This is a genomic window from Actinokineospora sp. NPDC051303 (assembly GCF_055586285.1).
In genome coordinates this window covers 57,672-101,719 of record NZ_JBVJIN010000024.1, presented here as the reverse complement: position 1 = coordinate 101,719, position 44,048 = coordinate 57,672, and the positions used below count along the sequence as shown (strand labels likewise).

At 68.3% G+C, this 44,048-nt stretch carries 31 protein-coding genes and 1 pseudogene (1 of these 32 only partly in view); 8 read left to right on the top strand and 24 right to left on the bottom strand.

The window, feature by feature from the left end:
- The coding region (locus tag ACZ6SD_RS19805; protein WP_465318412.1) for a pentapeptide repeat-containing protein at nt 1-274 on the top strand (274 nt) is incomplete at its 5' end.
- A 442-nt stretch (nt 275-716) separates the two neighbouring features.
- Here ACZ6SD_RS19805 and ACZ6SD_RS19800 read toward each other — a convergent pair.
- Nucleotides 717-1,526, bottom strand: a complete 810-nt coding sequence (locus tag ACZ6SD_RS19800) for an MFS transporter (RefSeq protein ID WP_465318411.1) — start codon at nt 1,524-1,526, stop codon at nt 717-719.
- A 343-nt stretch (nt 1,527-1,869) separates the two neighbouring features.
- On the opposite strand from ACZ6SD_RS19800, the gene ACZ6SD_RS19795 reads away from it, so the two are divergent.
- Complete coding sequence (locus ACZ6SD_RS19795; protein WP_465318410.1) at nt 1,870-2,484, top strand: TetR/AcrR family transcriptional regulator; 615 nt, start codon at nt 1,870-1,872, stop codon at nt 2,482-2,484.
- 201 nt (nt 2,485-2,685) lie between these two features.
- Here the strand turns inward: ACZ6SD_RS19795 and ACZ6SD_RS19790 are convergent, their stop codons facing one another.
- The 4 genes from ACZ6SD_RS19790 to ACZ6SD_RS19775 form a co-directional block, all read right to left on the bottom strand.
- On the bottom strand, nt 2,686-3,600 hold the full coding sequence (locus ACZ6SD_RS19790) for an ATP-grasp domain-containing protein (RefSeq protein ID WP_465318409.1): 915 nt from the start codon (nt 3,598-3,600) through the stop codon (nt 2,686-2,688).
- Nucleotides 3,601-3,794: 194 nt separating this feature from the next.
- A complete protein-coding gene (locus tag ACZ6SD_RS19785) occupies nt 3,795-4,532 on the bottom strand; it encodes a hypothetical protein (protein ID WP_465318408.1) in 738 nt (245 codons plus the stop codon).
- Nucleotides 4,519-6,063, bottom strand: coding sequence for a substrate-binding domain-containing protein (locus ACZ6SD_RS19780; protein WP_465318407.1), 1,545 nt, complete (start codon nt 6,061-6,063; stop codon nt 4,519-4,521). Before ACZ6SD_RS19780 ends, ACZ6SD_RS19785 begins: the two co-directional genes overlap by 14 nt.
- The gene (locus ACZ6SD_RS19775; protein ID WP_465318406.1) at nt 6,060-7,304 is read right to left on the bottom strand and encodes a hypothetical protein; all 1,245 of its coding nucleotides are present in this window, start codon (nt 7,302-7,304) and stop codon (nt 6,060-6,062) included. The genes ACZ6SD_RS19780 and ACZ6SD_RS19775 overlap by 4 nt, the downstream gene beginning before the upstream one ends.
- A gap of 221 nt (nt 7,305-7,525) precedes the next feature.
- Between ACZ6SD_RS19775 and ACZ6SD_RS19770 the strand changes: the two genes are divergently transcribed.
- Nucleotides 7,526-10,261 carry a tetratricopeptide repeat protein gene (locus ACZ6SD_RS19770; protein WP_465318405.1) on the top strand — a complete coding sequence of 912 codons (2,736 nt, stop codon included), beginning with the start codon at nt 7,526-7,528 and terminating at the stop codon, nt 10,259-10,261.
- A gap of 439 nt (nt 10,262-10,700) precedes the next feature.
- Nucleotides 10,701-13,700: a diadenylate cyclase gene (locus tag ACZ6SD_RS19765; protein ID WP_465318404.1), complete on the top strand. Its 3,000-nt coding sequence runs from the start codon at nt 10,701-10,703 to the stop codon at nt 13,698-13,700.
- A 6-nt stretch (nt 13,701-13,706) separates the two neighbouring features.
- Here ACZ6SD_RS19765 and ACZ6SD_RS19760 read toward each other — a convergent pair whose 3' ends face one another.
- On the bottom strand, nt 13,707-14,303 hold the full coding sequence (locus tag ACZ6SD_RS19760; protein WP_465318403.1) for a helix-turn-helix domain-containing protein: 597 nt from the start codon (nt 14,301-14,303) through the stop codon (nt 13,707-13,709).
- Nucleotides 14,304-14,479: 176 nt separating this feature from the next.
- On the opposite strand from ACZ6SD_RS19760, the gene ACZ6SD_RS19755 reads away from it, so the two are divergent.
- Entirely contained in the window at nt 14,480-14,734 is a 255-nt protein-coding gene (locus ACZ6SD_RS19755) for a hypothetical protein (protein WP_465318402.1), read from the top strand.
- 350 nt (nt 14,735-15,084) lie between these two features.
- On the opposite strand, the gene ACZ6SD_RS19750 is transcribed toward ACZ6SD_RS19755, so the two are convergent.
- A complete protein-coding gene (locus ACZ6SD_RS19750) occupies nt 15,085-15,615 on the bottom strand; it encodes a hypothetical protein (protein WP_465318401.1) in 531 nt (176 codons plus the stop codon).
- Between the two features lie 173 nt (nt 15,616-15,788).
- Nucleotides 15,789-16,025, bottom strand: a pseudogene (locus ACZ6SD_RS19745) (transposase); the annotation flags it as partial.
- Between the two features lie 316 nt (nt 16,026-16,341).
- Between ACZ6SD_RS19745 and ACZ6SD_RS19740 the strand changes: the two are divergent.
- On the top strand, nt 16,342-18,594 hold the full coding sequence (locus ACZ6SD_RS19740) for an NACHT domain-containing protein (protein ID WP_465318400.1): 2,253 nt from the start codon (nt 16,342-16,344) through the stop codon (nt 18,592-18,594).
- Between the two features lie 7 nt (nt 18,595-18,601).
- On the opposite strand, the gene ACZ6SD_RS19735 is transcribed toward ACZ6SD_RS19740, so the two are convergent.
- The 9 genes from ACZ6SD_RS19735 to ACZ6SD_RS19695 form a co-directional block, all read right to left on the bottom strand.
- A complete protein-coding gene (locus tag ACZ6SD_RS19735; RefSeq protein ID WP_465318399.1) occupies nt 18,602-18,931 on the bottom strand; it encodes a hypothetical protein in 330 nt (109 codons plus the stop codon).
- A gap of 32 nt (nt 18,932-18,963) precedes the next feature.
- Entirely contained in the window at nt 18,964-20,223 is a 1,260-nt protein-coding gene (locus ACZ6SD_RS19730) for an amidase domain-containing protein (RefSeq protein WP_465318398.1), read from the bottom strand.
- Nucleotides 20,220-21,695, bottom strand: coding sequence for a WXG100 family type VII secretion target (locus ACZ6SD_RS19725; protein ID WP_465318397.1), 1,476 nt, complete (start codon nt 21,693-21,695; stop codon nt 20,220-20,222). Before ACZ6SD_RS19725 ends, ACZ6SD_RS19730 begins: the two co-directional genes overlap by 4 nt.
- Nucleotides 21,692-21,997: a type VII secretion target gene (locus tag ACZ6SD_RS19720; RefSeq protein WP_465318396.1), complete on the bottom strand. Its 306-nt coding sequence runs from the start codon at nt 21,995-21,997 to the stop codon at nt 21,692-21,694. The genes ACZ6SD_RS19725 and ACZ6SD_RS19720 overlap by 4 nt, the downstream gene beginning before the upstream one ends.
- On the bottom strand, nt 21,994-22,419 hold the full coding sequence (locus tag ACZ6SD_RS19715; protein ID WP_465318395.1) for a YbaB/EbfC family nucleoid-associated protein: 426 nt from the start codon (nt 22,417-22,419) through the stop codon (nt 21,994-21,996). The genes ACZ6SD_RS19720 and ACZ6SD_RS19715 overlap by 4 nt, the downstream gene beginning before the upstream one ends.
- Nucleotides 22,416-23,246: an ESX secretion-associated protein EspG gene (locus ACZ6SD_RS19710; protein ID WP_465318394.1), complete on the bottom strand. Its 831-nt coding sequence runs from the start codon at nt 23,244-23,246 to the stop codon at nt 22,416-22,418. Before ACZ6SD_RS19710 ends, ACZ6SD_RS19715 begins: the two co-directional genes overlap by 4 nt.
- A complete protein-coding gene (locus tag ACZ6SD_RS19705; RefSeq protein ID WP_465318393.1) occupies nt 23,243-23,620 on the bottom strand; it encodes a hypothetical protein in 378 nt (125 codons plus the stop codon). The genes ACZ6SD_RS19710 and ACZ6SD_RS19705 overlap by 4 nt, the downstream gene beginning before the upstream one ends.
- Nucleotides 23,621-23,659: 39 nt before the next feature.
- Nucleotides 23,660-24,838: a WXG100 family type VII secretion target gene (locus tag ACZ6SD_RS19700; RefSeq protein ID WP_465318392.1), complete on the bottom strand. Its 1,179-nt coding sequence runs from the start codon at nt 24,836-24,838 to the stop codon at nt 23,660-23,662.
- Between the two features lie 353 nt (nt 24,839-25,191).
- A complete protein-coding gene (locus ACZ6SD_RS19695; protein WP_465318391.1) occupies nt 25,192-25,641 on the bottom strand; it encodes an RICIN domain-containing protein in 450 nt (149 codons plus the stop codon).
- A 944-nt stretch (nt 25,642-26,585) separates the two neighbouring features.
- Here ACZ6SD_RS19695 and ACZ6SD_RS19690 point away from each other — a divergent pair.
- On the top strand, nt 26,586-27,905 hold the full coding sequence (locus ACZ6SD_RS19690) for a helicase-associated domain-containing protein (RefSeq protein ID WP_465318390.1): 1,320 nt from the start codon (nt 26,586-26,588) through the stop codon (nt 27,903-27,905).
- Between the two features lie 149 nt (nt 27,906-28,054).
- Here the strand turns inward: ACZ6SD_RS19690 and ACZ6SD_RS19685 are convergent, their stop codons facing one another.
- Nucleotides 28,055-28,693: an LmbU family transcriptional regulator gene (locus ACZ6SD_RS19685; RefSeq protein WP_465318389.1), complete on the bottom strand. Its 639-nt coding sequence runs from the start codon at nt 28,691-28,693 to the stop codon at nt 28,055-28,057.
- 314 nt (nt 28,694-29,007) lie between these two features.
- On the opposite strand from ACZ6SD_RS19685, the gene ACZ6SD_RS19680 reads away from it, so the two are divergent.
- Nucleotides 29,008-31,482: a helix-turn-helix transcriptional regulator gene (locus ACZ6SD_RS19680; protein ID WP_465318388.1), complete on the top strand. Its 2,475-nt coding sequence runs from the start codon at nt 29,008-29,010 to the stop codon at nt 31,480-31,482.
- Here the strand turns inward: ACZ6SD_RS19680 and ACZ6SD_RS19675 are convergent.
- The 6 genes from ACZ6SD_RS19675 to ACZ6SD_RS19650 form a co-directional block, all read right to left on the bottom strand.
- Nucleotides 31,418-32,632, bottom strand: a complete 1,215-nt coding sequence (locus ACZ6SD_RS19675) for a cytochrome P450 (protein ID WP_465318387.1) — start codon at nt 32,630-32,632, stop codon at nt 31,418-31,420. The two genes, ACZ6SD_RS19680 and ACZ6SD_RS19675, sit on opposite strands and share 65 nt — an antisense overlap.
- A gap of 471 nt (nt 32,633-33,103) precedes the next feature.
- Nucleotides 33,104-34,834 (bottom strand): AIPR family protein, encoded by a 1,731-nt coding sequence (locus ACZ6SD_RS19670; RefSeq protein WP_465318386.1) that lies wholly within the window; start codon nt 34,832-34,834, stop codon nt 33,104-33,106.
- A 19-nt stretch (nt 34,835-34,853) separates the two neighbouring features.
- Complete coding sequence (locus ACZ6SD_RS19665) at nt 34,854-37,997, bottom strand: ATP-binding protein (RefSeq protein WP_465318385.1); 3,144 nt, start codon at nt 37,995-37,997, stop codon at nt 34,854-34,856.
- Nucleotides 37,998-38,008: 11 nt separating this feature from the next.
- The gene (locus ACZ6SD_RS19660; protein WP_465318384.1) at nt 38,009-38,623 is read right to left on the bottom strand and encodes a hypothetical protein; all 615 of its coding nucleotides are present in this window, start codon (nt 38,621-38,623) and stop codon (nt 38,009-38,011) included.
- Entirely contained in the window at nt 38,556-41,189 is a 2,634-nt protein-coding gene (locus tag ACZ6SD_RS19655) for a pPIWI_RE module domain-containing protein (protein WP_465318383.1), read from the bottom strand. Before ACZ6SD_RS19655 ends, ACZ6SD_RS19660 begins: the two co-directional genes overlap by 68 nt.
- Nucleotides 41,186-44,048 carry the 3' portion of a pPIWI_RE_Z domain-containing protein gene (locus tag ACZ6SD_RS19650; protein WP_465318382.1) on the bottom strand. Its footprint extends 317 nt past the window's final position, so the window shows 2,863 of its 3,180 coding nt (coding positions 318-3,180); its start codon lies off the right edge, out of view; the stop codon is at nt 41,186-41,188. Before ACZ6SD_RS19650 ends, ACZ6SD_RS19655 begins: the two co-directional genes overlap by 4 nt.

Genomic DNA, 44,048 nt, shown 5'->3' with positions numbered 1-44,048 from the left:
CAACGCCACCCTGATCGACGCATCCCTCTACCGAGCACACCTGGACGCTTTCGTCTTCGCCGAGAACACCGACTTCACCCGAGCCAGACTCGACAACGCCACACTCAACAGCACGGACTTCTCCGGCTCAACCATGATCGGAGCCGACTTCAACTACGCCGACCTCGGCCACGCCGACTTCTCCGGCGCCAACCTCACCAACGCCACACACAACCGAGACACCAAAACCGACCGCGCGGTAAAGGACTCCGCGACGGTAGGCGCCTGGTGGTGAAACCGAGCTAGCCCGCTGGTCCTATGTGGATCCACCGATATGCCGCACCGAGGCCAGTGGTCTGATTGAACGGCCAATGGGGAGCATGGGCACAGGTTGTGGAGGAAGGCCATGATCGTGTCGGTGAGCTGGTAGTGGATCGATCTGTGTGGTGGCAACGCTTTCGTGGACCACCCAGCACGCGACACGATCGGGCCCCGGTATGACCATGCGAGGCATCGTCGCAGGGCGGCCCGGCTGAGCCGCGGTGGGCGGGAACACCGGCCCGCGCGTTCGGCCAGCCAGGTGCGCAGCATGGTCGCGATGCTGCCGGTCAGCGGTGTGATGCCTCTTTGTCCGCACGTAAGTGACGACGACGTCGGTCCCGGCCAAGCCGCGCGCCACGCCGCGCCGATGGCCCTGTTACCCCCGGTGACGAGGGCGACCTTGCCCTGCGACTGGCTCACTTGGTCTCCACGGTCTGCGCGTCGGTGGTCGGGTGAGGCTCAACGGTCGCCTGGTTGCGTGCGCCGCGCACCACGTCGGGCAGCAGCGTCAGGAAGCCGAGGACGGCCATGCCCGCGCCGATCCACAGCGGGGCGCGCAGGCCATAGCTGAACCCCGCGTAGGTCGCGCCGATGACCAGCATCGAGGTGGAAAAGCAGGCCCACAGCTTCCAACTCTTGAGACCCGCCACCTCGCCGCGCACGGTGGTGGCCCCTTCACCCTCCAGCTTGGGCACGGTCACCGCGGTGATCACGCCGACCACCGCCGCGAGCACCGCGACGGTCCAGAAGCTGGCCTGCCAGCCGAACATCGGGCCGATCCACCTGACCGCGGGCAGGCCGAGCACGGTGCCCGCCATCAGCCCGGACAGCACAACCGACACAGCCCGGGCGGTGACCTCCGGCCTGAAGATCTCGATGGCGATCGCGATGGCGACGCCGAAGAAGGCCCCGGACACCGCGCCGGTGATCAACCGGGCGACGAGCACCAGCCCGTAGCCGGTTGACACCGCGGCGAGCACCTCGCCGACGATGAACGCGGCGAACAGCACCATGAGCGCCGAGCGCTTGGGCAGCTTGAGCAGCGAGGCGGTGAGAACGGGGCCGCCGATCGCCATGGCGAGGGCGTAGAGGGAGATCAGGTACCCGATCTCGGGCACGGAGACGTCCAGCCCCCTGGCCATCTCCGGCATCATGCCCGCGACCTGTAGCTCGCTGGTGACCAGGGCGAAAATCCCCAGCCCCAGAACATAAACGGCGAGTGGCATCGACTTCCTCAGGTGTCGTAGCGGGTGTGGTCGCGCGTGGGTTGTCGGCCGAGGTTGAGCGGAGGCGCCTGCCCACCGGGCTCAGCGGCACGCCCGCCTCGGTGAAGAAGCACTCGAACCCACCCGGCGCGAACAGCCATGGCAGCCGCGCGGGCGCAGTCGGGTGCCACGGAACCCGTTCACGGTGCGGGGAATGAAGACGAAGTCGGCCGAGCGGATTTCCAGCTCGCCGTCGAGCAGGTAGCGGTCCTCGTCCTCGCGCGCGCCGCGGCGGGCGGCGCGCCAATACCTCGAGCAGGGTCAGGGAGCCGCCGGAGCTTCGGGGGAGCGAAGGAGGACCGCCGTGCCGAAGGGGCGCCCGAGGGCTTTCGATGTGGAGGCCGCCGTCGACGCCGCGCTCGCCCTGTTCTGGGAACACGGCTACGAGGGCACCTCGCTCGCCGACCTCACCGAGGCCATGAACATCCGCCGCGGCAGCTTCTACCAGGCCTTCGGTAGCAAGGAAGACCTCTTCGACCGCGTCCTGCTCCGCTACGGCGAAACCGTCGCCACCTACATCACCGAGGCCATCGCCCTCCCCACCGCCCGGGAGGTCGCCGCCGCCGTCTGGCGCGGCTCGGTCGAGGCCACCACCGGCGCCGCCACCCCGCACGGCTGCCTCATCATCCACGGGGCCCTCAGCTGCTCGGCGGAGGGCGAGGCCGTGCGCGCGCGGCTGGCCGAAATCCGGGCGTCGGACCGGATCCGGCTGCGTGACCGGTTCCACACCGCTGTCGTCTCGGGTGACCTGCGGGGAGACACGGACGTGGAAGCGCTCGCCACCTACGTGGTCACCGTCCAGCACGGGATCGCCGTGCAGGCTCGGAGCGCGGCCACGCGCGAGTCCCTGACCGCGATGGTGGACTTGGCGCTCACTGCCCTGCCGGTCCAGGAGTCCCTGGCGACAAGCCGTCCATGAGCCGTGAAGTGGATGGCGCCCGCACGACGGCTTGGCGCACGTGAACGCTGCCGGGCTTGGGTCACGTGGCTGTCGGGCGTGCCGTTGAAGGTGTCGGTTGTGGGCGGCTTCCCTGCTGCCGCGCAGGTCGGGTGCGGTGGACCAGCCAGCGGGGCCCGGCCGTTGCCGGACGGGCTCCCGCGACCGTGTGCGGCAGGGTGGCTACAGCATGGCCAGATGGGCCTGGACATACGGGATCGCCACTGACTCCAAGCCGCCCGTCCCGAACATCGGGTGCACGTTGACCTCGAAGACCACGCCCTCGCCCGCCGTGGCGAGATCGACGCCGGAGAAGGGCAAGCCGACGGACTTGGTCGCGGCGATCGCCAAGTCGGCCAGATCGGTGGGGAGGGTGTCGACGTCGAGGACGGTTGAGACCGCGCCCTGGCCCTCGTTGCACGGGGCGTCAGGATCAGCCTGGACGTGGTGGCAGGCGCGGATGACACGGCCGTCGAGGACCACGACGCGGTACTGGTCGCGGCGGCCGTCGGGGGTGAAGTTGTTCGCGTCACGGGCGATCAGCCAACTCAGGTTGGACTCGGCGTAATAGCGGGCCGCGGCGCGCAGTTGGGCCGGGGTGGTGACGTGGAAGACGTCGGCGCCGCCCATGCCTACCGTGGGGCGCGCCCAAACGTCGCCGCCGAGAGCCAGGAACGCCTCGATCGCCCGCGCCTGGGTCGGGCGGGACAGGGCGATGGTCTCCATGTGCCGAATCCCATCGGAGACGAACCGCTCCACCGTGCGGTCTTTCTCCGTGGCCACCCGCCACGCCTCGGCGTCAGTGCCGAGCGAGCGGGCGCCGTGCTCGCGCAGCGAGCGCTGGACAGCCGCGAAATCCCGGCGCAGGGCGGGTGCGATCTCGTAGACAAGCACCACCGACGGCGTCACCACGACACTCCCGGCCGCCAGCCGCAGCGACCCGCCCGCGCGGCTCACCCCGCCGCCGCTGAGGAAGTCGCGGGCGTCGAAGAGCACCGGGCTCTCGCCGGTGAGGGTCTCGACCGCCGTGACCAGGGTGGCACGGCTCCCTTCGGTGGAGCTGTGATCGGTGATCAACACAATCCGGCTCGTGGCCATGTCAGCTCTCGTTTCGGTAGACGCCACCAGCACACATCCGCGCGGCGGCCACCCCACCATCCCGCCCGCCGACCGCTTACGGCAAATCGTTCTTGCCCGTGGATCGGCTTCGACCGACGACACCCAGGTCAGTGCTCCTTGACCTCGACTCCAGTCTCCTGCTCGACCGGGAACCGCACCGGATCGAGGTCCGGTCAGCGGAAGAGGGCGACGGGGTGGAAGGCAAGGCGGCCGGTGGTCGGGTCCCATCCGTCGACCCAGCCGAAGCAGCGGCCTTTCATCGTTCCGGTCAGGTCGCGGAGCATGTGCTCCCGCGCGCAGGCGATGACGACTTGGGGGCCGTCGGTCACTGAACCGTAGGACGCGGCGAGGGTGATCCGGCCTTCGGTCTGCTCGATCACCCGGAACACGCCGTGCAGCAGGATGAACCCGCCCACGCCGAGGAGGCCGACCGATTCGGGGAGGTGGTGGCTGTCATCGACGTTGAGGCTGGTGGACAGGGCGGTGCTGGCGTGGACCTCCTGGGCGGGCAGGTCGACCTGGACGATCTCGTCGGCGCGGTCGAGCACCTCAAGGATGCCGCCGATCTGGGCGATGGGCTCCTGCGCCGTGCGCACCTTGCGGCGGATCTCCTTGGTGACCGACGCTTTCCGTCCCACGTTCAGGAGCTTGGCGCCCAGGCTGCCGGTGTCCTCCTTGGTGCCCGCCTCGACTTCCTCGACCTCCTCCTCGTCGTGGTCGCGCAGGTCCCGGACGAACTTCTTGTCGAGGTACACCGGCACGCCGCGGCGCAGCCTGCGACCGCTGATGTGCCGCTGCCCGCGGTGGCGCCACAGCACGACGACCAGCGCGATGCCGAACGCCCAAGTGACCGCCATGACCACGAGCTCCGGCAACCAGTAGGCCAGCCACTTCTCGTCAAAAACACCCACGGGTCTCCTTGAACGCCTCGGCCAGCGACTGGCTGGTGCCATCGATCAGCGCGCCACCCTGGGTCTGCTCGGCCACCTCGCGCAGTTCGGTCGGGTCGGCGTCGCCGAAGCGGATCGCGAACAGCGGCGCCCGCGTGGCGAGGCCGCTGAGGAACTCGGCCGACGACAGGCCCGCGTTCTTGCGGCCATCGGTCATCAGCACCACCGCGACCCGAGTCGACGGCTCAGCCGCGCGCACCTCGGCGGCGACCTCGAAAGCGGCCGCCGCGGCCGACCAGAGAGCCGTGCTGTCCCCGAACTGCTCGGTGGCGACCATCTCGCGCAGCGCGGCCAAGTCCTGCTCGCTGTTCACGGTGAAATCACGCCGCTCCAGGATGTCGCCCGCGAATCGCAGCACGGTGAACCGTTCGCCGAGGTAGAACCGGGTGAAGCCGGAGCCGGTCTGCCCGGTCATCTCGGCGAAAGCCGCCCGCAGTTCCGCGATCCCGCTCCCCCGCATCGAGCCGGAGTAGTCGAGCGCGAACACCACATGGGTCCGGCCGGGCGGCCCGGCTCCGGTGGCGCCGAAGTCGTCGAGCAGCCTGGTGATCACCGCGTAGTCGTCCGGATAGGGCAGGGCGTTGCCGATGGGCGGGGACAGCCGATCGGCGCGCGGGATGTCGGGGTTGATCGGCCGCCGGGCCGTGCTGTCCATGATCAGCCGCTGCGCCTCGGGGGCGCGCAGCCAGGTCGACACCTTCTCGTACGCGGCCTTCTTGGCGCCGTCGAGCAGCAGGAGCGGGTAGTCGGCCAGCACGATCCCGTCGGTCGGGTACACGATCCGCAGGGGCCGGTCGAGCCGGTTCTGGTCGTTGAGGGTGAGCAGAGTCGACTCGTAGGTGATCAGCCCGTTGAGCCGGTCCTGCGCCGCGACGAACTCCCGCGCCGCGGCCGCGGCGTTGTCGCTCACGCCCTGGTATCCCGTGCGGAAGCCGGCCAGGCGGTCGCAGCGCACGTCCTCCGGCCGCAGGGCGCGGCCGGTGCCCGCCGCCGCTGTCGCCACCCCCACCAGTGCGGACAGGCCGCTGCCGCTGTTGCGGGGATCGCCCATGGCGAAGTGGAACCGGCCGGACGCCGCCAAATCGGCGATCTGGGCCCAGGTGACGTCCGGTCCGGACGCGGTCAGCTCGTCGGCGACTTCCGGGGTGACACCGACGACCACCGGTGAGGTCATGATCGGGGCCCGCTCCGGCGCGGGCCGCGGCGGACGCTGGTCGCGCAACCGCAGGGCCAGGTAGCGGTCGGACGAGAGCCAGGCGAGGTCGTAGCCCTCGGCGCCGCCCTCGGCGATCGCGTCGCTGGCCTCGACGGTGCCCCGGTAGGTGACCTCGAACTCGACGTCGGCCTTGGCACCCATGTCGGCGAACAGCGGCGCGAGGTCCTCCAGGTCGGCGCTGGCCAGCACGCGCAGCCGAATCGGGCCGTCGCCCGCTGTGCACCCGGTGGCCACCAGGATGAGCACGGCGAGCAAAGCCGCCAGCCTGCGGGTCATCGGGGCGGCTCCGGGCAGGTCCGGATGCCCTGGAGCACCTGGCCGATCATGGTCTCCAGCAGGGTGGTGTCGGGCAGCTGGGCAGGCGTCACATCAGCGGGAAAAATCGGTGCGGGCACCTGCTTCCCGTCGAGGTAGCCCTCAAGCGCCTTGCTCCCGAAGGCCCCGCCGTCGGCGACGACCCGGAAGCCGAGCTCAAGGGCGCGCCGATGGATCTCGATGTCCCGGTCGATCACCTCGCCGAGCCGATGCCCCCGTTCGGTCAGCGAGACCATGACCGGCTGGGTGAGGAAGTTGGGCTCGGGATAGAGCAGCACGCGCTCACGGTCCACGCCGCCCTGCTCGGCCTGGTCGACCTGGTAGGCCAGGAACTGGTGCTCGTACATGACGACGAGCGGCCACTGCTTGCCCTCCGCCACGAAATACAGCTCGTGCGGCGACTGCGCCGACATGCCCCGGTTGTTGAAAATCGGCTTGATCCGCTTGGCCACCGCGGTGGCCTCCTCCGTCGTGACCACCGGCCGCCCCCGCCCCGCGCTGTCGCGGTTCTCGGCGAAGGCCAGCAGCCCGAGGTAGGTCACGGCATGGTTGGCGTCGCACAGGTCCGAGCTCTGCGGGAGAACCGGATTGGTGTTGCGCAGCCCCGGATCCAGCTCCGACCACGTCTTTCCGCTGTGCAGCAAGTCAAGGAAGCGGTAGAGGTCGAGCTGGTAGAACATCGGCTCACCCTCGTCGCGAATAGCGCCGGGCTTGCCGTCCTGGGCGAGCGGCTGCCGCGAGAGCACCCCCGCGTTCTCCAGGGCGGGCACGAACTCGCGGAAGGTGCCGATCGCGATCGGGCTGGTGAACAGCAACCGGTGCTCGCGCGCGCCGTCGCGCCTGTTCACCATCTCCTTGGCGGGCTGCCCGGACGGATAGACGAAATCGACGCCGTCGAGGTTGGCGGTGACGCCCGCGCGCGAGCCCTTGCTGCTCACCCGCACCCGCATATGCTCGCGCAACAAGCGGTCCTGGATAACCGGATCGTCAAACAGCACCCGCTTCGACCCGACGTTGCCCTCCACCACCCACAACCGCTCAGCCGCCAGGAAGACGGCGTTGTTGGGCACCAGGACCAGCAGCCCGACGACCACCACCACGGCGCAGGGCGCCACCACCCGGCGGAACACCCGCCTGCGCAGCAGCGGCACCGGTCGACGCACGCGCAGCACCGGCTCCGGGACGGAGCCCTCAACACCCATCGTCCGCGCCCCTCTGGTGCGTCACCCGTCGCCGAACGTTCGCTCACCGTGGTGATCGTTCCCCTCCGAAAACCGTTAGCAGCCAAAATGAACGAAAACTTGCCAACTTCCGCCCGGAGAGTCGGCGCGAAGCGGGGCGGTGATGCCGATCGCGCGGGCAGCCGAGATTCACCGCATGGGAAAGTGATCGCGATGATCAGTGCGAACGGCGCGGAGGGCACATGGTAAGGAACGAGCCGCCCGGGGAGATCCGCGCGAAGCTGGCCTTCGGCCTCCCGATTCGCGACGGCCTCGAACTGGTTCGCAGACATGGCCTAGGCGCGATCGTGGTTCTCGGGTGCGGCGACTGTCACGAGTCGATCCTCGGCGAGGGTGATACCGCCAACCAGCCCGTCACCGATGACGCGATCCTGCGTATCGCTCGCGACGACGGCGCCACGGTCATCAGCCCGGACTGGAACTGGATCGTCCGCAAGCACACCCGCCTTGAACCACTGCCGACACCGACGTCGGCGCGAGGAACCAGGCACGCCGCCGCCGAGCGGTTCGCGGCGCAGTCCGGCCACCCAGTCGCGGTGGTGAGCGAGGAACGGCGCACCGTCACGCTGTTCCTCGACGGCCAGCGCTACCCACTCCGCGACCTCGCCGAGGTGCGACAGGAGGTCGAGGTGGGGATGAGGCTGGTCCGCAGCATGTGGTCGACGTGGGACCACAGCATCGTTGACCGTGCCACTTTCGCGGCCGAGTTGAGCGGACACCTCGACGAGCTCGGCGACTCCGCTCGAATGCTGCGCGCCGAGTTCCGGATGTTGGTGTCACGCACGACCGAAACCGCGGGCGTCGACGTGGCGCCTGCCATCCCGGTCGGCCAGGGCGTGCGCAACCAGATGTCCGGTTCCGCGCGCACGGTTGTGCGGGCAGGCACGATCACGTCGCTGCTGTTGCCGCCCCCGGCGCCTCCCCTGCCCACCCCTCGTCAGCTCCCTTTCACCGCCCGGGACCTGGTGAACCAGGCCGCGGCCCTTGAGCGCCTGACCGAGATGGCCGCCGCCGACGTCCCCGAGGTCCACTGCGTGGTCGGCTCCCCCGGCGTCGGCAAGACCGCCGTCGTCGTGCGTTGGGCCACCACGCACGAAGACCAGTTCCCCGATGGCGTTCTCTTCGCCGACCTGCGCGGGTTCCACCCGACCGGCCGCAAGGCCGAGCCGGGCGAGGTCATCGACGCGTTTCTTGCCGCACTTGGCTTGGCCGACAAAGCGGCGGGGAACTCCCTGGAGGCCAGGATCGCGTTGTACCGCTCGGCCATGCGCGACCGTCGGATGCTCGTCGTGCTGGACGACGCGAAGGACGTCGAACAGGTGCGGCCACTGCTGCCCAGCGGTCGCAACGCGGTCGTCGTCACCAGCCGAACCGGTTTGCGCGGACTGGTCAGCAGAGAGGGGGCTCGGATCATCAACCTCGACCCGCTGCCGCCGCACGAGGCCGCCGCCCTGCTCGGCCAGGTCATGGGCGCTGGTCAGTCAGCCGAGCCCGAGGTCGCCGAACTGGCCAGGTTGTGCGGGCACCTGCCGCTCGCGCTGCGGATCGCCGGGGAGCGCCTGGCGCGCGGCGAGTACGCCGATGTCGCCGAGTTCATCGCGGAACTACGCACGGACAACGCGCTGGACCTGTTCGAGACCGACGATCCGACCTCCGCGCTGCGCCCGATCTTCGCCGCGTCATACCGGCACCTCACTGCCGAGCAGGCTCGCACCTTCCGCAGGCTCGGCCTGTTCGCGGGGACGACCGTCCGCGCGGAGGCCGCCGGGGCGCTGTCGAGCCTGGGCACGGCCGAGGCGCGCCGGGTGTTGACCATGTTGCACCAGGTCAACCTGGTCGAACTTGTGGAGTCTGGCCGGTACCGGACGCACGACATGCTGCGACACTTCGCCGTCGAGCGGGTCAACGCCGAGGAATCGAGCGCCGCCCGGAACACCGCGGTCCGCGCGGTGATCACGTGGTACCTGGCCAGCGCGGTGAACGCCGACCGGCTTCTCGACGTGCGGCACCCGGAGGTCCCGGCGACCACGGGTTCGGGCATGGAGTTCCCCGACGCGACAACGGCGATGGCGTGGCTGCGCGCGGAGCAGACCAACCTGGTCGCCTGCGTGCACCAAGCCGCCGAGTGGGGCCACCACGACTTGGCATGGCGCTTGTCCGCCAGGTTGTTCGAGTACTTCTACCGCACGAAGGCGTGGGGAGACTGGGTCGGCACCCACGTCACCGGCCTGGCGTCCGCGCGCGCCGTCGGGGACCGCCATGGCGTCGCGACGATGCTGAGCAGGCTCGGTATCGCGCACCGCGAGCGGCAGGACCACGAGCGCGCTGAGGAATGCTTCCAGGAAGCGTTGTCCATCTGGGCCGACTTGGCGTTCGACCCAGGGGTGGCGTGGGTCGCCAGCCGCTACGCGCAGGCATGTCGGGAAGGCGGCCGGTACGACGAGGCCGTGGCGCTGTGCCAACGCGCGCTCCACGTGGCCGAGCGGAGCGCCGACCGCCAGGAACAGGGCGTCATCCACAACAATCTCAGCGGAATCCACCGAGCCGCGGGCCGATTGGACGAGGCGTTGGACCACTCCACCCGCGCGCTGGTCGCCTTCGATGAAATCGGCTACCGCCGCGGCGCGGCCTGGGCCAAGACCAACGCGGCCAATATCCACCGTGACGCAGGCAGGTTGGATATGGCACTGGGGTTGTACCGACAGGCCCTGGATGAACGCGTCGAAATGGATGACCGCTACGGCCAAGCTCTCACCCTCAGCGACATGGGGTATGCCCAATGCCTGTCGGGTGACGTCGAGATCGGCCTCGCGACCATGCGCGCCGCCCTCGATCTTTTCCCACCGGACGACCCGAACACCCGCAGGCTGCATGATTGGCTTGCCGAGTTCACACCAAACGCGGACATGACTGGGTGACACCACTAGCCCAGGCTGTGGGTCTTCTCCCCCGGCATTCCCGGTCGCCCGGCCCGCCCCGGCCAGGCTTGTCGAACTCCCCGGCGGGAAAGATTCGGTTGAGAGCCTGTGTCGGCCGCGCTTGGAGATGCCGCGAAGTCGGATCATCCGATGGCCGCACGCTGTCGAACCTGGATCGTGGCCGTTCCGCGTGGCCTCGACTACCGCGACCAACCCGGTCGCAGTCGCACGCTGTGACCTCGGCGCGCCCCCGCCCTGGCCGCGCACGTCCCCGCACTGTGCCGAGAAGGGGACGTGGTGGCCTGGTCACCCGGCCACATTCTGGGGCGGGGATGTGCGACGAGGACGACGTTGGGCACCCATGAGCCGCGTCGATCGGCTAGCGTGGTTCTCCGCGTCCGCGGACCAGGACCTGAACGCCGATGCTGACGGAGTTTAGATGGTCGACTATCTCGAGCAACTGCTCACCGTTCTCGCTTTCGGACAGCAACTTAGGAAGGGACTCGAACAAGTCCGAAAAAATGGGCAAGGTACCATCGTGGTACTGGGTTGCGAACACTGCCATAAGACACTGTTCGACGGCGGCCAAGATATTGAAGATAAAATCACATCGTCCACGATCCGCGACTACGCGCAGCACCCCGGGGCAATTATCCTAAACCAGGATTTGACCCACGTTATCCGGATGAAAACAGTTTTGCGCCCAACCCAGAGCGGGCCGACAACTGACGGCGGGACCAGGCACCAAAACGCCAAGCGGTTCGCCGTGGAGACCGGGCACGCGGTCGTTGTCGTCAGCGCCCAGCGCAACGAGATCACCTTGTTCTTCGGCAAGAGAGAGTACACACTTCGCCCGTACGACGAGTTGGTCAAACGGACTGAATCGCGCCTGTCGACGCTTGACATCGCAGAGGAAAGATCATCCGAACCGACCCACGTGATGGCCGATCTGGACGCATACCTCATCGAGCTAGGCCCGGACGGTGAACATTACCGTATGAGGCTGGATTTCATCAGGAACAGCTCGTCCAAACGTTCGCCGAGGTCCACTATCGTGGAAGTGCGAGCGGTCACCTCCAGGAGGCTCCCCGGGGTCCACGGCGATATCCACTACCAGCCGCCCCGAATGATCGACCGCACGGAGGACGTCCACGACCTCCAGAACCGGATCGTCAACGGGCCGTGGGGTGTCGCGGTGCTGCGAGGCACCAGGGGCATCGGCAAATCCCGCATCGTGGACGTGGCGTTGGACAACCTGCGGGAGAACGGGGTCCGAATCGCCCGGCACCGCGCGGACTCCGCGACCCGGCTGGATGTCGCCACGTTCATCGACTATGTGGAGGGCGGCCCTGACCCGTCGCGCAACTCCGGTAAGTCCTCGCTCGTCCGGCTGCAGACGGCGCTGCGGCGCCTGGGCTCGACACCCGTGGTGGTCATGGTCGACTCCGCCGAACACCTGCTGGCCCCCCAGACGAACCACCTGATGGACCCGGATTTGGACGAGGCGCTGGAGATGGTGGTCGACTCCTCGGAGCACCGGCTGACCGTCCTCCTGGTCACTCAGGCCGATCCGGTCTCCCCGACCGGCGGCACATGGTCCGCCTCAGAGCGGCAGATCACTGTGCGCAGACTGCCCAGGAAGCACTTCCTCGAATATCTCAGCACCCTCGGTCCAGCCGACCGATGGGACCTTGATCGCCTGTCCGAGCGGAACAGGGTGGACTTGGACGAGCGGTTGCAGGGCAATCCGCGGCTCGGCGAGCTCGCCTACGCCGTGGTGGCCATCGCCGACACCGCACTCGACCTGGCGACGTTGGCCGACCACCTGCGCGGAATCAGCTCCAAGAGAGTGCACGGTGAACTCATGCACCTCCTGATCGCCCGCCTGACCCCGACGCTTCGAGCCGTGCTGCGCGCGTTAGCTGCCTTCGGCACACCAGTGCCCAGTCATCTGGTCGCCGAACTGGTCGACAAGGCGATGGCAGGCGAGGTCGACCAAGCGTTGTCGACACTGGCGCGCCACCGGATCGTCTACCGCGCGGCAAGCGGGCAGTATTTCCTGCCCGACGGAGACGCTCAAACAGTTCTGCGGAGCGAGGAAAAAATCCCGGGGGAAGAGGAACCGCCCTCGGTGCGAAGTTTGTACTTCCGTGCCGCGCAGTCCCTCAAGTCCCAGTTCGTAGCTGTCCCGCGCGATGTGCACGAGCTCCGCGCGCATTTCGCATCGCTAGAGGCGCTACTGCGGGCCGACGCGCCCAGTTCCGCGTACGAGGTGGTGGAGTCGATCAACAAGGTGATCCGCGAGTGGAACGGGGAACACCTGCTACTCGACAGCCGTGAACGGCTGTTGAGCTCGTTGGATGACGACCATCTACGCAAGGCGAACCTGAACGCGCTAGCCAACATCTACCTGTCCGCCCAACGATACGACGACGCGTGGAACGCCCTGAAGAAAGCGAAAGATCTAACCTTCGACGCCGGAGATGGACTCAGCCTAGCCAAAATCCACAACAATCTCGGCAGCCTGGAATGGGAGCGCCACGACACGACCATGGCGCTCGAATACTACGATCTGGGCCGGGAGGGGGCCGAAGAGCACCGGAGCCCGTCGACACTCATGACGGCCTGGGAGGGCATCGCCGTCTGTCACCGCCGCCGGGGCCGATACGCATTGGCCATGAACGCCGCCGAGAACGCCCTGAAGGTCCGGGAGCGACCGGACTTTCAGGACGAATGCGATTCCCCCGAGCTCTTGTCGACCGCCGTTTCCGTCGCGCTCAGGCTCGCCCGGTGGCACGGCGAACTGGGGAACAACGAACGGGCGTGGCACTTCCTGGGCATGGCCGACAGCACCGCCAAGCAGCATCCGCTCAACCCGTTGCGGGCGACCGTTCTCGACGGCAAGGCCGACGTCATGCTGTACCGCGACGACCGGAACGCCGCGCGGAGCGCCGCGCTTGAAGCCATCGATCTGGCACTGGAACAACGGGATCCGGTGGTGTTGGCGCAGGCTCGAATCAGCCTGTGCCTGGTGTATCTGGAGGAAGGCCAGCATGCCGAAGCCAGGAAGGAAATCGGGCTGGCTTGGCCGTCGCGGCGAAGGCACCGATCGCTCATAGTCCTGGCCCTCAGGGCGTTGACCGCCCAGCTGACAGGTGATACCCAAGAGGCGAGGGAGCAATTCAAAATGCTTCACGAGGAGTCCGGCAACCGGGTCAAACTGGACGGAGAGGACTTCGCCGCGCGACTCCTCCAAGGCTACGCGTTGTGCGGCCTCAACCTCGACTCCCCGAATGGCTCGGCCGACGCCGTCGTGGCGTTCCAAGCCGGGCTCCGCCCAGACATGCCGCCGCTACCTGGTTTCGTCGGCCGGTTGCGGTACCTGATCGAAAAACTCGGCCGACCGGAGGTGCTGCGGCCCGCGCTCGACGCCTTGTGACCACCGTCAGAACCACGCGGACTCCCGCGCCAGCATGATCGCCTCAAGTCTGGTCTGGACTCCCATCCGGCGGTACACCCCGCGCAGCAACCGGAACATGGCCCGCTCGGAATATCCGGATCGGCTCGCCACCTGACCCACTGTCGCCCCCTCCGCCAACTGACGCAGCCACATCACTTCCTCGGCCGAGACCGGCTGGGAAGCGTCGGAGCGGTCACCCGCCACCAACTCGGCGGCCACGGCGGCGGGCATGACGGACTGACCGCCGATCGTCGCCGCCACCGTTCGGCGCAGCACGTCCTCCGGAGCCGCGCACGGCACCACCGAACGCGCCCCCAGTCGCAACGACCGCACCCCCGCCGCTGCCCCGGCATCGAGCACCGCGATCACAACGTGGGCGCCCGTCATCGCGCACAACCGCCGGAGCACGTCCCAGTCGTGCTCGGCAAGCAGGGTCAGCAGCACGACCGCGTCCCCGGATCGGCGCACCCACGCCACGGGATCGGCGTGCGCTTCCACGGCGTGACCGGCCTCGGTCAAGACCGAGACGACTCCCCGCCGGTACACGGGCAACGGGTCGATGACGAGGATCGGCGCGACCACGGCGACGGAGAGTTCCTTCCCCGGCAGCCGTCCGGCCGCCGCACCAGGAGATCATCTCCCCAAACCCGCGGTCGGTTGCGGCGTGGGCACGCCAACCCTGTCAGTCGCCCGCCACCGCACCTGTCCTGGACGCGCGTCAACCCCCGTTCCTAGCTTCAGAGCGAGGGGTGATGCCGATGATGTACGACGATGACACCGGTAGACGGGTCTATTCCGAGATCGAGAGCGCCGAACGACCACCGGAGCCTCCGCGACACAGCTACCCAGCCGACGCCGCGGTGCGGCGGCTGTTCATCGAACACATGAGCAGCCACCCGGATTGGACAGCGGCGACGATCCGAGACCACCTGCAGATCGAACACGGGACCACATCTCTTACCCACCGTGACGCCGAAGCGATCTTCACCGACCACAGCAGACTACGACACTAGGAGCGCGATCCCGGCAGAAGGGCAAGCACGCTCGTCTCGCCCCGAGATGGGCGAGACGACCGACTACCACCACCACGGGCCGTGCCCGGTTTACCTGAACTGGCCTCCCGCTTATAAGTGCCTGTTTGGGAAGTGAAGTCCTTGCGTGCCAAGGCTTTCGACGGGAAGCACTGCGGATTTCTCGCGCCTTGCACCCCTCGCCGATGGCGGGTGTGCCAGGCGCGACCCGGGCTACCGTCTGCGACGCACTCCCTTTCCAGGTTGACGTGGTTGCGGCCGAAAAGGGAACGAAAGAAGCCCCCGGGGATCATCAGTGTTTGCCACACCGCCCCGGGGGCTTTCTCACCGCTTTACCCGATCACGATCTGAACGAACGCGGCGCTCAGCGAGGTCAAACCGACCAGCGCGCAGTCGGCGTTGGGGTTGACCTCCCCTACCGCGTCCACGTGGTCGCCTGCCAGCGGCCCGGACGTGAATGTGCCGTTGAGCCCCAGCGGGACGCCGGTTTCGGTCGGGTTGGTGTTGGCCGAGGCGTCGGCCCGGCTGACCTGCCCGGTATTCCAGTGCACGCTGGCCATCGCCTCGATGGTCAGCGCCAGGTTGCAGGGCGAGCCGGGCAGCGAGGTCACGGTGCCGCGCGCGGTGACCGAGGCGTTGTTCAGCTCGGGGTAATTGCCGTTGGGGGACACACAGTTGACCAGGTTGGCCGTGATGTCGGCCATTCCGTCCGGGGTGGTGGCGGTCAGGGCCGGGCTGAAGTTGGCGGCGAAGTTCAGGCTACAGGTCAAATCGCCCGGTGCGGCCTGGGCAGGCGCCGCCCCGGTTACCGCTCCGGCCGTGGCCAGCGCCAGGCCGGACAGGAACGCGAAAATCTTGCGCATCGTAACCACCACCTGTTGTGGTTTGGGCTATTTGGGCTTATCAGTGTAGATCCGGCACCGGACATCTCCCTTCATTGGTTGCTGATCGTGATCTAACCCTGATCCGTGCTCCACCTTCCACATATCCCGTTCAACACGGCACTACCCCACAACTGGCCCTTTAAGGGCGTGTCTCATGTGGCTACTTTGCGGAGTTTCTTGTAGCAGGTCAGCGCTGCACCGAGGGTGAGGAAGGCGCAGAAGTGGTTGGCGTAGCGCTCGTATCGGATGCTCAGCCGGTGGTAGCCGAAGAGCCATGCCATCGATCTTTCGATCACCCATCGGTGTTTGCCGAGCTTCGTGCTGGATTCGATGCCTTTGCGGGCGATGCGCACGGCGATGCCCTGGTCGCGGCCCCGGGCGCGTAGGTCGACAATGGATGATTGCGCGATCGGCTTCTCGTTCATTGAATTGCTGATTTCTAGCCGCTGTCAGGTTGAGAACCATCGGTGTGACCGGCTCTACGGCCCGACACCGGAAAGTGGCAAGAAGTCGTCATCGCCAGCCAGCCGATCGACTGGGGGATGGTCCTCCAGTAGTGTCGTGTCCGGCTTCGATTCGACCTAGCCGGGTAGGGGCAGGTCGTGGGCGCCGGTGTGGGTCGTGCCTGTGGTTGGCGTACCGGGATGCGTCCCCGGTCGTGCGGGTTGGTAGAACCTGACTAGGACGATCGGTTGGGGGCATGAGATGACAGAGCGGTTCGGTGCGCTGCTCCTGGAGTTTCGCAGGCAGGCTGGGTTGACCCAGGACGAGCTGGCCGCGCGGTCGGAGATCGCGGTGCGCACCATTCGGCGGTTCGAGACTGGGGCGCACACCAACCCGCAGTTGAGCACCGTGCGTCGGCTGGCCGCCGCGCTTGATTTGTGCACCTCGGACCAGGCGCGACTGCTGGCCACGGCCGGTAAGTTCGGGGCGCGGGTCGATGAGTCGGACACAGTGGACTCGTCGACGGCGGGTGGTGGGGCCGCGCGGCATCTGACGGCGAACGAGCGGGAGTTGCTTGAAGCGGCCAATGAGCTCGCCGACGTGGTGCGGGCGCGGTGGCAGCAGGAGGAAATCCGGCGTCGGATTCACGATCCCGGGCCGTTGCCGGTGCGCTGGCGCTCGGCGGGCGCCGAGCTGACCGACGGTGACGCGCCGACCGATCTCGGGGGAACGCTCGACCAGATCGTGTCCCGCTACCGGCGTGTTCCGTCCGGCAGGCTTGTCGTGCTCGGCAAGGCGGGCGCGGGCAAGAGCATGCTCGCCGTCCGGCTCGTCCTCGACCTGCTCGACCCGTCCACCGCGGCGGGCGCGGTCCCGGTGGTCATCGGCATCAGCTCGTGGCATCCGGCCAAGACGTCCTTCCACGAGTGGCTGGCCACGCAGCTGATCCGGCACTACCCCGGCCTCGCCAAACCGAGCCGCAGCGGCTCCACGCTCGCCGCCCGGCTGATCGAGAGCGGCCGGATCCTCCCGGTGCTCGACGGGTTTGACGAGATCGCCGACGGGCTGCACCAGCCCGCGCTGGCCGCCCTCAACCAGATCACCCTGCCGCTGGTGCTGACCAGCAGACCGGACGAGTACCGGGACGCGGTCGCCGCCACCCGGGTGCTGCGCGGCGCCGCCGCCGTCGAGTTGGCCGACCTCACCGTCGCCGACCTCGCCGACTACCTGCCGCGCACCGCGCGCAAGGCCGCCAGCGACGTGGTGACCACATGGGACCCGGTGCTGCGCGGGCTGGCCGATCAGCCCGACAGCCCGCTGGCCGCCGCGCTCACCACCCCGCTCATGGTCGGCCTCGCCCGGGCCATCTACAGCGACACCGCGGACCGCGACCCGGCCGAACTGCTTGACACCGAACAATTTCCCACCGCGGAAAGCATTTCCGACCATCTGCTGACGAGCTTCGTGCACACCGCCTACCAGAGCCAACCGCTCGATCGAACCGTGGGCCTGGACCAACGCTGGTCGGTCGAGCAGGCCACCCGCTGGCTCCGGTTCCTCGCCACGCACCTGACCAAGCGGCACACCACGGACTTCGCCTGGTGGGAGTCCGGCACCGCGCTGAGCCGAGGGCCGCGAACCCTGGTGCTCGCCCTGTGCGCGGGTGTCACGGCCACCCTGGTCGACTGGCTGGTGGAAGGCGCCGCGAGCGCGTTCGGGGTGCGGATCGGGACCAGTCCGTGGTTCGTCTCCGGTCTGCTGGTCGGTTTCCTCGCCGCGGTGTTCATGGTGCTCGGCTACCGGCTGATCATCGGCCGTGGGGTGCCGTCGCCGCTGTACTTGCGGATCAGCGTGCGCGGCGGCGGCTGGCGGCCGAGCGCGACGACGAAAACCCGGCTGCGGCACGGCGTCCTCTGCGGGCTCGTGTTCGGCGTCTGCCTTGGCACGGCGCACAACCTGCTCGCGCTGGTCACGTCCCGGTCCGCGGCCGCGCTCGTGGTCTGGACCGTCGACGCGATCATGTTCGGGCTCGTCTACGCGCCTGCGGGCGCGCTCATGTTCTGGATACTCAGCATGATCGAGGCCCCGGTCGACCTGGCCTCAGCGGGCAGGCCAGCCGACCTGATCCGCGCCAACCGCACGGTCCTGGTCGGCCCGGCGCTCGTGCTCGTGCCGCTGTTCGCCGGGTTCATCGTGGCCACCGCCGAGGTGTTGGACGCGCTCGGCGCCGGTCGGCCGTTCGGGCTCGAACTCGACTGGACACCGTCGCTCGTCATCGCCGCGGGCCTGATCAGCGCGATCAGCGGCGCGGCCGGTTATGTGCTCGGCATGACCCCGTGGGGGCACTGGCTGGTGTTCGCCCGGATCTGGCTGCCGCTGACCGGGCGGCTGCCCTGGCCGGTGGTCGCGTTCCTTGAGGACGCCTGCAAACGCGGCGTGCTCCGCCAAGCGGGCCCGTACTACCAGTTCCGACACGCTCGCCTGCAAGCCCACCTCGCGGCCGGTGACGCCTGAGCGGCCGTCAACTCGTGGCCATCTCGGAGAGCGCCGCGCCGAACCGCTGCCGCGCCTCGTCGTCGGTCACCGCCACCCGATCCGCGCTGGACAGCAGGCTTTCCGCGGTCTGCTTGCTCTGGTCGATCAGGCCTAGCAACTCCTGCCGCCACGTCTCGCCGCACATCTTCAGCGCTTGCGCGGTCCGCCAGCCGGGATGCCCGCCCACCGCGGTCCCGGTGCTGGCGAACAGGCTGTCGACGGTGTTCTTCGACGCGTCCGCGTCCGTCCTGATCCGGTCGCCGATCTGCCGCACCGCTTCCGGGGTCATGGTGATGAAGTCGCCTTGTGGCGCCATTGGCTTGTCTCCTGATCCTCGTCGTCGGCTGGCTAGGCCCAGTCCGGATGCGGCCGGACGATGATCGGGGTGTCCGACCCGCCCGCGATGTCGTTGTGCGGCACCCGATCGTTCAGGCCAAGGCTCGACAGGCTCGGTGTGTGCTGGGTGTAGACGACCTCGCCATCGGGCATGACCGCGGTGACGACGGCCGCGTGGTGAATGCTTTCCTTGTCCTTGAAGTAGACGATGTCGCCCGGTTTCGCCTGCTCCGCCGAAACGGTTTCGCCGCCGTGCCTGAGCATGTAGTCGTGGTGGTTCTGCGCGGCCGCCCACGGCTCGGAGTGGTCTTTGTTGTTGGGCAGATAAGGCCGGTCGCCGGACTCTCCCCGGTTCGTGTACCAGTCGTCGGGGTTTTTCCAGCCCTGGCCGTCGCCTTCCTCCGGCAGGCCGCCGCCGTCGCGCATCGCGTGCGAGACAAAGTTCGTGCAGTTGGACATGCCGGGAACGTCCTTGTGGGTCGTGTCACCGTGCTCGGCCACCCAGCGAAGCATTTCCACCCGGTTCAAGCCGTCGTTCCCGATAAGCTCCTGCCGCACGCTGTCCGGAATCCCCGCCATGTCGTGCAGTTCGACGGGAGCCGCCTTCATGTACTGGTCCCGCTGCTCCTTCGTCAGCGAATTCCACCACGCCGCCTGCTCCTGCGGATCGGCGTCCACCGGCATCGTCTCTTTGATCATCTCCAGGGTGCTGGCGGTCGCCTCCCGCACCGACCCGTTGAGCACCACTTCCCGGAGTTGCTCCTGTGTGAGCACCTGGGTGATGCCCGCCGGTTCGGCGAGCCTGGCCAGGCTCGCCGCGGCCTCTTCATCGATTCGGTCGGCGTCGCGCCGCGCGTGCTCGATCAGCGCCGCGCACTCCCGCGCCCGCTCGGCCAACCGCTGGTCTTCCGTGCCCGCGGGCACGGTGACCTGTCCGTCCGCGTCGACCGTCAGCCCTGACCTGACCGCGAAGTCGACCGCGGAGTCGAGATTGCGCTTGCACAGGGCGATGGCGTCGGCGAAGCCGTCCAAAGTGGACAGCACGCCGCGCAGGGACATGCCCGCGGCCTGGAAGTCCTGGGCGACCTTGCGGATGGTCTGCCGCGCCTTTTCGCCGACCTCGTCGGCCCAGTTGTCGGCGAGGGCTTTCCCGTCACGTTCGTAAAGGTGCTCCGCGGCGGCTTCGGACTCCTTGGCCAGCTTGAGCCAGTCGTCGGCCGCGGCCGCGAACAACCGGGGATCGAAGTCATTCAGTTGCTGGTAGGTGGTCATGGGGCCTGCTCTCCCGGTCGCGCGTCCGCCCGCTGCGACTGCCTCGCGCCGATGACGCCGGAGGCGGCGATGCCGTTGTGATCGTCGGCGGCGAACGCGTCGTCGGCGGCGATCGGGTAGCGGGACTCGTGCTCGGTGTCCTCGGCGCCCTCCCCCCGCGCGCCCGCGCCCATGCCCATCGGCCCGGCCTGCCCACCGGTTCGCGGTGCGTCGGCCGCGGTGGCGCCGATGACTTGTTTGGTCGCGGTCGTCTCGTGCGGTCCGGCCGTGAAGAGGGACCTGTCCGGTTCCAGGCGACTGGTCGCCCGGACGCTCGACGGGCCGCTGTTCGGCGCCGTGCCCGCGACCGGGGCCGCGCCGCCGAACGGAACCGCGCCCGCGGCGCCGGTCGACAGGCTGGGCGCGGACGGGGTGGCACCCGTCGAGCTTGGCGTGCTCAGTGGGGACGCCAGGGCGCCGGTCCGCGCGCCGGTCTGGAGTGCCGCGGCCTGGTTGGTGTCACTGGTCCGGTTCGCGGCGGTGCCAAGGGCCGCGGCCGTGCCGGGCGTCACCGGGTTGGCCCCCGTCGAGTCCGCATCGCCCGCCGCCGCCGGACTGGCTCCGGTCAACGCGGCGGCGTTCGTGGTCGTCGGGGTGCTCGTCGGCAGGCCGTGCTGGGTGGCCGTCTTCTCGCTGTGCTCAAGGTTTTTCGTCGGCGTGCCCTTGGTCGCCGAGGTGTCGCCGCCCTCGGCCAGCTTGGCCAACTTCTGCAGGAGTTCGGTGACCGCTTGCACGATGGTCAGCACCATGGTGACCAGCTTCATCAGGTTCATGGAGTTGGCCAGCAGGTTCGCCATGACGCCCGCGATCCGTTCGCCCGCCTTGGTGGCGATGCCCACGCACGCCGCGATCGCCTCGCCGATGCTCATGCCCATGGTCAAGGGGGCGCGGGCGATGCCGCTTGCCATCACCGGAATCATCTCGCTGACCGCCGTGCCGATTATCCCGGTGATCTCGGTGAGCGCCTTGACCACTTCCTCGCCCGCGCCGACGATCGCGCTGGAGATCGTCTTGGCGGCCTCGGCGACGGCGGTGATGCCGTCGGCGAACTGGGCGCTGGTGATCCGGTGCTTGTCCGCGGCCTCGCCGGTCCACCCGCTGGTCTCGGTGGTGATGCTCTGGCGGAAGGTGTCGGCAAGCACGCGGGTGTGCTCGGCCGCGGTCGCCATGCCGCGCGCGGGCGTGCTCACCGCGCCCGAGTCGCCGCGGAACTCGTCGAGCGGTTTGGCCAGGAACGACACGTAGGGGGTCAGCATGCCGACGCCCGCGCTGCTGAGGTTCGCCAGCGGGTTGGCCGAGGAGATGAGCGCGCCGAAGTCATCCGGTTTCGGCAGGCCCGCCAGCTCGCCGGTGGACCACTCCCGGTTGAGCACGGAATCGGACAGGGTGGAGATCTCGGCCAGCAACTGGCTGGTTGTCTTGTCGGTGCTCATCCTGGGTACTCCTGGGCGAGGTGGCTGGCGGAGTGCTCGTCGGTGCGCTGGTAGTCCTCCGCGGAGCGGCGGATGGCGAGGCTCATCGTGTCCACCGCGGCGGACACGTCGGCGATCGCGAGGCCGGACTGGCCGACCGCGTCGGACAGTCCGGTGGTGAGGAGCCCGGAGAACGTGCCGAGCGCGTTGTCGGCCATGCGGTCCGGCGCCCGGTCAGACACCCCGGAAAGCTGGTCGGCGATGCTGGCGGTCGTGTTGGCGTGCCAGCGCAACTGGTCGGCGTCGACGTCGAAGCCGTTCATTCCCGCACCTCCGGGTTAGCGAAGTACACGTCATCGTCCATAGTGGACGCAGCGGGCCTGCGAGCGGCGGCGGTCGTGGTGTCCACCCCGCCCGGCAGGTGCGCCTTGACCAGATCCAGCGCCGCGCCCGGCCCGACGAAGTCGGTCATGATCTCGGTGATCTGCCCGGCCGCCGACCGCTGGGCCGCCTTGGCCGTCGCCACGATCAGCTTGGCCAGCGCGTCCGGTTCGAGCGCGCGGGCGTGCGCGGTCAGCCGAAGCCGCTCCAGCGCGCCGCCCACGCCGACCCACGCCTCGACCTCGCCGCGCGGGGCGATGGCGTGCCCGCCCACCTGGCGCAGCCGGGCGTTGGCCCGGACCGCGCCGTCCGCGGCGCCCGCCAACTCCCGCCGGTAGTCGGCCAACCACTGTTCTGCGCTCACCTTGGTTCCTTTCCGGTGTCCGATTCCGCGACACCGCTGGTCAATCGGCGAATGAAGCGGTGAATATCCTTGGGGTGCAACGGGTTCACGCTCACCCACCCGTCCTTGCCTCGGTCGACCCGAACCCGGCCCGCCGGACCGTCCAACCAGGACAGCTCCTCGGTTCGCCCGCCCGCGCCCGCCGCGCCGAGCTGGCCCCGACCGGTCACCGTCGGCAACAGCGCGGCCAGCCGGTCCAGCTCGTCCGGGTCGCCGCCCGCGGCCCTGGTCAGCGCGCGCAGCCGGTCCCGGGCGTCGTCCTCCCGCTCGCCCGCAACCGAGGACGCCGCGCTCACCACCTCGGCGTCCAGCGAGATCGGCGCCACCGCCGCGCCCGCCAGCTCCGGCACGTGCCGGAACAGCTCGTCGGCCAGTTCGTCCTGGTCGACCCGGGTGACCGCGACCTGAGCGGTGTGGTCGCGGGTCAGCGGTCGCCGACACACCAGCGCCACCGACCCGCACCGCAGCGCCAGCACGCCGACCGGGCCGAGGGCTCCCCCGGTCAGCACCAGGTCGACGGTGCGCCGCCGGGCCCGCAGCGCGATCACCAGCTCGGCGGCCAGGCCGGTCGGTCCGGCGTGGTCGGCGAGGCCGCGCGCGGCCAGCGTCGCGCCCGCCATGGCCAGCACCGCGGCGCGTTCGGCCGCCGTGCGGCCGTAGCACGGCACCCGCACCGGATACGGCATCCGCACCCCGGCGTGCGTGGTCAGCAAATCGAGTTCGGCGAGTCCGAAGTGGACTGTTCGGTCCCGGGGGACGCTCGCCGCCGCTTCGATGGTGGCGATCACCGGAGCAGCCCCCCGACCACATCCGTCGCCGTGTCGAGCACCGCGGTCGCCGTGTTCATCGTGGACGCGACCGTCTGGTCGAGATCGAGATAGTCGGCCAGGGTCGAGACCAGCGACCGGTGGTAGTCGCGCAGTTCGATGTCGACCGCGCCGAGCTCGCCGGTGAGCCCGGCCTGACCCGCCGTGGCGCGCAGCCGGTCGGCCAGCGCCAGCGCGGGCGGCGCGGTGCCCAGCAGCGGCGACCGCTGGCCGAGCCGGTCGGCGGAGGCCACCAGATCGCTCATCGCGTCCGCGATCTCCCCCAGCGTTTTGACCAACGCCTTCAATTCTTCGGGCGCGACGGCGTAGCCGCGTCCCGATGCCTGGTCTGGCATGTCGTCTCCCCGTGTTCTCGGCTGGCAGCGCCGCGCCGGTCATTCCCCGATGATCGGTTTGCTGGCCGGTCGCTCGTCGGCGAACAGGCCCTTGTCGACATTCGGCTGTCGCCGCTTGTGCTCTTTGTCCCCGGCCGACACCGTCGTCGGCGGCAGAACGGGCGAGAGCCCCGCGCCGCCCGCGCCCTGCGGCCCTCGGCCAGGCAGTTGCTGCACCGCGGCGCGCGGCGCGAATCCGCCCGCACCGGGCCACTGCCGCCCGCCGCCCCGCCAGGGCCCGCCCGCGTCGGGCGACAACGGGCCCCGGCCTGCCGCGCCACCGGATTCCGGCGCGACGCCGTGGGTCAGCTGGGACCACGGCACGCCGCCACCGCCCCCCGGCACGGCCGGACCGGCCCCGCCCGGCGCGAAGCCCGCCGCGCTCGTCACGCCCGCCAGGTCCGTCGAGTCCGCGCCGCCCGCCGCGGTCCGGACCGGCGGCGCGATCAGCGCGTCGCTGCCGTGCAGGCTCGACTCGTAGCCGCGCATCACCTCCTCGGCGCGCGACCTGCCGGAGCCAGCGAGGAAGTCGGCGTCGAACATGCTGGTCCCGCCGGTGGACACCGCCCCGACCGCGAACACCATGCCGCCGCTCCCGCCCGGGACCCCGCCCGCGCCGCTCGCCGGGATCCCAGGGCCCGCGGTGAACGCCTGCGGCCCGCCCGGAGCGGGCATCGTGTTCCGCGCCAGCGCGAGCGCGTCCGCCGAATCCTGCGCGGCCTGCCGAACCCGGCCCGCCCGCGCGCCGATGGCATCGATCAGCTCGGCCAACTGGTCGATCCGCACGGCCGCCCGCTCGGCGGCCTCCCCCTGCCAACTCGCGGTGAGCGCGTCGCGTTGACCACGCACCGCGTGCGCGTAACCGGCCAACGCCTCGGCGTGCCGACCCCACTCGGCCGCGATCTCGCTGACGTCCCCGACGTCCGCCTGGTCCCACAGCATCCGGTACAGCTCGTCGTGGCTGTAGGCCGCCCAGTTCATCGGCTCGAACGAGGCGCCCTCGGTCGAGCCGCTCCCGCCATCCGGGTTCTCGGTCCCAGCCAACGCGCCCGACAGCGCGGCGACAACAGCCTGCCCGGCGACATCGATCTCCGCCAACACCGCGCTGACGGCATCGGTCATCTCCGCCACCCCAGCGGCGACCGTGTCGGCCATCGCCGCGAACGGGTCGTCGATCATCCCTACGCTCCCCACGAGTTCATCCGAGCCGGTCGCCAGTGATGCTCGGACCGCCGGACCTGCCATCACAAGGCCACTGACCGGCCATCCATGTCCGGCCCCCGTGACCTGCGCGAACGGCGCCGACCGGCCACGCCCGGCCCGGGCTTCTCCCGGCGGGGAGCCAAGACGACGCGCCCGAGCACTTGGTCGCGGTGGCCCAGCCGCGCGGGAACGGGAGGCGGCACACAGCCCAGCACGCGCCCCCGCGTCAAGGGACCGGCCGGTCCGGGCTGGCGCATCCTCTGGAGTAGGGAGACGTCGGCGAGTCGCGCGGCGACGATCTCGTGGTGGCAGCCGCGCTCACGGAGGTTCTAGGTCGTCCCGCTGTCTTTCCACAACTGCTGGAGCTGGTCGCTGTCGCAGACGGCGACCGTCACCGTTCCCCCCTGGTCGCCGCTCCACCACATGGACCCCGAGTTGGACCCCGAGCCAACCTTCAGGCAGTAGCCGGTCTCGACGTTCTGCAGGGTTCGGCCCGCCGCGGTGGTGCTCCCGACGCGCCAGTGCACATATCTGACCCCGCCTGCCTCGTCGCAGGCGCCAAGCCCGACCGCGTCGCCGCTGGCGCCTGGCGCCGACAGGCACTTTCCGCTCGCCCCGTTGACCAGCTCGAAGAAGCCGCCGTCCGAGGGGCGCAACGTCCACCGGTAGGCGTCGCCCGCACCGCACGTTCCCAAAAGGGGATAGGCGGAGCCGTCGCCGACGCACTGACGGGACGAGACGTTCTGCAGGCGCGTGGTCGACCCCGCCGAGAATGGCACGGGCTGAGGATTCACCGGCGGCGGCGCCACGACCGTGGACGGCGGGATCAGCGGGGCCTGCGACCCCTGGAGCCTGGCCTGCTCGGAAACAGGGGCACCCGCGGTCGGGGCTGCGGAGGCCGACGCGGTCGACGGCCCGGGAGCCGACGTCGACGAGACAACCGACGTCGGCGGCAAAGACGAGGTCGGGGAGACGGACGGCGCCGAAGGAGCGGACGACGGTAAAGGCGACGCCCGCTCCCCGGCGGACTGGGGGTGGAAGGAAACCACGACTATTGCGGCCACTAGGAGCAACGTGGCAGACAGCAATTGCGAGCGATGCGCAGGCGAAACCATGACGACACGGCCTGTGTTGTTTCGGACCTGCACCACCTGGCCAGACACCTCACAGGCAACCACCGTATTGTTCCCCGCTGGTTCCGGCGACCGCCCGGCTGGGGCCTCATGGTTGTCCTGGAGCGTCATCAGCTCGATCCTGTCTGGGTATTGAGGAGTGCAAGGCTAGAGCGCGACTCTGTGTCGCCATCGCACGCTCGCGATCAACGCGTCCGTTACGGTACAAGGGATCGTCACCCTGCTCAGCGCCAGGATTGACACCAACCTGCGGCCGCGCGGCGGAGCGCCACCGCACAGCAGAGCGACAGACGAACGTGTGTCGCCCTCAGTTTTCTGTGCCGCGCATGGCCGTTCACAGCGTTCTGTCGCAATAGGGGCCGCGCGTACACCATCGCTGGTTTCTCTTGTACTTCCACCCCCATCGGCGAAATAACGACTCGTGGCGCACTGGAAGTCGACGCGGTCAACCGGGACTTCACAGCGGTGCGGCACAGGAGGCCCCGAGACGGGGTGCGGCGCCGAAGGGACCCCGGGGTGTGGAAAGCTGACCCGGTGAGTCGATCGAATCGGTGACGCTGGGAGAAAGAAGTATGAAGGTGGCGCGCCCCTTGTCCGGTGCTGACGAGCGGCAGGTGCGGCTCACCGCGCAGGATGCCTTCGCCAATCTGCGGGCCGTGCTTGAACTGTGCGCGGCCGGGGGGCTCAAGTGCAGCGACAAGACCAGCCGTCCGTCCGCCGCGACCATTCGCGCTGTTCACGCGCAGCTGGCGCAGGGTGACTTCTACGCCGACGAACCCATCGCGGCGTTCGCGTGGCCGCTGCTGCTTCAGGCCGGTGGCCTCGCCACGCTGGAGGGCACCCGACTCCGGTTGACGCCGAAGGGGCGCGCCGCGCTGGGGAAGCCGCCAGCGGAGATCATTCGGGGGCTGTGGCGGCGCTGGCTCACCCATGCGGTGATTGACGAGTTCAGCCGGATCGAGGAGATCAAGGGGCAGCGCAACCGCAACGTCCTCACCGCCGCGAAGACCCGCCGACAGAAGGTCGCGGCGGCGCTGGCCGCCTGCCCGCCGGACGAGTGGCTCGACGTGGACGCGCTGTTCAGCACCATGCGGCGCGAGAACATGAGCCCCACGGTCGCGCGCACCGAGATGGCGCTGTGGAAGCTCTACCTGATCGACCCCGAGTACGGCAGCCTCGGCTACGACGGCTTCCACGACTGGGAACTCCTCGAAGGCCGCTACACCCTGGCCGTGCTGTTCGAGTACGCGGGCACCCTAGGACTGATCGACCTCGACTATGTCCACCCCGACGGCGCGCGCGACGACTTCCACGGCAACTGGGGCGGCGACGACCTCGACGCGCTGAGCCGCTACGACGGACTGCGGGCGATCCGGCTCACCGCGCTGGGCGCCTACGCCCTCGGGCTCAGCGACACCTACCAACCACCCAGGGCGGGCGGCGCGGAGACCCGGCCGCTGAAAGTGCTGTCCAACCTCGACATCGTCGCCGCAGGAGACATCGACGCCGCCGACCGGCTCGTCCTGTCCGCCTACGCGAAGCAGACCGCCGACCACGTCTGGACGGTGTCAGCGGCCAGTCTGCTCGCCGCGCTCGACACCGGCCGCGACCTCGATGAGTTCGTCGGCTTTCTCACCGAGCGCACCGAACATGATCTGCCGGACGTCTTGCGCACCCTGATCGAGGATGTCCGCAGGCGAAGCGGGCAGCTCACCGACCTCGGCCACGTCCGCGTGATCGAATGCGCCGACGCCGCACTCGCCGCGCTGATCGCCCGCGACCGCGCCCTTCGCGCGCTGTGTCGGCCGATCGGCGACCGCCACGTCGCCGTCCGGCCCGATCAGGAGCCGAAGTTCCGCAAGGCCCTGCTCAAGCTCGGCTACGTCATCCCCGGTCACCCCGCGACCTGACCAGCCCACAAGCGCGCTCGGAGAGCGGTATCAGCGCGGCGGCATGATGCCCTAGCGGTGGGTCGGTGGAAAGCACGGCCGTGTGTCGTCCCGCCGGCGGGACGACGGTGCTCGAATGAGGTGATCCGCGGGGCTGTGGGCCGCTTGGATCAGGGAGTGCGGTGGTCTTCCTGTGACAGGGCGTGGTTGGCGGCCTGGTTGAGGGTCAGGACCATCCACGCCGCAAGGTCGACCTGTGCCTGGGCAGCGGCTTGACGCCAGCTGTCGAGGCTGTCGTCGTTCACGGTGATTTTGGGGATGGGGACGCCGATTCGGGGCGGCTTTTTCTGCTTGCTGTCTCTGATCGCCTGGCGGAGTTGGTTGCGGGACCAGCCGGTGCGCTCCGCGATGTCCAGCCATTTGTCCTGATCCTCGGTGGGCAGAGCGGCTACTTCCGCGTGATGCTGGAAGCTGAGGCCCGGGCGCCTGCGGGGGACGGCGATACGCCTGGCGACCCACGCGTAGTTCCGCAGGGTCTGGTAGTCGAGGCCGACCGCGTCCACCGCCTTTCGGTACCGGTTGTCGTATTTGCTCTGTCCGAAGACGAGCCAGTCGCCCAGGAACCAGGACGCGGAATTGGCCAGACGCGAGACCTGGCGCCCCGCCCGTTCCCATGCCTCATAGGACACGTCCGCGGGAAAGATCAGCCCGGCCGAGGTGGTCAGGATCTTTCCGCGCCGGTTGGGCGGCGCCACCGCGGGCGCGCGGGAAAGATCCTCGTCGGTCCGGTGTCGATGAGAGGGTCCCACCTGTGTCTTGTTCACTGGTCCTCGCCAATCACGTCGTCGCCCGGGCTCCCGAGACGACGCTGTCTCGGGAGCCCGATCGCCCCCCTAGTCGCGCCGTTCTCGGCACTCGTGGTGCGGAGCCATGGGGATGGCCTGCCGGTCGGCGCGACTCGGTGTCCCCTAGCGGGGACGGTTGTCAGCCTTGTCGATCATGGTGACGGGACGCACCCGGTGAAGTCCGCAATGGTGCGATCGGGGGGTCCGATGTCCCCTAGGCTGGACCGGTCACCTCCTGGGAGGTGGCGGAGGAATCAAGGGGGCAGCAGGGGGATGCGGTGGCGAGGGAACGGCCGCGAGCAGTGCTTCCGGCGTCGGTCGGCGACCTGGTCGGGCGCGACGGCCTGATCTCGGAAGCCGCGGACCTGTTGGACAACGCTCACCGCATGGTCACGCTCGCCGGGCCGGGCGGTGTGGGGAAAACGGTGCTCGCCCTCGAAGTCGCTCGACACTGCCGGGATCGCCGGGGGCGGCAGGCGGGGAAAGAACAGGCCGACGACTGGGTCGCGCTCGCCAATCTGGCGGACATCACCCGTCCCGACGAGTTGCACCGTGAAGTGATCCGGGCCATGGGGATCACCGATCAGTCCAGCGAAGACCCGCTCGACGTGCTCGCCCAACACCTGCGGGACGTGGAGAAACTGCTGGTGCTGGACAACTGCGAGCACCTGTGGGAACCGGTCGGCGACCTGTGCTCGATGCTGCTCGGCGAAGCGCCCGGCGTGCGAATTCTGGCCACCAGCAGGCAATACCTCGGAATCGCGGGCGAGCACGCCATCCTCGTGCCGCCGCTGTCGCTCGCCGCGCCGAATCCCGGCGGCGGGCCTGAAGAAGGGCGATCCGACGCGATGCGGCTGCTGCTCAAACGGGCGGCGGCGGCCGGGCGGCCGATCATCGAAGCCGACGACTGGAACGCGCTGACCACACTGGTCGAGTGGTCCAGCGGACTTCCCCTCGTCCTGGAGTTGATCGCGGTCCGGCTCGGCGGCGGGATGACCCCGGCTGAGATCCTCGAACGCCTCGACGGCGGTCGGCTGCTGGCCGCTCGCGCGCGTCGCCTGCAACCGCACCACCGCACGCTGGAACAGACGCTCAACTGGTCGTATGGGCTGTGCTCGCCCAAGCAGCAGCGGCTGTTCGCGCGGATCTCGGTGTTCGCGGGCGGGTTCTCCCTGGCCACCGCGGAGAAAGTGTGCTCGGGAAACGGCATCGAGGAACACGAGGTCGTCGACCTGCTGGCCGACCTGGTGGAGCAGTCGCTGGTCATGGCCGACCCGCACGGCCGGTACCACCAGCTGCAACCGGTGCGCGACTACGGACGCCGCCGTCTCCAGTCTCTCGGCGAGGACGAGCACGTCCGTGACGCGCACTGCGTGTTCTTCCGCGACCTGGCGGCCGAACTCGCCAGAACCTGGTACGGCCCACGGGAAGTGGCCACCCTGCGGCACGCGCACGACGAGATTCCCAACTTCCGCGCGGCCCTGCACCACTGCGCCACGACCCCGGGCCGGGCCGAGACCGGGCTGGCCATGGCGCACGACCTGGCTCGCTTGCGGGTGCAGTTCTTCTTCGCGCTGCTGGGCGAGTTCTGCACGTGGCTGCGGTTGCTGCTGGACCTGGCCCCGGTCCGGCCGACGCCCGAGCGGATCGGCGGGTCGGCTCTGCTCGGCTGGATCAAGCTGTGCCAGGGCAGCTCCGACGAGGCCGCGGTGCTTCTGCGGCACTGCCACGACCTCGTGCGCCTGCTCGACCACGAGCAGGCTCCCGCAGCGGTGGTGTTCCTGGAAGGCGCGTACCTGCTGATGGCCGAAGGCGACCCGAAGTGCCTTCCCCCGCTGCGCCGCGCGGTCGACCTCACCGGCGAGATGGGCGCGGCGTGCCGTGGCGACCGCGGGAACTTCATGTTGATTTGGGCATTGGCGGCCGGGTTCTACGGCGACGAGGACACCGCGGTCACCGCGGCCGAGGAGTGCCTGGCCGACGCCATGGCCGCGGAAGCGGAGTGGGCGATCGGTTGGGCGCTGTGGGCGCGCGGGCTCGCGCCGCTGCGGCACGGCGCACCCGACGAGGCGATGGCCTGGTTCCGGCGCGGCCTCGAAATCCAGATTCGGCTGGGCGAGCGCTGGGGCAGCACCTGGGCGTCGGAGGCGATCGCCTGGGCGCTGGCCGCCAGCGCGGAAAAAGCGGCGGCTCACCAGCGGACTCCGGTCGCCGCGCCCGCCATGGAAGCCGCCGCCGAACTGCTGGGCGGGGCGGTGGCCATGCAGGAGGCCGCAGGCGTCGTGATCTCCGGCTTGGCGCCGTTCGGACGCGAACGGCGCCGGGCCCGCGACACCATCGTCGCCCGGCTGGGCGAGAGCCGGTACCGGGACGCCTACGAGCGCGGCACCACCGCCCCCAGCCGCGAAGCGGTGTACGCGCTCGCGCTCGCCCAGCGGTCGACCCGGTCCGCGCGCGGGAAGCCCGCCGCCGACACCGTGGTCCTCGCCGACCTGTCGCCGCGGCAACGCGAGATCGCCCTGCTGGTCGCGCAGGGCGAGACCAACCACGCGATCGCCCGGAAGCTGCACCTGTCGGTGTCGACCGTCGAGAACCACCTGACCGCGATCTTCGCCAAAACCGCGGTGGGCAACCGGGTGGGACTGGCCGCCTGGGTGGGAGCGCAGCCAGCCCCGCCGCGGTCGCCGCTTATTCCCCGACCGGCCAGTGAACCGGGAGTGCAGCAACGCCCCGGATCACGCCGAACGTCCTGACCGGCTCGAAACCAGGCGCCAGGGCGAATCCCGGGATGGCCGAGAGCAGTTCCTCGAAGACCACCCGCAACTGCAACCGCGCCAGGTGCATGCCCAGGCACCGGTGCGCGCCCGCGCCCCAGCCCAGGTGCGGCACCCGACCCCGGTCGACGCAGAACCGCTCCCCGTCCGGGAAACGCGTGTCGTCGCGGTTCGCGCTGCCCCACAGCAACAGCAGCCGATCCCCCGGCGTGAGCGGCACCCCGGCCAACTCGACATCCTTACGGACCGTGCGGCCGGTGGCCGCGACCGCGGACTCGTGTCGCGTGGTCTCCTCGATCAGCGCCGGGATCAGCGCGCGGTCCGCGAGCACCCGCCGCTGCAGATCGCTGTCGGTGGCCAGGACCAGCGCGGCGTTGGCGATGGTGTCGGTCGTGGTCAAGTGGCCCGCGGCCACCATGAGGAACGCGTGCTTGAGCAACTCGTCATCGCTGGCCGGTTCCCCGTTCACCATGGTGTTCACGACCGCGGTCAGCACGTTGTCCGCCTCCGGCCGCCCACGCCGGGACCGCACCTGCGCCAACAGGAAATCGGCGAACCGCTCACCGGTGCGCAAAGCCTCCTCCGCCGATGTCGACGCCACCAGCGACCGCGCCAGGTCGCTGAACTCCTGGCGGCGCTCCTCCGGCACACCCAGCAACTTCCCCGTCACCATCGGCGGAATCCGGGTCGCGAACTCCGCCACCAAGTCGGCGCTCCCGCGCGAAGCGAACCGCCCCAACACCTCCCGGCACAACGACCTGATGTACGGCTCGTACGCCGCGACCGCCTGCGGAGTGAAAAACGGCTGCATCGCCCGCCGCCACACCGTGTGGTCGGGCCGGTCGGTCTCGAACAGCGGCGCGTTCACCTTCTCCAGAGCGGGCAGCACCATTGTCGCCCCCAGGCCGTCCACCGCCGAACTGAACGCGTCGTCCCGCTTGGCCACCTGGTCGACCTCATCCCACCGGCTGACCACATAAAACCCGCCATACCGCTCGCTGCGCGCCACCGGACACCGCTGCCGCAGTTCTCCGGTGAAATCGTGAATGTCACCGGCAACCGCCGGATCTTGGTGGTCGAACCCGGACACTCGCTCCGCGAAACCATTAGCCGTATCCAGCACAGCCACGTAACCCCTCAGTCAACTGGCATGTCACAACCCACTGAGGACCAAAGCAGAACCGCGGCCGTCCTGTCATCCAAGAGCTACGCGGACATCGTCACCTGCCAGCACTTTGGCACGTATTCTTGCCGAACAAGCCCATGATCACTAGGATCTGCGGACCTCTTGACGAGAGCCCCTACCTGTTGTGCTCGACGATGATTTGGTGGGGCTGGAACTTCCCGTGGAGGGTGGACGACTCGCCTGACGGGCACCGCCTCGACAACTACTGCCGCGTCAAGCGATGTCGGAAAGGTAGCCTGACTATGAATTGAAAATTGGCGGCGATGCAACGTTTGAGGTTACATTGGCGAAAGACCTGCGAGGAGAGCATGGGTTCGCTCGTGAACCTATGCTCTCCAACATGGTCGTGTCCGCTCTTTCCATGCGTACGTCCCGTGTGCTCATCCACAGATGGGTGCCACTAACCAAGATCAATCAACGAGTCGAAGCGAGTACCTCACGCTGCACGTTGACGGTGAAACGCTTGGTGCGAACCATGTCGCCGGGGGAAACACCGTGGCCGCGCTCGACGTTGATGGCACGTTGCAGGGCGCTCAACAGTGAGAGAACCAAACGTTCCGACTTGTTGCCGTCCCAGACCGTGTCGAGGACGGGGGCACAGACGCGCTCGGAACTACGTGGATTGTGCGCAACCGTCTCCGCGCCCAGTAGTCGTAACTTGATGGCCGCGAGGAGGTGATAGCGATAGGGGGCGTAATCCTTCGAGATGCGCCCGTTGCGCAGCAGCCACTCCAATCGGTACAGCGCGCTGGCGGCCGTGAAGTAGAAGACTGGTTGATGGTTTTCCGCGAAGAGGACTCGCTCGTTCACCGTCGGCAGTGAACGAGAGCGTGTGACCCGAGCCGGTTCATTGAGGAACATAGCCAAGTATGCCCTGCTGAGTTGGGCACGGGTGATGACGCGGGTTTTGACCACCTCCCGCCGATCGGCGTACTGCCTGACTCGCCGCTCGTAATACAAGCGGCGGTCCTCGTTCCCTTGATAGTGGAAATAATCCTCCAGCAGGTGGTGAAAGCGATCACGGACCGCGAGATCCTCCTCCTTGATCTGGGTCTGCCGGTTAGTGGCCCCGACGATCCCATTGATGACGTCATCATCTTCCGAGTGCACGATGCGAACGCTGACCTGGACATCGTCGGAGAGTTTATCGCGGAGGTCGAATAAGACGTGACACGTCTGACATCCGTTGACGATTTGGAAGTCACGCAGGGAGACCATATCGCCAACGACGTGCATCGAGCGCGCGACGACGGTTATTCCATTGTTCAGAACGGCGAATCGCTCCTGACGTTCCTCGTCGTTCAGCGTCTTGGCGATCTCCCTGTTGACCACGTTGTCGCCGCCGAGGTAGTCCCGGACATTGCCGTGGAAAAGCGTCTTACGCAACCTGTTCGTATCGTCCGTGAGGATGTTGCCGACGAGATCGCGGGCGGACAACAGACCGAGGTATGCCTGCACGACGCCGGGGACCGGCGGCAAAGTCACCTTGCGCGGCATACGGATGTCAACACCCAATTTCGTCGAGGCACGCTGGTAGAGAGTCCGCAGTTCGTCCCGGGTTACGCAACGGAACGTGACTGGCTCGAAACGTCCCAAACTCGCCAATTGCCTACGGGCAGACTCCGCTTTGGCCGCGACAAGATTCGCCACTCGCTCGCCCGTCGTCACGTAATAGACGTGCAACTCCGGTAGGGAGCCGTTGAGCTTGCCGATGTTGCGCCACACGACATCGAGGCAGGAACGCAGGTTCTCGATGTCGGCGGACGCCGCGTAGGACATAGCCTCGGGTTCGGTAACCTGCCGGAGATTGTCGAGCAGGTCGGCGATCACCCTGGTCTCGAACCCCGAGCTAGTCTTGGCCTGAATCAGAACGATCTGCACTGCGATGGTGGCCCAGTTGCCGATCGCCGTGGCGACCTCGTCCGCATCGATCATAAGGTTGCCGTTGACTAGGACGCCCAATGCGTCGATCCCCAGGTCGTTGCCACCACCGGTACGGAACGCGTCAGGTTGAAAGTCCTCCCGGTAATAGGAGTTCAGCACGCAGTAGGCGGCGAACGCCTCGAACGCCTCCTCGCTACTCAGGTCGGCGAGAGCGAAGTCCCGCTGGAACTCCTCGACCAGGCCGTTGATAATCCGATCCACGACCACTCCTGTCTTGGCGTTAGGTCACGCGAGCGCGATCGAGTACTTCCTCCTCGGTCAGCGCGCTGGGCGGGTGGTGACTCAGGCACATTGGTGAGTGCACCTTGCGGAACGGCATCCCCTCTGACACCGCGTAGAACTGACCTGTCCGCAACCGGGAAATGTCCAAGACGCTACTGGACTTGGCCGACGCCATCTCCCGCACGGCCGCCACCTGGACCGGACTGTTGATGTAGCCGAAGTACTGGGTGGCCGCGTTGCCCACGATCTGATTGTGGATGCCCTTGGGCGCCTGTGTCGCGAACACAAGGCCGAGTCCGTATTTGCGTGCCTGGGACACCAAGGCGAGAGTGCTCATGGTGCAGACCGTCATGTGGGTGGCGGGTGCCAGGGTTTGCGCCTCGTCCATGATGAACAGCCCGCCGAGGGGGCGGTCGCCCGCGGGGTTCGCCTTGATCCAGGCGAACAGCGCCATCTGGAGTTGGTTGACGAATCCCAGCCGCTGGTCGTCGGTGCGCAGCCCGATCATGCTGATCACCGACACCCTGGCTCGTTTGCCTGGTGGTGGGCGCAGCAGTTCGCCCGGGTCCAGGGGCGTGCCCGATCCGCCGAATAGTGGATCGTTGATCATCGCGGCGATCAAGGTCTGCGCCATCTCAGCCGCCATGGACTTGGCATTGGCCAGCGGCGTCGCGTCCTCGGGCAGGTCGGCCAGGTGGTCCAGGAACTCCCGCAAACCGCGTCCGCCGTCTGACGCGAACGACATCAACGCCTCTCGCAGAACCGCCCTGGACCGTTCATTCCGTGCCGTTGGCCCGTCCGCCCTCGCCCTCGGCGCCAGCGCGGCCACAGCGACATCGAGCGCGAGCGCGAACTCGTCGGGATCGGTCGCCGCCTCCGCGAGATCTGGAAGTGGCTGGAAGGTCAGTGGGCGTCCTGCTTCGCGTCGCGGCGTCCACACCACGACATCCGTGTTTCGCAGGTACTCGTCGGCCAGGTCGGAATCCCCCGGCCGCCACCCTTCGGGAGTGGTTGGCCATGGATCCCCCAAGCGAGCCAGATCGTTGTTGGCGTCCAGCACGATCGCCGACACGCCCTGGATGGCGCACTCCTCGATAATGCGCCGAATGAGCACCGTCTTACCCGAGCCGGAGCCCGCGAAGATCGCGGTGTGCTTGCGCAGGGATGCCAGCGGGACGTACAGGGACTCGCCTGTGTCGGAACGTCTGCCCAGTGACAGCGAGTCCGGAGGCGCCGGGGGGCGCTCGGTGTCCGGGTCGTCGATGGGCCATGGATCGATACTGGTGTCGGTAGGCTCGGGCGGTGGTTGGGGTTCAACGTCGGCTATGCGGTCCGGGGGACCACCGAAGACGGTGCGAAACAGCTTGGTGCTGCTCGCAGGCTGATGCGTCCGCAGCCAATCGTCCAGGTCCTCGTGTGGCCTGCGGATCAACTGTTCGAGCGCGGCGAAGACGCGAAGATCCTCGTGGTCGACCTCCTCGATAACAACACCTCCGGCCAGCTGAAAGGCGTCAAGAATGCGCTTCGTCACCTTCGTGGTCATCGACAGCGAGCCGGTACGCAGCAGGTAGGCCCGAACGTTCGCGTCACTGTCGAGCTCGGACATCTCATGAAAACGCATGATCCTGTTTTGTCCAGCTTTGGCATTGGCCGTGGCCACACCGCGAAAGGCCCAGTGCGCGCGTCCTCGGCCGTCCTCAGTGGGCATGTGGATCCGGGCGTGCATCCCAGGGTTGGGCGAACGCTGCAGCTCAATCTCGTACTCGTTTTTGGTGAGTCCACGCTCGTGGGCGAAGCAGGTCAAAGCGGCGGCCAAGAGTTCGGTCATCCGAACATCTTCACGATCTTTGTCGATGGCGCCGGCGATGTCGGCCTTCTCCAATGCGGTCGAGAAGAGTCGGTCCACGCCCGACAGCTCAGTCCGGGAATCGCGAACCGCAGGAACGGTTGGGATGACGATGACATCATCCAACGATGTCAACTCGATCAAAACGCCTGACTCCGAACAGGCCCTCGCGTGGTCCTCGACGCGTTTGAACAACTCGCGGGGAGTATAGTGGGCTGCCTGGGCGAATGCCTCGGGACGGATGGGCCAAGTCCGGTAGGGCGGTGTGAAGCCGATCTTGGCGTGTTGCTCGCGAAACCTAGCCGCCACGAGTTCCTCGGCTATCGTTGCCGTCGATACGTTTCGCAGTTGCAGCGCCGGGTGGAACCGGTCGGAGGCGGCGCGGTGCGACATCTCTTTGATCGCATTCCAGACCGGTGTCTGACAGGCAACGACCAAAAGGGTACGCAGCACGGTCTCGCGCACCTGCATCAGGCTGACACCGAACTGGTCCACCAAGTCCGAGGTGGGCATATCGACCGGGGTCCTACGACTGCCCAGATCGGCCTCGGAGATGAGAGTGTCGATTTGATCGATGGCCACCACGCTGGGGCCGGTCATCGCCAATAGTGCGGACAGACCCCCGACGATCTCGTGCGGCGTCTTGGGGTCGGGGTGGATACCCCATTCCACGCGCTCGCCCTGCGTCGACTCGCTGCCGGAAATGAGGTACGCCTGCCCGATCTCGCGGACGGCGGGATCGGTCGCCGTGAGCATGATCAGTGCCCGTGCGACGTGCCGAGCGGCGTGACCGTGGACAGGACTGGCCTCGCGCAGCGCGACCACCACGGTGTCCAAGGTCTCCTTGGTGACTGGAGCCTTGCCGATCACCTCGTAACGCACGGAGTCAGACAAGGTGATTCGTTCGGCAAGGCGATGGAGCAGGGCGGTGAGTTGGCTTTCACCGTTGGGACCGTTCTGGGACAGACCGTCGACCATCGAGTTCACGACGTTCTGCCACAGGTTGTTCCCGTGTATGAGCTTGACCAGGAAGAAATACCCGCCACGTTCCTGGACCTCGGCCCGGACCCTGCCCACCATGTGGGTCTTGCCCGCGCCCTGCTGCCCGGTGATGACCATGCCGAGCGGGTTGGTCGAAGTGTTCAGCTCGGCGTCGGTGTACGCCTGCATGATCGAATCAAGCACGTGAGCGTTCAACTCGGCGACATGCACGGTCGGCACCGACCACACCGCCTCCGGGGTCGGCGCCCAGTCCGACCGCAGATTCCGCAGCGCTCGGCGCTGTTGCTCATCCATGGTGCCCATCGTCAGAATCCGATGGAGATCAGGTGTCGGTCCTCGCCGCCCATGCGGATGGCGGCGGCCCGATCGGCTGGTGTGAGCCTCTTCTGGTTGACCTCGGGCTCGAACAGGACGTCCTGCCTTTCGGCCAGTCGCTTCAGTGCTGTGTCGACCTCCTCCCTCGTCGCGTCGGGCAGGGCCTCGCGCAACTCGGACAAGCCGATTCGGTCCCCGGACTCGGTGGCGAGGCCGCGGTACGCCTCGATGATCTCCTCGTCCACCGAGCGCGGCGGTTTGAGCCGATTGGCGGTGATGTTGAACCGAGCCAGCGTGCGGCCGGTCCATTGCGCGAGGGCGTAGGTGACCCGGTCCTTTTTCTGGGCCCCGGCAGGCACCTCCTCCGCGAACTGCTCGTAGCACCGCTTCCAGCCCAGATCGGTGAGCTCGTGCTCGTACGGGCTGTTCCCGCTGACTCGGGAGACCTCGATCAGCTCCTCGTCCTTCAACCGCTCTCTGACCTCTTTGGCAACCGTGAAACCGTAGCGCTCCTTGAGTTGACTGTTGGACACCCGTTCACCGACCATCATCAGCGCCAGTAGTGCGTGCTTCTCCCCGATCAGAAGCGGTTCGTCGGCCGTCATCGGTATCCTCCATGTCGGTTGTCACGGTCATCACGTACTGTTCCGCCCGTTCCGCCAGGTGCAGAGCGAGCGGTTTCCCCAGCGGCACGTAGTCGTCGGCATGCCGGAGCTGGTGCACGAGGGCAGCCCACACTCGTGGGTCCTCCCTGTCGCCCGCTGTAGTCCGGCGGGAGGTCTGCACCGTCACCTCGCGGTACCCGGGGTTCCACCCGGGCACATGGGCCCTGTTCGCACCCGTGGTGAACTTCTGCGCCTGGTTCGGGCGGGCTCCCTGGGCAGGCACCTCGGTGATACTGGCGAACACTCTGTTGTCGGGCTCCGCGTCGACCGCCTCCCACAGCCCGCTGGCGTGTCCCACGACCCCCTTGTCCTCCCGCACGGCATACCACTGGGGGACCTCGTCCCGGTCACAGGAGTCTCGCAGGACCACGATCCTGAGCTGTGGCCCGAACAGCGCGGTGTGTTGCGGCGGCCAGGGCTGGAAGCCGAGCCTGTCCCGCATCAGTGAACCCATCGTGAGCCAGGGCCAGGACTGGCGGAGGTTGCCCGCGTCGAGCAACAGCAGGGTCGGGGTGTCACGCAGTTGGAAGAGCAGCGATCGAATCTGAGCCTGCGCCAACTCCCGCTGTTGCTGCAGCGAGAGCCAGCTGCCGGAGGTGGGCACCCTTTCCCGGTCGAGGGCGAGACCACACAACAGTTCAGAGTAGGAAACCCACCGCTTGCGGTGCTCGTCCCATCCCCGGACTTGGAAATCGTCGCCCTCGGGGCGAATGCGGACTGCGACCAGTGCGCGTCTGGCCTGGCCCGCGGTGGTCCGTTGCTTGCGGACCATCCAGAGTCCCACGTACTGGAGGTCCGACGGGACCTGCGCGCCGAGCCTGTGACGTGGCGGCCGCACGGCGCCGAGTTGGCGCAGACTGTCCAACACCACGGACCTCGCTCGCTCGGACAGAACTTCCTCACCCGTGTTGATGAACTGGCTCACCCTCCCCGCCGAAGCGCAACCCAGGCGCACGGCCTGCTTCGGGTCGCGGTTGGGCCCGAACTTGTCCGCACCGCGGATCTCCACCAAGGCGAGGTGACCCGGCGCGCCGTCGAACGAGGCCGCGACCGCCCTGGCCCGTTCCCGGATGGCTGCGGCAATAGCGTCCCGCCGGGCCGCCCGACCGGTCGGGAGATCCGAGGTCAGTTCTCCCCAGGGCTCACACCGCACCTGGACTCGTAGGTTGTCGGTGGACCAGGGAGGATCGCCCTCGGGAAGGCCGAGGACCGCTCGAAGCGCCGCGAGCAGGGCATCCCGAGTGGTCTCGTTCTCATACCGGATGTCCACGGTCAAAAAACCGTCGAGAGCGCGCGCGCACGCCATGCGACGGTCCGATGCTCGGCGTGTCTCGACATCCACCTTGGCCTCGCCCGTTTGCCGTCCGCGCCACAGTTCGGGCTTGGTGGTCAACGCCACCTTTCGCATGTCAGGCGTGCGTCGAACTATGCCTGCGAGCGTGCGCTCCACCCAGTTGTCCACAAACGACCGTTCGACCGGCATGAGCCCCGGGCGGGTTGCGTGCTGAGACATCGTCGTGCTGTGCACAACCCAGGCGGACACGCCGCCGCGGCCCGCGCCCCATGTGGACGGGTTGCTCAGGAGATCATTGGGTTCGGGAACCGGGAACGCGGTGTTGTACTCAGGCAGCAGCCGGGCCAGGCTGTTGCTGTCCCAGGACGGGGTGCTCGACACGCTCGTCCGGGTGATCTTGTTGGGGATCAGCCTGGGGGTCGCTCCCGGGCGCACCATCCACGGCAGTGGGACTTGGAGGTAGACCGTCGCGCCATACCTGGGGTCGACCTTGATCGGATCCTCGGTCTGCCAGCGCCGAACGCCACTGACAATGTGCAGCCGCGGGCGTGGCGCGAAGGGCACCATGTGCAGCGATACCCTCAGCAGGAGTGAATATCGCCAGACGCGATTACGCTTGACCTGCGTGGAAGGCGGCCAGGAGACGAGGTCTGTCCCCGCTTCGGTGGAAACCATCCGGAAGGCGAACTCCCCGCCGCTCGGGTCGGTGTAGGTGTGTCGAGCGAGGTGGGCAGCCACCACCTCGGGCAGCAGCTGACGCAGGTGCGGGTGCGGGCGAGCCGTGCCCCCAGACGTGACATCGCCTGCTGCGAGATCGACATCGACGTAAGACCAGTCGGGCATCCCGTCGTCCAAGGTATCCAGGAGATCGTCGACTCCCTCCTGGTCGATCTCCCCGTCGCGGGAGGTAAGCAGCGTGGTGATCCAAGCGTTGAGCACATGGTTGAGCACGTCTCGGGGAATCCGGTCGCGGGCGTACAGCCAGGGCAGCGTCTCGTCGGTCGCCGCCCCGCGTGCGGGGACCACGTCCGGCACGACGGCCCGCAACAGATTCGCCAGTCCTCGGACGGACAGGGTCCGCCGTGCTCCGAAGCTCCTGTGCCGCTCGATGATCTGTTCCCGCCACTGCTTGGTGAAGCGAATCATCTGGAACGTATGCGGCCACGGCCCCGGTGGCACCTCGTACGCTGTGAGCCGGATGAGCGAGTTCATGCGCGTCCTTCTGCCGTCTCGATGCAGCGACCCAGAGATGTCCACAGCGGACCGTAGAGTTCGCGCACGATCCTGCGCTCGTACTCAGGAGCCTCGCTGAACGGGGAGTGGTAGCGGTCCAGCACCGCGTGCATGGCCAGCAGAAGGCTGGTGGTGGGGGTGTCCCGTCCGCCTTCGGCGAGGTTGGGAGCGAAGGCCGCATCCACGAAGGTGACCCTGGCGGGGACACCGCCCCGGACCAACCTGCCGATGACCTGCCAGATCACCACCAACATGTCCCAGGTGACCGATTCACGGTCATCCCCCAGGTCGCGCCAGCGCATGCTTCTACCCAGCACCCGCCGCCACCGTGCGCTCGCTGCGGCACGGAACGCGCTCGCGGCCGCGGACAGTGAGTCGGCACCTGCCATCATCGCCTCGAATCGGCCATCCCGACGCAGCCTGGCGGACCAGTCGTTGATGGCGTGGACGGCCATCGTGAGGTCGTCCGGGCGCGGGTTTGGACGGACCAGGAAGTAGGCGGCACCGATGGCGGCCTCGCCGTGGTCGTTGAGGATGTTGTGACCGCGTTCCACCGCCAGCAGCGGAGCCACCAGCAGATCCGCCCCGGTGGTACGCAGAGTGTCGACGTCCCCTCGGCGCAGGGCAGGCGCCTGGTGCTCCACGTCGTCCTGGTCGATGTCGTCGTCGGCCATGAGGCACAGCGTCCGGTCCCGCCAGCGCGGCATGGCGTGAAGGGCGTCGGCCACGAGGCGAGCCTCCGCGTAGCTGCCCACCAGCAGTAAGATCCGCCTGCGGTCGTCGTTGGCGATGTCGGCCAACTCATCCTCAAGAACACTGGGCGTGTCGTCGTTCGCCGCGGCTAGCGCGGCGACCATGCGGCTGAGCCGGGCGGGACGGTCGCCCAGCGTGCCCGACACGCGGATCGGCCGCCCGTCGTGCGAAACCGGTGCGAAGCGCAGGACACTGGCCCCGACGTCACCGGCCTTGGGCAGCAGGAGCGCGTCAACCGGCACATCCACGTGGTAGCGGCTCGATGTCCCGGCCCAGCTGCTACCCGACAGCAGCAACACATGCGGTCCCGGGCGGCCATCCACCGACGGGAGGCGCGGCAGAGCGTTGATCAGCTCGCGCCCGGCGCCCGCGCAATGGAAGTAGCGCAGCTCGCCGCTGATCACCCCGCCGGTGTCCCGGCCTTCCGGATGGAACTGGAACCCGAGCACCGGGCCCATCGGGGGCTCCGGGACGATCGGTCCGAAGTCGAGCGGGACGCGGAACCCGACGGTGTCCGCCAGTCTGAGCGCGGACTCCACCCGAGGCCACATCGCGCCGATCAGGGCAAGTTTCGGCTCCAGGGCGGCCAGGATGAGAGTGAACTCGAAGCGGACGCACCACTCGCCGAGCGCGTCGTGGTCAGAGTCAAGTCGAAGCAGGTCCGCGGTGACCGAGCGCAGGTCCGCCCTGGTGCGATTGAGCGCGGTCGCATGGAGCAGTTCGCTGGTCAGCCGAACGAGGTCGTCCGCGTGGTCACGTCGCTCGCCGAACGGGTCGTCGCGGTACTCGTCCAGTACGGACAACAGGGCGACGCGGTTCGCCTCGTCGTCGGGGAACCGTGCGACCGCAAGATCCCGATGCAGCCGCCATGTGCTGAAGTTGGTTCTGCCGAGCCACAGTCGGACGTCGTGCCTTCCGATCAGCAGCGCGTACAGGCGGTCGGTCGCGAGCGCCGCCGTCCCGACCGCCGCGATCCACGTCTGCACATCGTCGTCGGACAGCTGCAGCCTGCCCTGGTCGACCAGTTGCGCGATCTTGTGCGAGTGCACCCTATCCAGCCAGGAGGTCGCGCCCCGACCCACCAGGGTCTGTGTCGGCGCGAACTGCCGGTCCAGCGTGATCTGCACCCGGTCGACCTCGTCCACGATGATTAGGTCACTGCGTCCGCAGGCCACTTCCAGGAACTGAACCCGCTCGTGGTTCTGCGGCAATGGCGGGCGCCCGTGAACCAGACTGTGTGAAGTGGCCAGCCACACGTCCGCGTCGACCATCAGGCGGGCGGAATGGTGGCGTGGGCAGGCTGACCAGAAGGGACAGACGTGGCGCTGGGAGCGGGTGCCTGACCGACGCAGCCGTGTGCACGGCGCGTCGGCGTAGGGAAGCAGGGGGCCGCCCACCAGCGCGCTCAGCGCGCAGGCCGTGCCGAGGTGGTCGAACCCGGGGTCGACCTGGTCGAGCAGGGTGGGACTGCCCCGACCGGCGAGTCGGCGATGTAGTCGCTCAATGTGCTGTGGCTTGGTGGTCGAGCCGATGATCGGCGCCACGCGCAGACCTTGTCGTTGGAAGAGATCAGTTAGTTTCAGCATCTCCGCGACGTCGCCGACGACCACGGTGACCCGCAGCCCCAGAGATCGAACAGCGTGCACGGTAAGCACATCGCGCAAGGTGCTCTTGCCCGCGCCGACCATGCCCAGTAGGTGAGTGATCCCGGAGAGCGGCAGCGAGTCGCCGCTCTCGGCGAACGTGTCCCGCGCCCGAGGCATAACGGTGATGTTGTCCATCCGCGCTACCCACTGAGCCGGGAGAGTTTCCTCCATCTGACGGGCAGTGGCCATGAGATCTGCCATGCTGACCAGCCGCGGTCGGCCACCGCCCGCCAGGCCCGCGTCGAGCCGGTGCCCCGCTGGCCGCGGCAGATCCAACTTGGGAAGAGTCACGACCTTCAATTCGTGCGCCGAATCGAAGGTGTACCGCCCCTCACCCGCCACCGGCAGTCGCCGTTCCGCGTGGGGTGCGGCCAAGCGGATCAACCGATCGAACGTCGCCCACCGCTCTGGGGCAGTCGAAACCGGGCGTCGCTCCGGC

Bases quoted from the DNA above. Each gene is read 5' to 3' on its own strand.
- ACZ6SD_RS19705 (WP_465318393.1), bottom strand. From the start codon at position 23,620: ATGCCAGACCAGGCATCGGGACGCGGCTACGCCGTCGCGCCCGAAGAA.
- ACZ6SD_RS19800 (WP_465318411.1), bottom strand. From the start codon at position 1,526: ATGCCACTCGCCGTTTATGTTCTGGGGCTGGGGATTTTCGCCCTGGTC.
- ACZ6SD_RS19765 (WP_465318404.1), top strand. From the start codon at position 10,701: ATGGTCGACTATCTCGAGCAACTGCTCACCGTTCTCGCTTTCGGACAG.
- ACZ6SD_RS19725 (WP_465318397.1), bottom strand. From the start codon at position 21,695: ATGAGCACCGACAAGACAACCAGCCAGTTGCTGGCCGAGATCTCCACC.
- ACZ6SD_RS19750 (WP_465318401.1), bottom strand. From the start codon at position 15,615: ATGCGCAAGATTTTCGCGTTCCTGTCCGGCCTGGCGCTGGCCACGGCC.
- ACZ6SD_RS19755 (WP_465318402.1), top strand. From the start codon at position 14,480: ATGATGTACGACGATGACACCGGTAGACGGGTCTATTCCGAGATCGAG.
- ACZ6SD_RS19780 (WP_465318407.1), bottom strand. From the start codon at position 6,063: ATGACCCGCAGGCTGGCGGCTTTGCTCGCCGTGCTCATCCTGGTGGCC.
- ACZ6SD_RS19775 (WP_465318406.1), bottom strand. From the start codon at position 7,304: ATGGGTGTTGAGGGCTCCGTCCCGGAGCCGGTGCTGCGCGTGCGTCGA.
- ACZ6SD_RS19655 (WP_465318383.1), bottom strand. From the start codon at position 41,189: ATGAACTCGCTCATCCGGCTCACAGCGTACGAGGTGCCACCGGGGCCG.
- ACZ6SD_RS19730 (WP_465318398.1), bottom strand. From the start codon at position 20,223: ATGACCACCTACCAGCAACTGAATGACTTCGATCCCCGGTTGTTCGCG.
- ACZ6SD_RS19735 (WP_465318399.1), bottom strand. From the start codon at position 18,931: ATGGCGCCACAAGGCGACTTCATCACCATGACCCCGGAAGCGGTGCGG.
- ACZ6SD_RS19740 (WP_465318400.1), top strand. From the start codon at position 16,342: ATGACAGAGCGGTTCGGTGCGCTGCTCCTGGAGTTTCGCAGGCAGGCT.
- ACZ6SD_RS19790 (WP_465318409.1), bottom strand. From the start codon at position 3,600: ATGGCCACGAGCCGGATTGTGTTGATCACCGATCACAGCTCCACCGAA.
- ACZ6SD_RS19700 (WP_465318392.1), bottom strand. From the start codon at position 24,838: ATGATCGACGACCCGTTCGCGGCGATGGCCGACACGGTCGCCGCTGGG.
- ACZ6SD_RS19660 (WP_465318384.1), bottom strand. From the start codon at position 38,623: ATGACGGCCGACGAACCGCTTCTGATCGGGGAGAAGCACGCACTACTG.
- ACZ6SD_RS19665 (WP_465318385.1), bottom strand. From the start codon at position 37,997: ATGGATGAGCAACAGCGCCGAGCGCTGCGGAATCTGCGGTCGGACTGG.
- ACZ6SD_RS19720 (WP_465318396.1), bottom strand. From the start codon at position 21,997: ATGAACGGCTTCGACGTCGACGCCGACCAGTTGCGCTGGCACGCCAAC.
- ACZ6SD_RS19770 (WP_465318405.1), top strand. From the start codon at position 7,526: ATGGTAAGGAACGAGCCGCCCGGGGAGATCCGCGCGAAGCTGGCCTTC.